The 57,671-nt window shown below is 37.4% G+C and carries 60 protein-coding genes; 19 read left to right on the plus strand and 41 right to left on the minus strand.

The genetic code is table 11. From position 1 onward, the window contains the following. Positions 1-127: 127 nt before the first annotated feature. Positions 128-310 (minus strand): hypothetical protein (locus ASE74_RS25115; RefSeq protein ID WP_235526050.1); only part of this gene is annotated, 183 nt, incomplete at its 5' end. Between the two features lie 1,002 nt (positions 311-1,312). Here ASE74_RS25115 and ASE74_RS09735 point away from each other — a divergent pair. Together ASE74_RS09735 and ASE74_RS09740 are read left to right on the plus strand one after the other, a co-directional pair. Then, entirely contained in the window at positions 1,313-2,278 is a 966-nt protein-coding gene (locus ASE74_RS09735) for a lipid A deacylase LpxR family protein (RefSeq protein WP_162235805.1), read from the plus strand. Further along, the gene (locus tag ASE74_RS09740) at positions 2,278-3,387 is read left to right on the plus strand and encodes an acyloxyacyl hydrolase (RefSeq protein WP_055907869.1); all 1,110 of its coding nucleotides are present in this window, start codon (positions 2,278-2,280) and stop codon (positions 3,385-3,387) included. The genes ASE74_RS09735 and ASE74_RS09740 overlap by 1 nt, the downstream gene beginning before the upstream one ends. Here ASE74_RS09740 and ASE74_RS09745 read toward each other — a convergent pair. From ASE74_RS09745 to ASE74_RS09755, 3 genes are read right to left on the minus strand one after another with little or no spacing between them, the layout of a single operon-like run. Continuing rightward, entirely contained in the window at positions 3,384-3,743 is a 360-nt protein-coding gene (locus tag ASE74_RS09745) for a CoA-binding protein (RefSeq protein ID WP_055907872.1), read from the minus strand. The two genes, ASE74_RS09740 and ASE74_RS09745, sit on opposite strands and share 4 nt — an antisense overlap. 40 nt (positions 3,744-3,783) lie before the next feature. Further along, positions 3,784-4,251, minus strand: a complete 468-nt coding sequence (locus tag ASE74_RS09750) for a DinB family protein (RefSeq protein WP_055907874.1) — start codon at positions 4,249-4,251, stop codon at positions 3,784-3,786. A 33-nt stretch (positions 4,252-4,284) separates the two neighbouring features. Next, positions 4,285-5,826 (minus strand): NAD(P)/FAD-dependent oxidoreductase, encoded by a 1,542-nt coding sequence (locus tag ASE74_RS09755; protein WP_055907877.1) that lies wholly within the window; start codon positions 5,824-5,826, stop codon positions 4,285-4,287. Between the two features lie 586 nt (positions 5,827-6,412). Between ASE74_RS09755 and ASE74_RS09760 the strand changes: the two genes are divergently transcribed. The 5 genes from ASE74_RS09760 to ASE74_RS09780 all read left to right on the plus strand — a co-directional run bounded on the left by ASE74_RS09760 (position 6,413) and on the right by ASE74_RS09780 (position 9,369). Beyond that, positions 6,413-6,994 carry a LemA family protein gene (locus tag ASE74_RS09760; protein WP_055907879.1) on the plus strand — a complete coding sequence of 194 codons (582 nt, stop codon included), beginning with the start codon at positions 6,413-6,415 and terminating at the stop codon, positions 6,992-6,994. Between the two features lie 84 nt (positions 6,995-7,078). Continuing rightward, positions 7,079-7,522: a TPM domain-containing protein gene (locus ASE74_RS09765; RefSeq protein ID WP_055907882.1), complete on the plus strand. Its 444-nt coding sequence runs from the start codon at positions 7,079-7,081 to the stop codon at positions 7,520-7,522. Between the two features lie 3 nt (positions 7,523-7,525). Continuing rightward, complete coding sequence (locus ASE74_RS09770) at positions 7,526-8,299, plus strand: YgcG family protein (protein ID WP_055907886.1); 774 nt, start codon at positions 7,526-7,528, stop codon at positions 8,297-8,299. Between the two features lie 88 nt (positions 8,300-8,387). Then, on the plus strand, positions 8,388-8,777 hold the full coding sequence (locus ASE74_RS09775) for a hypothetical protein (protein WP_055907889.1): 390 nt from the start codon (positions 8,388-8,390) through the stop codon (positions 8,775-8,777). A 43-nt stretch (positions 8,778-8,820) separates the two neighbouring features. Continuing rightward, a complete protein-coding gene (locus ASE74_RS09780; protein WP_082458728.1) occupies positions 8,821-9,369 on the plus strand; it encodes an NUDIX hydrolase in 549 nt (182 codons plus the stop codon). Between the two features lie 41 nt (positions 9,370-9,410). Here ASE74_RS09780 and ASE74_RS09785 read toward each other — a convergent pair whose 3' ends face one another. Continuing rightward, positions 9,411-10,439 carry a S41 family peptidase gene (locus tag ASE74_RS09785; RefSeq protein ID WP_055907892.1) on the minus strand — a complete coding sequence of 343 codons (1,029 nt, stop codon included), beginning with the start codon at positions 10,437-10,439 and terminating at the stop codon, positions 9,411-9,413. Positions 10,440-10,455: 16 nt separating this feature from the next. Beyond that, complete coding sequence (locus ASE74_RS09790) at positions 10,456-12,219, minus strand: S41 family peptidase (protein ID WP_055907895.1); 1,764 nt, start codon at positions 12,217-12,219, stop codon at positions 10,456-10,458. 212 nt (positions 12,220-12,431) lie between these two features. On the opposite strand from ASE74_RS09790, the gene ASE74_RS09795 reads away from it, so the two are divergent. Beyond that, positions 12,432-13,475: a sensor histidine kinase gene (locus ASE74_RS09795; RefSeq protein ID WP_055907898.1), complete on the plus strand. Its 1,044-nt coding sequence runs from the start codon at positions 12,432-12,434 to the stop codon at positions 13,473-13,475. Next, the gene (locus tag ASE74_RS09800) at positions 13,472-14,191 is read left to right on the plus strand and encodes a LytTR family DNA-binding domain-containing protein (RefSeq protein WP_055907901.1); all 720 of its coding nucleotides are present in this window, start codon (positions 13,472-13,474) and stop codon (positions 14,189-14,191) included. Before ASE74_RS09795 ends, ASE74_RS09800 begins: the two co-directional genes overlap by 4 nt. Before the next feature lie 104 nt (positions 14,192-14,295). Here ASE74_RS09800 and dnaA read toward each other — a convergent pair whose 3' ends face one another. The 3 genes from dnaA to ASE74_RS09815 all read right to left on the minus strand — a co-directional run bounded on the left by dnaA (position 14,296) and on the right by ASE74_RS09815 (position 18,466). Further along, positions 14,296-15,726 (minus strand): chromosomal replication initiator protein DnaA, encoded by a 1,431-nt coding sequence (gene dnaA / locus ASE74_RS09805; RefSeq protein ID WP_025145530.1) that lies wholly within the window; start codon positions 15,724-15,726, stop codon positions 14,296-14,298. A gap of 535 nt (positions 15,727-16,261) precedes the next feature. Then, a complete protein-coding gene (locus ASE74_RS09810; RefSeq protein WP_055907902.1) occupies positions 16,262-17,809 on the minus strand; it encodes a methylmalonyl-CoA mutase in 1,548 nt (515 codons plus the stop codon). Positions 17,810-17,935: 126 nt separating this feature from the next. Beyond that, on the minus strand, positions 17,936-18,466 hold the full coding sequence (locus ASE74_RS09815) for a hypothetical protein (RefSeq protein ID WP_055907905.1): 531 nt from the start codon (positions 18,464-18,466) through the stop codon (positions 17,936-17,938). A gap of 92 nt (positions 18,467-18,558) precedes the next feature. On the opposite strand from ASE74_RS09815, the gene ASE74_RS09820 reads away from it, so the two are divergent. Beyond that, positions 18,559-18,912, plus strand: a complete 354-nt coding sequence (locus tag ASE74_RS09820) for an iron-sulfur cluster assembly accessory protein (protein ID WP_055907908.1) — start codon at positions 18,559-18,561, stop codon at positions 18,910-18,912. Between the two features lie 101 nt (positions 18,913-19,013). Then, positions 19,014-20,243: an ABC transporter permease gene (locus ASE74_RS09825; RefSeq protein WP_055907911.1), complete on the plus strand. Its 1,230-nt coding sequence runs from the start codon at positions 19,014-19,016 to the stop codon at positions 20,241-20,243. A 176-nt stretch (positions 20,244-20,419) separates the two neighbouring features. On the opposite strand, the gene ASE74_RS09830 is transcribed toward ASE74_RS09825, so the two are convergent. The 5 genes from ASE74_RS09830 to ASE74_RS09850 are packed head-to-tail and all read right to left on the minus strand — an operon-like array spanning position 20,420 to position 25,058. Next, positions 20,420-21,157 carry a tyrosine-protein phosphatase gene (locus tag ASE74_RS09830; RefSeq protein WP_055907914.1) on the minus strand — a complete coding sequence of 246 codons (738 nt, stop codon included), beginning with the start codon at positions 21,155-21,157 and terminating at the stop codon, positions 20,420-20,422. A gap of 17 nt (positions 21,158-21,174) precedes the next feature. Further along, complete coding sequence (locus ASE74_RS09835; RefSeq protein ID WP_055907917.1) at positions 21,175-21,732, minus strand: hypothetical protein; 558 nt, start codon at positions 21,730-21,732, stop codon at positions 21,175-21,177. Further along, entirely contained in the window at positions 21,733-22,755 is a 1,023-nt protein-coding gene (galE, locus tag ASE74_RS09840) for a UDP-glucose 4-epimerase GalE (RefSeq protein ID WP_055907920.1), read from the minus strand. A gap of 1 nt (position 22,756) precedes the next feature. After that, on the minus strand, positions 22,757-23,746 hold the full coding sequence (locus ASE74_RS09845) for a UDP-glucuronic acid decarboxylase family protein (protein ID WP_055907923.1): 990 nt from the start codon (positions 23,744-23,746) through the stop codon (positions 22,757-22,759). A 1-nt stretch (position 23,747) separates the two neighbouring features. Next, positions 23,748-25,058, minus strand: a complete 1,311-nt coding sequence (locus ASE74_RS09850; protein ID WP_055907926.1) for a UDP-glucose/GDP-mannose dehydrogenase family protein — start codon at positions 25,056-25,058, stop codon at positions 23,748-23,750. 149 nt (positions 25,059-25,207) lie between these two features. Between ASE74_RS09850 and ASE74_RS09855 the strand changes: the two genes are divergently transcribed. Further along, positions 25,208-26,440: a 3-deoxy-D-manno-octulosonic acid transferase gene (locus ASE74_RS09855; RefSeq protein WP_055907929.1), complete on the plus strand. Its 1,233-nt coding sequence runs from the start codon at positions 25,208-25,210 to the stop codon at positions 26,438-26,440. Here the strand turns inward: ASE74_RS09855 and ASE74_RS09860 are convergent. The 8 genes from ASE74_RS09860 to ASE74_RS09900 form a co-directional block, all read right to left on the minus strand. Continuing rightward, positions 26,418-26,924: a gluconokinase gene (locus ASE74_RS09860; RefSeq protein ID WP_055907934.1), complete on the minus strand. Its 507-nt coding sequence runs from the start codon at positions 26,922-26,924 to the stop codon at positions 26,418-26,420. The genes ASE74_RS09855 and ASE74_RS09860 overlap by 23 nt on opposite strands. A gap of 14 nt (positions 26,925-26,938) precedes the next feature. Further along, positions 26,939-27,949 (minus strand): ferrochelatase, encoded by a 1,011-nt coding sequence (hemH, locus tag ASE74_RS09865; protein WP_055907940.1) that lies wholly within the window; start codon positions 27,947-27,949, stop codon positions 26,939-26,941. 386 nt (positions 27,950-28,335) lie between these two features. After that, the gene (locus tag ASE74_RS09875) at positions 28,336-29,010 is read right to left on the minus strand and encodes a fatty acid desaturase (RefSeq protein ID WP_055907946.1); all 675 of its coding nucleotides are present in this window, start codon (positions 29,008-29,010) and stop codon (positions 28,336-28,338) included. Positions 29,011-29,165: 155 nt separating this feature from the next. Beyond that, on the minus strand, positions 29,166-30,017 hold the full coding sequence (locus ASE74_RS09880) for a 4-hydroxy-3-methylbut-2-enyl diphosphate reductase (RefSeq protein ID WP_055907949.1): 852 nt from the start codon (positions 30,015-30,017) through the stop codon (positions 29,166-29,168). Positions 30,018-30,407: 390 nt separating this feature from the next. Continuing rightward, positions 30,408-31,082: a carotenoid biosynthesis protein gene (locus ASE74_RS09885; protein ID WP_055907952.1), complete on the minus strand. Its 675-nt coding sequence runs from the start codon at positions 31,080-31,082 to the stop codon at positions 30,408-30,410. Next, positions 31,052-32,149, minus strand: coding sequence for a glycosyltransferase family 2 protein (locus tag ASE74_RS09890; protein WP_055907954.1), 1,098 nt, complete (start codon positions 32,147-32,149; stop codon positions 31,052-31,054). The genes ASE74_RS09885 and ASE74_RS09890 overlap by 31 nt, the downstream gene beginning before the upstream one ends. Further along, positions 32,146-32,769 carry a 1-acyl-sn-glycerol-3-phosphate acyltransferase gene (locus ASE74_RS09895; RefSeq protein ID WP_055907957.1) on the minus strand — a complete coding sequence of 208 codons (624 nt, stop codon included), beginning with the start codon at positions 32,767-32,769 and terminating at the stop codon, positions 32,146-32,148. Before ASE74_RS09895 ends, ASE74_RS09890 begins: the two co-directional genes overlap by 4 nt. A gap of 236 nt (positions 32,770-33,005) precedes the next feature. After that, positions 33,006-33,512 carry a phosphoribosyltransferase family protein gene (locus ASE74_RS09900; protein ID WP_055907961.1) on the minus strand — a complete coding sequence of 169 codons (507 nt, stop codon included), beginning with the start codon at positions 33,510-33,512 and terminating at the stop codon, positions 33,006-33,008. A 192-nt stretch (positions 33,513-33,704) separates the two neighbouring features. Here ASE74_RS09900 and ASE74_RS09905 point away from each other — a divergent pair, with 192 nt between their 5' ends. Then, positions 33,705-34,409 carry a head GIN domain-containing protein gene (locus ASE74_RS09905; protein WP_055907964.1) on the plus strand — a complete coding sequence of 235 codons (705 nt, stop codon included), beginning with the start codon at positions 33,705-33,707 and terminating at the stop codon, positions 34,407-34,409. Positions 34,410-34,533: 124 nt separating this feature from the next. Here ASE74_RS09905 and ASE74_RS09910 read toward each other — a convergent pair whose 3' ends face one another. The 3 genes from ASE74_RS09910 to ASE74_RS09920 all read right to left on the minus strand — a co-directional run bounded on the left by ASE74_RS09910 (position 34,534) and on the right by ASE74_RS09920 (position 36,744). Beyond that, entirely contained in the window at positions 34,534-34,941 is a 408-nt protein-coding gene (locus tag ASE74_RS09910) for a hypothetical protein (protein WP_055907966.1), read from the minus strand. A gap of 81 nt (positions 34,942-35,022) precedes the next feature. Further along, positions 35,023-36,432, minus strand: coding sequence for a 23S rRNA (uracil(1939)-C(5))-methyltransferase RlmD (rlmD, locus tag ASE74_RS09915; RefSeq protein ID WP_055907969.1), 1,410 nt, complete (start codon positions 36,430-36,432; stop codon positions 35,023-35,025). Between the two features lie 201 nt (positions 36,433-36,633). Beyond that, a complete protein-coding gene (locus ASE74_RS09920; protein WP_025145553.1) occupies positions 36,634-36,744 on the minus strand; it encodes a hypothetical protein in 111 nt (36 codons plus the stop codon). Positions 36,745-36,957: 213 nt separating this feature from the next. Here ASE74_RS09920 and ASE74_RS09925 point away from each other — a divergent pair, with 213 nt between their 5' ends. Genes ASE74_RS09925 through crtD form a run of 3 tightly spaced genes read left to right on the plus strand, consistent with a single transcriptional unit; the run spans position 36,958 to position 40,656 of the window. Continuing rightward, positions 36,958-37,416 carry a DoxX family protein gene (locus ASE74_RS09925; protein WP_055907971.1) on the plus strand — a complete coding sequence of 153 codons (459 nt, stop codon included), beginning with the start codon at positions 36,958-36,960 and terminating at the stop codon, positions 37,414-37,416. A 44-nt stretch (positions 37,417-37,460) separates the two neighbouring features. Continuing rightward, positions 37,461-39,164 carry a M28 family peptidase gene (locus ASE74_RS09930; RefSeq protein WP_055907974.1) on the plus strand — a complete coding sequence of 568 codons (1,704 nt, stop codon included), beginning with the start codon at positions 37,461-37,463 and terminating at the stop codon, positions 39,162-39,164. Positions 39,165-39,168: 4 nt separating this feature from the next. Next, positions 39,169-40,656, plus strand: coding sequence for a 1-hydroxycarotenoid 3,4-desaturase CrtD (crtD, locus tag ASE74_RS09935; RefSeq protein ID WP_055907977.1), 1,488 nt, complete (start codon positions 39,169-39,171; stop codon positions 40,654-40,656). 56 nt (positions 40,657-40,712) lie between these two features. Here the strand turns inward: crtD and ASE74_RS09940 are convergent, their stop codons facing one another. The 5 genes from ASE74_RS09940 to ASE74_RS09960 are packed head-to-tail and all read right to left on the minus strand — an operon-like array spanning position 40,713 to position 44,475. After that, positions 40,713-41,213: a shikimate kinase gene (locus ASE74_RS09940; protein WP_055907979.1), complete on the minus strand. Its 501-nt coding sequence runs from the start codon at positions 41,211-41,213 to the stop codon at positions 40,713-40,715. 19 nt (positions 41,214-41,232) lie between these two features. After that, positions 41,233-41,679 (minus strand): DinB family protein, encoded by a 447-nt coding sequence (locus ASE74_RS09945; RefSeq protein WP_055907983.1) that lies wholly within the window; start codon positions 41,677-41,679, stop codon positions 41,233-41,235. Between the two features lie 3 nt (positions 41,680-41,682). Then, positions 41,683-42,738: an ABC transporter permease gene (locus tag ASE74_RS09950; protein ID WP_055907986.1), complete on the minus strand. Its 1,056-nt coding sequence runs from the start codon at positions 42,736-42,738 to the stop codon at positions 41,683-41,685. A gap of 2 nt (positions 42,739-42,740) precedes the next feature. Continuing rightward, positions 42,741-43,892: a BT_3928 family protein gene (locus tag ASE74_RS09955; RefSeq protein ID WP_055907991.1), complete on the minus strand. Its 1,152-nt coding sequence runs from the start codon at positions 43,890-43,892 to the stop codon at positions 42,741-42,743. 37 nt (positions 43,893-43,929) lie between these two features. Further along, positions 43,930-44,475, minus strand: coding sequence for a DUF1599 domain-containing protein (locus tag ASE74_RS09960; RefSeq protein ID WP_055909438.1), 546 nt, complete (start codon positions 44,473-44,475; stop codon positions 43,930-43,932). A gap of 99 nt (positions 44,476-44,574) precedes the next feature. Between ASE74_RS09960 and folP the strand changes: the two genes are divergently transcribed. Together folP and cdaA are read left to right on the plus strand one after the other, a co-directional pair. Then, the gene (gene folP, locus ASE74_RS09965) at positions 44,575-45,429 is read left to right on the plus strand and encodes a dihydropteroate synthase (RefSeq protein ID WP_055907994.1); all 855 of its coding nucleotides are present in this window, start codon (positions 44,575-44,577) and stop codon (positions 45,427-45,429) included. 185 nt (positions 45,430-45,614) lie between these two features. Further along, positions 45,615-46,406: a diadenylate cyclase CdaA gene (gene cdaA, locus ASE74_RS09970; protein ID WP_055907998.1), complete on the plus strand. Its 792-nt coding sequence runs from the start codon at positions 45,615-45,617 to the stop codon at positions 46,404-46,406. Positions 46,407-46,626: 220 nt separating this feature from the next. Here the strand turns inward: cdaA and ASE74_RS09975 are convergent, their stop codons facing one another. The 11 genes from ASE74_RS09975 to ASE74_RS10025 all read right to left on the minus strand — a co-directional run bounded on the left by ASE74_RS09975 (position 46,627) and on the right by ASE74_RS10025 (position 56,000). Then, entirely contained in the window at positions 46,627-47,037 is a 411-nt protein-coding gene (locus tag ASE74_RS09975) for a BrxA/BrxB family bacilliredoxin (RefSeq protein ID WP_029275606.1), read from the minus strand. Between the two features lie 103 nt (positions 47,038-47,140). Then, on the minus strand, positions 47,141-47,629 hold the full coding sequence (locus ASE74_RS24990) for a CCC motif membrane protein (protein WP_200912292.1): 489 nt from the start codon (positions 47,627-47,629) through the stop codon (positions 47,141-47,143). 8 nt (positions 47,630-47,637) lie between these two features. Beyond that, entirely contained in the window at positions 47,638-47,958 is a 321-nt protein-coding gene (locus ASE74_RS25480; RefSeq protein ID WP_082458729.1) for a DUF2752 domain-containing protein, read from the minus strand. Continuing rightward, positions 47,939-48,373 carry a YkvA family protein gene (locus ASE74_RS09990; RefSeq protein WP_055908006.1) on the minus strand — a complete coding sequence of 145 codons (435 nt, stop codon included), beginning with the start codon at positions 48,371-48,373 and terminating at the stop codon, positions 47,939-47,941. Before ASE74_RS09990 ends, ASE74_RS25480 begins: the two co-directional genes overlap by 20 nt. Before the next feature lie 18 nt (positions 48,374-48,391). Further along, the gene (locus ASE74_RS09995) at positions 48,392-49,276 is read right to left on the minus strand and encodes a YARHG domain-containing protein (RefSeq protein WP_055908009.1); all 885 of its coding nucleotides are present in this window, start codon (positions 49,274-49,276) and stop codon (positions 48,392-48,394) included. Between the two features lie 16 nt (positions 49,277-49,292). Then, complete coding sequence (locus ASE74_RS10000) at positions 49,293-49,925, minus strand: DUF2306 domain-containing protein (protein ID WP_055908012.1); 633 nt, start codon at positions 49,923-49,925, stop codon at positions 49,293-49,295. Positions 49,926-50,109: 184 nt separating this feature from the next. Further along, positions 50,110-50,325, minus strand: a complete 216-nt coding sequence (locus ASE74_RS10005) for a hypothetical protein (RefSeq protein ID WP_055908015.1) — start codon at positions 50,323-50,325, stop codon at positions 50,110-50,112. A gap of 41 nt (positions 50,326-50,366) precedes the next feature. Continuing rightward, positions 50,367-51,884 (minus strand): GH3 auxin-responsive promoter family protein, encoded by a 1,518-nt coding sequence (locus ASE74_RS10010; protein WP_055908018.1) that lies wholly within the window; start codon positions 51,882-51,884, stop codon positions 50,367-50,369. 158 nt (positions 51,885-52,042) lie between these two features. Then, entirely contained in the window at positions 52,043-52,783 is a 741-nt protein-coding gene (gene lptB / locus ASE74_RS10015; protein WP_055908021.1) for an LPS export ABC transporter ATP-binding protein, read from the minus strand. Positions 52,784-52,871: 88 nt separating this feature from the next. Continuing rightward, the gene (gene recJ, locus ASE74_RS10020) at positions 52,872-54,572 is read right to left on the minus strand and encodes a single-stranded-DNA-specific exonuclease RecJ (RefSeq protein ID WP_055908024.1); all 1,701 of its coding nucleotides are present in this window, start codon (positions 54,570-54,572) and stop codon (positions 52,872-52,874) included. 102 nt (positions 54,573-54,674) lie between these two features. Then, positions 54,675-56,000, minus strand: coding sequence for a sulfatase-like hydrolase/transferase (locus tag ASE74_RS10025; RefSeq protein WP_055908028.1), 1,326 nt, complete (start codon positions 55,998-56,000; stop codon positions 54,675-54,677). Positions 56,001-56,112: 112 nt separating this feature from the next. Between ASE74_RS10025 and ASE74_RS10030 the strand changes: the two genes are divergently transcribed. Beyond that, positions 56,113-56,880, plus strand: a complete 768-nt coding sequence (locus tag ASE74_RS10030; protein ID WP_200912293.1) for an MBL fold metallo-hydrolase — start codon at positions 56,113-56,115, stop codon at positions 56,878-56,880. Positions 56,881-57,671: the final 791 nt, after the last annotated feature.

Below are 57,671 nucleotides of genomic sequence, written 5' to 3' on the forward strand. Positions count from 1 at the left end.
GTTAGACACCACCTTTAAAATAAAGCTACGTAATCATGTACTTTGATCGGTACTCCATTACCTCGCTACGCTACATTGACATCTCTTTTAAGAACTTGCTGACCTGGTAACCTCACGGCCGGYCATTTTATATATCTTCGGTTTCAGTTTGGAAAAGTCTTCTTCGTCTTCCCCGTGTTTCATCCGTTTCAATCTTTTTTCTGTTTGCTTTCCGCAACATCCGCTGCTCAGCTTTTTGCCCTTCCTTTCGGTTGGGAGTGCAAARGTAAGGATCTTTTTCAAACTTCCAAATAAAATAAATTTTATTTTTNCGCAACATCCGCTGCTCAGCTTTTTGCCCTTCCTTTCGGTTGGGAGTGCAAAGGTAAGGATCTTTTTCAAACTTCCAAATAAAATAAATTTTATTTTTCAGGCCTTCTTTTTTCCTTTCCCCTTATTTCAACTTGCTGATTTTATTCAGCTTTCCGTCCTTCCGGAGCGGGCTGCAAAGGTAGCAATCTTTTCCTCRCCYGCAACATTTATTTTAAAATAAACCCTGCCCTATCATCACCATCTGCCATCCTTTCATTCAAAACCCTTCCTCCGAAGCGGGATGCAAAAGTAAGGAATTTCAGCTTATCCGCAAAGAAAATCNAAGCGATTTTGGTCTCCTGCAACTTTGCAACCACAAATTATGCGCACCGCAACATTTATTTTAAAATAAACCCTGCCCTATCATCACCATCTGCCATCCTTTCATTCAAAACCCTTCCTCCGAAGCGGGATGCAAAAGTAAGGAATTTCAGCTTATCCGCAAAGAAAATCCACAGAATATCCAAAGGTCCGACGTAACTCGATGGTTTTCAATAAGAAAAATTTAAAGGGGAAGCCAAACTTTTTGGAAGTTAACGTGTTTATAGGGGCTTTGTTCATAGGGATTGCAAGGTTCAATCTGCGCCCAGCTGTTTCANAAAATTTAAAGGGGAAGCCAAACTTTTTGGAAGTTAACGTGTTTATAGGGGCTTTGTTCATAGGGATTGCAAGGTTCAATCTGCGCCCAGCTGTTTCAGGTTACCGGAAAACCCTGCAAAATAAACCCGATTAAAATGAAAAGCCCGCAGCGCAGTGAGGACTTGTAATGAAACGCGGGAAGAAACTTATATCGTAGCAAGGAACAGGCTTTACAGATAACAATAAACACATTGGTGGATTTCTGAAATTCTACAACATATATTAAAGCTTACAAATGCTTATGCCTACCTATATCGTAACAATAAATTTTAAACAATATTTAATACTTTTATGCTTTTATTATAATTATCCAAAAAAAAACATGAAGTTCCTATTCAAACTATACCTTTCTCTCCTTTTTATCGGAATAGTTGAGGTTAGTTATGCTCAAAATTACAAAAACGAGCTTGTTATTATTTCTGAAAACGACGCTTACATAGATATTACAAGTGACCGCTATTATACTAATGGCGCATTTATTAAATATAGGCATGCATTAAATGGAGAAAATTTAAAAACGGGAAGAAGCAAGGAGATTATCGGTTTCGAACTTGGTCAAAAAATATATAACCCTTATTATAGTTTTGTACCAAACCCTGCGCTGCACGACCGCCCGTTTACAGCTTATCTTTATGGCGAGGCAAATTATAGCCGTTACTACACCAATAAACAGATGCTTAAGGTTTCTGCACAGATTGGAATTACGGGTAAAGATGCCCTGGGTGAACAATTTCAGAAGGCATTTCATAAATTAGTTGGGCAAAATCAAATTGAGGGTTGGGAATACAGCTTAAATAGCGAACCTACGTTAAATCTGGGTGCAGAATATAATAAGCTTCTGATTGAAACAAATAATAAAATATTTGATGTTACCGGAACTGCTTCGGCTGCACTTGGCAATGTAATTACGAAAGCAAACCTGGGCGCAATATTCCGTTTGGGCAGATTTAATGATATGGATGGCTCAGCTGCCTTTAACAGTTTGGTAAGTAATAATAATGTAAACAAGGCGCAACGCAAGTATGAGCTGTTTCTTACTGTAAGTCCGCAGTTACATGCTATTGCTTTTGATTCCAGTTTACAGGGTGGCTTATTTTTAAATGATAAGGGCCCAATTACCTTTAAACCCAAACCTATAGTATTTACCACACAGGTTGGTTTAACTTTTGCCATTGCACGTTGGACGGCCAATTATACTGCTACCTTTACTTCTAACGAGGTTAAAAATAGTGCTACTGGCTATCGCTACGCCTTTTATAGTCTTGCTTACCGTTTTAGTAAAAGCTAATGAAAAAAAATTTACTCATTTTAGTTATAGTGCTTACTGGCTTCACATTTGCGAAAGCTCAAATTGTGCCAGAAAATCATTCGATTATTTTGAAGCCTGTATTTGGTACGCACGTAAATAGTGATCAAGGACATTTATTTCAGGATCAGATTACGGGTTTTGATGCGGCTTATTTTAAAGATATTAGCCAGAACAGCGATAAATGGATTGATTTTATTGGGGCAAAATCATACGGGATTGGTTTTATTTTCAGAGATCTGAGTAAGTTAAAGGGTACTAAGGATACTTCTGAACATGCGTTTGGGCAGGTATATGGCCTGGTTGCACAAATGGATTTTGAGTTGTTTAAAATTGGGAAAGTCAAATTTAACTTTACACCGGGTGTTGGCCTGGGCTATACCAATAAGTATTATTATAACAATACTAAAAACAGATTTTTAGGAAGCCCTATTAATGAAACGATAAAAGCTGATTTGGGCATAGAACTGCCGATAAGCAAATATACTGATTTAATGGCGGGCTTTGGTTTTTTGCATGTATCTAACGGTGGTGCAACTGTTCCAAATGGCGGGTTGAATACCGGAAATGTTTACATCGGGCTTAAACTAAACAATCAAAAGGCATTAACAGCTGAGCGGAAGAGTACATATACTACGCTCCAAAGAAATTCTGTTGAGGTTAGTGCTGGTTTAGGTGCAAGGGGATTATTTGGCGACCGCACAAAAAGCTTATATAAAAGCGGATTGTATGCTGGTTACAATTTCTTCCTTAACGATGTAATATCGTTGAAAGCAGGAGCAGATGCAGTTTATTATTTCACCACTTTTGATCCAAATAATTATGTTGGTACTTTCCAGAATTACGGCTCATCGTATGATAAATGGCGTACAGGTATTAGTGTAGGGGCAGATATTAATTTATGGCGCATTACAGTTGCAGCTCAAATCGGGAAGTATATCCATTATAATAGGTTAATGGAAAAAGCAACATGGTACTGGACATTCGGCCCCACTTATAACATTACGCCACATTTGGGTTTACAAGCAAAAACTTATATGCACTTTGCCCAGGCAGATTATGTTAACTGGGGTATAGTTTACAGGTTCTAATATTGCCCTGTACTTAACAACACTAAGGTACATGCTTCAATGGGCTCGATATCATGCTGATCCAGAAGTTTTTCGAGTTCATAATTCTCGGTACCGGGATTAAAAATTACGCGTTTAGGCTTAGTTGCCAAAATGTAATCGTGATATTGTGGCTGCAGCGCAGGACCGATATATAAGGTGATGGTATCAATATCGTTGTAAATTTCGCCGGGTTTTTCAATTTCTACCCCCGCAACCTCTCCTTTTTTTATCCCAACATTTACAATTTCGTGGTTAAAACGTTTGAGCATATTTGCTGCTTTATATGCGTATCTTGATGGATCTGGCGATGCACCTATAATTAGGGTCTTTTTCATTTTTTAGTAAATTAAATACACAGTTTGAGTATTACTGAGATTAAAACTTGGAAAGTAAAGCAATTTGCCCTGAATGATAGGCATGGTGCTGTGCCAATCCACTTACAAGTTCTACATTGGTTACAGCTGTTCCTAAAGCTGGGTTTCTTTCGCTTTTCACTTCATCATCCCACTGGTTATCTTTAATTGCTTCGCAAACCCTGATCAATTCTTCATTTGCAATTTTAAAATTGAAGATAATACGCTCCCAATCTTTTGGTGTTCTACCTTCTGGCTCAGGCCAATCACCCATTGCAGGTTCTTCAGCTGGTTTACCTGTTAATCTTGAAGAAACTTCTTCCGTCCATGCGGTTAAATGCAGGGCAATTTCAGCAATAGAATGGGCACCTGGAACAAAATGACTAAATGCACTTTCGGGATTAACGTTATTAAGCGTTTGCATTACATGATTACCATGCCAGGCATCGCCATTAAAGGCTTTTTTTATTTCATTCGTGATATTAAACATACCAAAACAACAATTGGTACAATATAAAGTTTGTTATGATGCGCTTAATATTGCATTTGCACAATTAATGCCATCTATTGCCGCCGATACAATTCCACCTGCATAACCGGCCCCTTCGGCACAAGGATACAAACCTTTTACCTGTGGATGCTGATAGGTTTCTTTATCTCTGGGAATCCTGACCGGTGAAGATGTTCTACTCTCTACCCCAACTAAAATTGCCTCGTTTGTATAATAACCTTTTATCTTTTTGCCGAACAAAGGCAGTGCTGCACGCAAACTATCGGATACAAAATTGGGCAAAATATTATCGAGCATTGAACTTTTGGTACCTGGGAGATATGAATTTTTCGGCAGATCTATAGATAACTTATTGTTTACGAAATCGACCATGCGTTGTGCGGGTGCTACTAAGTTACCTCCACCAGCCTCAAAAGCCATTTTTTCAATTTCTGATTGGAAATGCAACATCCTTAAGGGATCATAGCCCTGAACATCATCCATAGTAACCTGAACCACAGTACCAGAATTGGCATATGGATTATTACGCTTTGATGGCGACCAGCCGTTAATTACAATTTCATTTTCGCCTGTAGCGCAAGGAGCGATAATGCCTCCGGGGCACATACAAAAAGAAAATACACCACGGCTACCTACCTGTTCTACCAAGCTGTAATATGCTGGCGGTAAAAATTCTGAACGGATATCGCAATGGTATTGTGCGGCATCAATAATTTCCTGAGGATGCTCAATCCTTACACCCAAGGCAAAAGGCTTGGCCTCGATCAGGATATTTTTACGGTTTAAAAGTTCATATATATCTCTAGCTGAATGACCGGTGGCAAGGATAACCTCGTCGGCAAACAGCTTTTCTTCAAAATTGATTTCTATTCCTTTTACTTTACCAAATTCGACCAAAATATCAGTCATCTGGCTATCGAACATCACCTCACCCCCAGCATTTAAAATCGTATCTTTAATGGAAGTGATAATATGCGGAAGTTTGTTTGTACCGATATGCGGACGGGCATCTATGGCAATATCAGGCTCTGCGCCGTGATTTACAAAAACCTGAAGCACTTTATTAATATCGCCACGTTTATTGGATCGGGTATATAATTTACCGTCTGAGTAAGTACCCGCACCTCCCTCTCCATAACAATAATTAGATTCGGTATTTACCAATCCTTGTTTGTTAATGGCAGCTAAATCTCTGCGTCGCTGTTTTACATCTTTACCACGCTCGATAATAATTGGTTTCAATCCATTTTCGATACATTGCAAGGCAGCAAATAATCCTGCCGGACCAGCTCCAATGATAATTACGGGTTTAGCCGCACTTACATTTGGATAATTTATTGTATACACTTCCGGGATGGCTTCTTCATCAACAAAAACCCTTATTTGAAGGCGGAAGATAACTTTTCGGGAACGGGCATCAATCGATCTTTTAAGAATTTCGTAGCCGTTGATTCTAGCTTCGGGTAGCTTTAAAGCTTGAGCAAGTTTTTGGTTGATCAGCTCGGTTTGCTCTACCTCATGAGGGAGCATTGTAATTTCGATGTCTTTTTGCATAACATGTCGGGTTTTTATCCCGAACGCTACAAAGATAGATATCTGACAGCATATTTGATGATTTAGCATATGAATAAAAACTATTAGCATACTAAGTAATGCTTTTATTTTTTTTGGAAAGCAATTGCAGTATTTCATTGGAAACTACAGTCCCGCTCCGCTTCTGCCGATTGAAGAAATCGGCATCTCGCTCCGATCGGGTTTAATGGGGTTATTTTCTGCTACTATGCCGGTTTTCAGTGCTACGAACCTAAGTTTATAGCCCCGATCGGAGCGCGCATCCCGATTTAAGCACTGGTTTATGTTATATTTGGTGTGCTTGCTTGTTTCACAAGTTTTCTATCGGGATAAAGCAAAGAGCGGGACAACCATACAAAAAAGCGAAAAGCTTTGCGCTCCCAAAAAAAGAACAGGCTTATATACTCAAATTACCTAATCAAAATATCCTGATTTTTCCTTGTTAAATTTAAGTAGTTTCTTGTCAAGCTGTCAGATAAATACCTAAACTGTAACAAAGGCATGCATTTTGATATCTAATTCGTAAATTGACCATAATTCAATTCGATAAAAGACAAAAACCATAAAAATGAAAAGATTAATATTTGGAATTCTTGCTGCAGTAATTGCGGTTAGCACTTTAAGTTCATGCGGTTACAACAGCATGGTTAAATTGGATGAGAACGTTAAATCGAAATGGGGAACTGTACAAACCCAATATCAAAGAAGGGCAGATTTAATTCCTAACCTTGTAGCTACCGTTAAAGGTGCAGCAAAATTTGAACAAGGTACTTTAACTGCCGTAACAGAGGCCCGTGCCAAAGCAACACAGATGACGGTTAAGGCTGATGAATTAACCCCAGAAAACATTCAGAAATACCAGGCTGCTCAAGGGCAATTAAGCCAGGCTTTAGGAAAATTATTATCTATTACAGAAAATTATCCGGAATTGAGGGCTACACAACAGTTTAGCGATTTATCTGCTCAGTTGGAAAGTACTGAAAACAGAATTACTGTTGCACGTAAGGATTTTAATGATGCTGTACAGGAGTATAATGGTAAAATAAGGTCGTTCCCTACCAATTTAACTGCAGGTATGTTCGGTTTTAAACCAAAAGGATATTTTGAAGCAGATGCTTCTGCTAAAGATGCACCCAAAGTAGAATTTTAATTTTTTAAGTACAATAGATAAGGGTAGTAAATGTTTATTTAACTGAACATTTATTACCCTTTTTACTTCATATAAAATATACACATGCCTTTATTTTCAGATATTGAACAGGAAAAAATAGCTGATGCGATTTCCAATGCCGAAAAAGCAACTTCAGGAGAAATCAGGATCGCTATTGATAAACATTGCGAGGGTGATCCATATGAAAAAGCCATCGAATATTTTGCAAAACTTGATATGGATAAAACAGCCAAAAGAAATGGCGTATTGATTTATCTGGCACATGCCGATCATAAATTTGCCATTATTGGCGACGTTGGAATTAACCAGGTGGTACCACAAAATTTTTGGGAAACCACAAAAGTTGCGATGACGGCGCACTTTGCAAAAGGCAATTTAGGAGATGGCATTATTGCCGGTGTTGCCTTGGCTGGAGAAAAGCTGGCTTTATTTTTCCCTCCTCAAAAAGGTGATATTAATGAGTTGCCAAATGATATTGTTTTTATGGATAACCTAGAGAACAAATAAAAGATGAAGAAAATATTCCTTTTATCACTGTTTAGTTTACTATTCACTTTTGCTTTTGCGCAAGATTTTCCGGAAAAGCCAAGTACGTTGGTTAATGATTATGCCAATGTATTATCTACAGAGCAAAAACAGGCGCTCGAAAATAAATTGGTAACCTTTAACGATTCTTCATCTACTCAGATAGCCATAGGCATATTAAAATCTGTAGGTGATTACGACATTAATGAATATGCTGTAGAATTGGGGAGAAAATGGGGCGTTGGACAAAGTGGCAAAAACAACGGCATTATGATCGTTGTGGCTGTAGGCGACCGAAAAATCTCGATACAAACCGGCTATGGTTTAGAAGGTGCCTTACCCGATATTTACGCCAAACGTATTATAGATAATGACATTAAACCCAATTTTAAAGCAGGAAATTATTATGCCGGTTTAGACGAGGGTACCACTTCCATTATAAAATATACCAGAGGCGAATATAAAAATGACAATCCAAAAGCTTCTTCAAAGAAAGGCGGCTCAGGCAGTATCGTTATTATTATCATTATTGTTATTATCATCATCATTATTATGCGCAAAGGTGGTGGAGGCGGAAGCGAAGTAATTGGCGGTCGAGGAGCATCTAATGCTTTATTTTGGGCCATGCTTTTTGGAAGCGGTGGCGGTGGCCGAAGCAGCGGTGGCTGGGGAGGCGGTTCTTCTGGCGGAGGCGGCGGTGGATTTGGCGGCTTTGGAGGAGGAAGTTTCGGCGGTGGCGGAAGCAGTGGAAGCTGGTAGTCAGTTCATAGTTCATAGTTTGGAAAAGTTTTTCAATAGCATGTTACCCCATATTTAAACTTTGCACCAATTTTAATATTGCAAATTAATGTACAGAAGAGATTTAATCACAGCAGAGATACAGAAACTTGCCCAGGTTCTGGCCCGCCTTATGGGCCTTAAATTGGAAGGCAAATTAGCAGAAGCAACTCAAATTTTCGACGAAACCATGAATAGTGGCTTTCAGTTACCTAAAGAAATTTTGGAAGGTGAAGACCTCACGATTTTTGAAAAATGGTTATCAGAAGCCAATCTACCGCCCGAAAAGCTCGATTCGTTAAGTGAATTTTTATATTATGAACTAGGAGTGAGCGATGACCGCAATAAAATAATTGCACCAAAACTTAATTTAGTTTATCAATATTTGTCAGATCAGCACAAGATTGTACATTTGGTGAACCTGCACCGCCAAAAAACTATACAGCAGTATATCAGTTAAGTTGGCGGTTTTTAGTTTAAAATAAATTCAATAAAAACAAAGAATGATTATAGAAAAGTGGCAGAAGATTGCCTCTAAATATTTAGTAAGAGAAAAGTGGGCTACCTTGAGGGTAGATGAAGTGAAGCTTCCGGATGGCATTGTAAAAGATGACTATTACGTTTTGGAATACCCGAACTGGGTTAATGCAATTGCATTAACTGAAGAAGGAAAAATAATTATGGTTCGGCAATACCGCCATGCGGCTGATATTGTTTCGCTTGAGGTTCCGGGTGGTGTAATTGATGGTGATGAAGCACCTGAATTTGCCATTAAACGTGAGCTTTTGGAAGAAACTGGTTATAGCTTTAAAACCTGTAAGTTTATTACTGAACTCTATCCAAATCCGGCAACTTCTACTAATAAAACTTTTACCTACTTTTTAACTGGCGGCGTTAAAACACACGAACAACATTTAGATGAACATGAAATACTAAATGTTGAAGAATATACAGTTGATGAGGTTAAACAGTTTATTAAAGAAAATAAAATTGCACAGGCACTTCACGTTGCTGCCTTATTTTACGGCCTTACCGAACTAGAGCAGCTTTAAGGGTATACGATTTATAAATAAAAGCTCCTTAAATTTAAAATTTATGGAGCTTTTTCATAAACGGATAGTTTATTTTTAAATACCTCAAATGCTTTTTCGAGGTACAGTTGTTGATCTGTTCCCTCATTTCCAGTTAGCTGGTCAATTTGAATATCACCAACCACACCTTTTCCAATTTCGGCATATTGTTTTAAATTCCTATCGATTGTAACGCCTTCGGTTAGAACTAAAAAAGCTCCGTCGGTAAGTTCATGTTCCTGATTTGCTGAAGTCAATCCATTGGTTTTATTCCCAACCAGGGTAACATTCTTTTGGCCAATAAAAGATATGGTTGTAAATTCGGCACTACTGGCTGTTTTTTCATTAATGAGTATCACGAGGTGAGGTTTCTTGATTTTTATTTTGCCTGTAGTGAGTTTAAAGAGATAAACCGCTTTATTATTTTCATATAACCTGTCATCTTTAAAATTAAAGAAATTTTCTTTGCCCTTTCTATCCTTCCAGCCGATTACGTTAGGTTGATCAAGAAAAGGCGCAATTGCCGCATACATTGGTGCAAACATACCCCCATCATTGTTGCGTAGATCTAATATCCATCCTTTAGGTTTTTGAACTGAAAGTTTTAGTAGTTCAGTTCTGAAACGATTTACAAACTCATTCCATTCAGTCATATTGTAGCTATAAAATGCTGGTAAAGCGATATAGGCATAACGGTTTTCTAAAAATGCTGACTGTATTTGTGGAAAAGGCAACCCACTCGCCCGATAACCTTTTACGTAAGAAGCTACAACTTCGGGTGGGAAAAATTTGGAATGCGAATCACCTAATTTTTCAAGCACATCTTTAATTATTGGATAAGTTTCTCTGATGTATTTCAACTTATTGATCTTTTGTGTAACCTCAAGTTCAATTTTGTTCCAATTCATCTTATCGCTGTTTACTGATCTGTTTTTTATAATTTTAAGCGCAGTTTCAACATATGTTTTAATGCTGTCTCCAACTTCTTTTTTAACGGATGCTGAAGATTGAAGGCTGATCAGAACTGACACCCATAAAATGATCTTTTTCATAAGGTATTTTTGTTGGTTATAGCACAGATTTAATTGCAAAATTGAGTTGGGTATCTTTTCCTGAGCAGAGATCTTCAATTTTTAGCCGTACAATTTTATTAATTTTCACTCCTTTTCCCTGGGCAAGTGTACCATCTGGATAATAAATTGCATTACCAGTAAAATAGATATTGTAATTTCCAGGGATATTAATGTGTTTTTCGTCGCCATCCGCCCCTGCCGTTTGCTCGCCAATAGTAATGGCATTCGGAAATATATGCTGTAAATTCATGGTATTCCATTCAGATAAGCTTCTGGTATCCGGATTCACGATAATGCAGACCTTGCCAGTGTAATTAAAACTTTCAGTTTTAACCCCACCAGGATAATAGGTAAAAGTGCCAGCTATTGGTAAAAAGCTACCCAAATTCTTATTATCCGCCTGAAAATACTGTGCGAAAAGATTATGTTGATTTCCGAACTTTTTGTAGATGTAATGAAAAACAAAACCACCCCAACTTGGATAACCCCGCATATCGAAAATGATTGCCTGTTGTTCTGCAGCTAAATTTAAAATAGAATCCATTTTAGCATCCAAATGATCATCTTTAACATCATTTAAAAGCCCGCGTATATTTTCAATATTGAAATAAGCGATTCCGCTTTCCATTACTTTAAATGGTGAGATACTTTCCGTAACTTTTAACTTAGCAATTAAATAATTATTAATTGCCTGAATACCGATCGTATTTTTTGAGGTTACAAAATCTATAAGAACTTCCTTTTTCTGTCCTGATGAAGATACTATTAATTGAAATTTTGAAGAATCATTACTCCACATGAAGTTAGTAACGTAATTATTAATTTTAAAAATTAACGTATTCCGATTGGATGCAGAAAGCAGTTGCTTAAGCCTGTCGACATTCTTATTTATCGATACTCCATCAATTGCTGTAATTAAGTCGCCAACTTTAATACCTGCTTTTGTACATAAATCGGGTACAATAATTTCCTTTACCAATATTTTGTTGTTAATAATCTGGTAATCAAAAGGAGGGTAATATTTGTTTTTAAAAATTTCTTTTTTGTAAGTGAGGTCATCATAAAAGCGGTTATAGGCGTGGGTATCGTTCAGTTTGGCTATAATTTTAAGGAGTAACACTTCGTAATCCATTCGGGAGGCACAGTTTTTAAAAAGCAGGATATTTTTTTTTACTGCTTGGTCCCAAGGCTCATTTATTAATCTTTTATGTGGATAAAGATAATCGATTACGCCCTGAAGCTTTGCCAATGCAAGTAACCTCATGCCTAAGGGCAAATTAATGGAATCGGGAAATTTGTATTTCCGCTCATTGGGAATTTCTGTTGTATAATTCAACGCCGGCACATAATGTTTTCCAACAGTATCTCGGTAAGTGTAAACATTCAATAACTTTTTTTTCAGATCACTGTTAATTAGTCCATTTTTTATATACCAATTATGTAAAACATTATTGTTTGGAAGTTTAAAACCACCGTTATGTTGCATTTCTTCATCTTCACCTAGCTCAGTAATCATTCCCATCAAAAAAATATTCAGTTCAGCTTTGTTATGGATGTTTCCTATAAGATTCTGCTTTTTCATAAAAATAGCATCTGCATCTTCTATCCCTTTTGTAAACTGTGGATGATAGTATTTAAGAAAATTCCATGTTTTAAAAAACAGGAAGTACTTCTCTGTTTCGTTGAATTTTTGTGCATTTGCCTGATAACAAGCAAACACAAGGAGCAAAATACAAAGTGAAGATTTTAGTTTTTTCATATCCCGACAATTAATTTCTTCAAAATTGCAGTACAAGAAATAGGTTTAAGGGATGTAATTGACGAAAGGCATTATTTTATTGATGAACTGGCTGTTTGATCAAGACAGGATCTTATACTTTAAATTTCGGTGTTGGTGTATAAAATTAGGGCTTTCATACTTTTCAGCGCAAGCTTATAAAAGGATTGTATTATTTTTAGCAAATTTCGAAGATGAAAAAAGCACATTTCACCTATTTACACATCGGATATTGGCTTATCTTATGGCTCAAAGAACTGTTATTCGGATTTCAGACTTTTAACATCGGTGATCTTAATTTTGCAAGCATTGCCTCAACGCTCAGTGTTAAACTGATCACGCTTCTTTTTCCGATCTGCATTTTCTACACCAATTTCCTTGTTCTGGTACCTAGGCTAGCAAGAAAAAAAAAGATCATACTTTACATTGTATCACTGATCATTCTTTTTTCAATGCTCGCTCCTATTCATAAATATGTTTATGCAACATTGCTTCCGCAAAAATTCAATTGGTACTCTTATGTTTATTTAGATAAGCTTAATTTCTGGCTATCTTTTCAAACCCTGCTATTTGAAAACTACGTGTACATATTCTTTAGTATCGCGATAAGTTACGTTGGAGAATATTTTGAGACGCAGAAAAGGCAGCAGGAACTTGCCAAAGAACAGGCAATAACAGAACTTGCTTATTTAAAATCGCAGATTAACCCACATTTTTTATTTAATACACTTAATGACATATATGCGCTAACCTATCAAAAAGCAAGTGAGGCACCGGAGGCAGTGCTAAAGTTATCTGAACTTTTACGGTATATGCTTAAAGAAAGCAATGATAAGTTTGCCCCAATTGAAAGGGAAATAATTTACCTAAAAAATGTGGTCGAGCTTTATAAGATCGGTCAAAAAGGTATCGCTTACATCGATTTGGAGATTAATGGTGATGAAACCGGGAAAGAAATTGCGCCGCTAATATTGATCAACTTTGTTGAGAATGCCTTTAAACATGGTATAGTAAGTGATGCTGAAAATCCGATAAAGATCAAGCTTTTCATCAATGATCGTGATTTTAACTTTGAAGTTTCTAACAAAAAGAACAACGATTATAAAGATAAAACGGGCGGAATAGGGCTTGCCAATGTACAACGACGACTGGCATTGATTTATCCTGATAGGCACAAACTTGTGATTACCGACGAAAATGATACTTTTACCATTAACCTGAATCTTAAAAACATATGATCCGCTGTGTAGTTGTTGATGATAAGCCGCTTGCTATCGATATTTTAAATGATTACATCAGTAAAGTGCCCGATCTGATCCTGGTATTCAGCAGTACTAATCCATTAACTGCTTTAGAATATGTGATGAAAAGCGAGGTGGACCTTGTTTTTCTGGATATTCAGATGCCGCAACTTAATGGTGTTCAGTTTATGAAAATTGTTAATGAAAAATGCCAGATTATCCTGACTACCGCTTATGCTGAATATGCCTTGGATGGTTTTGAAAATAACGCCATTGATTATCTGCTTAAGCCGGTATCTTTCGAACGTTTTTATAAGGCGGTGCAAAAGGCTATGCGCCATTTAAACTTAAATGAAGTTACGCAGCCCATAATTAGTTACCAGCCTGCAGAACCTGAAAACGATTTCATTTTTATTAAAACAGAATATAAACTGATAAAGGTTGATACAGATGATATCCTTTTTGTAGAAGGCATGCAAAATTATGTATCAATCCATACTAAAACTGAAAAAATACTATCCCTGCAAAACATTAAAAAAACGGAAGAACAACTGCCCAAAAAGCAGTTTATCAGGGTGCATAAATCTTATATTGTTGCGGTAAAAAAGATAAATAGCATCGAAAGGAGTAGGATATACATAGGTGATGCAATTATTCCACTTGGGGATGTTTACAAAGAACAATTTTATAAATTAATTGAAGGAAAACAATAAAGGCCCGATAAATTTATCGGGCCTTTATTGTTATTGCATAAACTTTGAACATGAACGAAAGGTTTTAATTTGAACCCTTCTACCTTTCTGCTCCTGAACCTGGTTTAGCTCATTTTTAATTTCTTTTGGATATCGTGTACGTAAGCTTTAAACTTTTTATCGGTATCGATTAAATCTTCTACTGTTTGACAGGCGTAGATTACAGTACTGTGATCTCGGCCGCCGAAGAAAGCACCGATTGTTTTCAATGATGATTTTGTATGACTTTTAGAAAGGTACATCGAAATCTGACGTGCCTGAACAATTTCGCGTTTACGTGTTTGCGATTTAACCATATCAACAGGAACTTCGAAATACTCACAAACCAATTTCTGGATATACTCCATTGAAATTTCTTTAGAGGTATTTTTGATGAAGTTTTTCAACATCTGTTTAGCAAGGGCTAAATCAATTTCTTTTTTATTTAAAGTTGCCTGTGCTAAAAGAGATACCATAGCACCTTCCAGCTCACGAACGTTGTTATCAATGTTATGCGCAACATATTCTACAACCTCGCCCGGTAACTCAATACCATCGGCATACATTTTCTTTCTTAAAATAGCAATACGCGTTTCCAAATCAGGAATCTGCAAATCAGCAGAAAGTCCCCATTTAAAACGGCTTAACAAACGTTCTTCCAGTCCAGCCAAATCTTTCGGTGCTTTATCAGATGTTAAAATTACCTGTTTGCCCGATTGGTGTAGGTGGTTAAAGATATGGAAGAAAATATCCTGTGTTTTTTCTTTACCTGCAAAGTTGTGCACATCATCCATAATGATTACATCCATTGCCTGGTAAAAGTTAACGAAATCGTTAATGGTGTTGTTTTTTAATGAATCTACAAATTGCTGGCAAAATTTCTCACAGCTTACATAGATCACCAACTTATCTGGCATGCTGCGTTTAATCTCGTTACCGATTGCCTGCGCCAGGTGAGTTTTACCCAAACCTACTCCACCGTAAATCATTAAGGGGTTAAAAGATGTACCTCCCGGTTTAGCTGCTACAGCGTAACCTGCAGAACGTGCCAGGCGGTTGCAATCTCCCTCAATGTAATTTTCAAAAGTATAATTAGAGTTTAATTGTGGATCAACATTTAATTTTTTTAATCCAGGGATAATGAACGGATTTTTAATATCCTTATTAATGGAAACCGGAATTGGCATCGATTGTACCTTTGCCTCCGCACCATTTCCATTTGAGGGCATATTGGTAGTATAAGGATTACCGCTGTTAGATGATTTATCTACAACGATGTTATATTCCAACCTGCCATCCTCTCCAAGTTGCTTTTTTACAGTCTTGCGTAACAAGCCTACATAATGTTCTTCAAGCCATTCGTAAAAGAACAAACTTGGCACCTGTATGGTTAAAACCTTGCCTTCCAATTTAAGAGCCGTGATTGGCTCGAACCAGGTTTTGAAACTTTGGTTCGGAATGTTATCCTTAATAATTTGAAGACAGTTCTTCCATACTTCTGTACAAGTTTTTTCCATTGCGATTTCTATAATTTATTGGTTTACAGTGCCGATTCGAATTAAAGGGATGGTCCGTTTCGGGACTACGAATATTGACAAAATTATCAACATTTTAAACAAAAATTTCAAATAAATCGTAACGTACTGATAAGGAATATGGTAGCCCGCTTAACCTCAATTTTTTATGTTGATAACTATTTATTAACACTGGTTATCCACATTAACGATAATTTAACGCAGATTACTCCTATTAATTCAAACCGTCAATGAAAAAGCAAATTCTAAGCCATTTAAGCCATATTTATTCATTTTTACCAAAATAATCTTTAATTATCTTTAAATCAAAGTTATAGCCAGAAAGATACAAATTAGCCATAATGCCTACTGTACAGACTTGATTTTATTTAAAAATTTCAATTGGATATTGTATGAATTTTACGACAAGTCAAAGCATTTTTTCTATAGCTACTAAGGAACATAATTTTTCAGCCATCTTAATGCTGATGGTAACAGTGAAACGAGTATTCAGCGCAAAGACAGTGAAACCTGGAGTTTAATAAATCCCGAAACGGCTTCTAAATACATCAGCAATTTCGCCTAGGGTGGCATACTTTTCAACGGCATCAATAATTAACGGCATCAGGTTGGTTTCACCCTGGGCGGCTTCACTTAATTTGTTTAGTGCCTCCTCTACAGCAACGGTATCGCGGGTCGCTTTTAACTGGCTGAGCTTTTCTGATTGCAGCTTGCGTATGGAGTCGTCTACATTAAAAACCTCAGTTATACCTTCTTCTTCCTGCGTAAACTTATTTACCCCTACCGAGATCCTTTCTCCACTTTCAATTTCCTTTTGATACTGATAAGCGGCACTAGCAATTTCATTTTGCATGTAATCGCTTTCAATTGCATTTACCGAACCACCCATAGCATCAATACGATCGATATAAGCCCAGGCAGCAGCCTCAACCTCATCAGTTAGCTGCTCTACAAAAAATGATCCTGCCAATGGATCCACAGTATCTGTAACACCACTTTCGAAAGCGATAATCTGCTGTGTACGCAAGGCAATTTTGGCAGCAGATTCTGTGGGCAAAGAAAGTGCTTCGTCGTAACCATTGGTATGTAAAGATTGTGTTCCACCTAAAACTGCGGCCATTGCCTGGTTACTCACCCTGATTACATTATTTAAGGGTTGTTGTGCTGTTAAAGTAGAACCACCGGTTTGGGTATGAAACCTTAACATCTGAGCTTTTTCGTCGGTAGCGCCTAAATCTTTGGTAATTTTTGCCCACATCCGTCTCGCAGCCCTGAATTTTGCAATTTCTTCAAAGAAATTATTGTGACAGTTAAAAAAGAAGGATAATCGTTTAGCAAATACATTAATGTTCAAACCTTTATTTAACGCTGCTTTTAAATAAGTTTTGCCATTAGCAAGTGTAAAGGCAAGTTCTTGTACGGCGGTTGAACCGGCTTCGCGAATATGATAGCCAGAAATTGAAATGGTATTCCATTTGGGCACTTCTTGGCTACAAAACTCGAAAATATCGGTGATTAAACGCATCGATTGTTTCGGTGGATAGATATAAGTTCCTCTTGCAGCATATTCTTTTAAAATATCGTTCTGTATAGTCCCTGAGATCTGCTTTAGATCGGCACCTTGCTTTTTGGCCAAAGCAATATACATCGCCAGCAAAATCGACGCTGTTGCATTGATCGTCATTGATGTGGTGATATCTTTCAGTTCAATACCATCAAATAAAATTTCTATATCTTTTAATGAATCTATGGCTACACCAACTTTTCCTACTTCGCCATCGGCCATTTCATGATCAGAATCGTATCCAATCTGCGTCGGGAGATCGAAAGCAACCGACAAGCCCGTTGTACCCTGAGCCAATAAATAATGATAACGCTTATTGGATTCTTCGGCAGTTGAAAACCCTGCATATTGCCGCATGGTCCATAAACGGCCACGGTACATATCCTTTTGAATTCCTCTTGTAAAAGGAAATTCTCCAGGCTTTTCTTCCATCGGCTTCACCTCTGTATAGAGTGGCTTAATTTCTATGCCCGAGGTTGTGGTATGCTTCTTATCGCTCATATCTGGTTAGTTCATTAGTTCAATGGCCATTTGGCCAACAACGTATTGCATTACGGTTCCACAGGTAAATTGTTGAAACTACTCAAGTGGTTAACTGCATATGTTCAATTAACCCGTTAACCCAACTTAAAACAAACTATGGATATCCTTTTTAATCAGTTCAATGGTTAAATCGTATGGATTTTCATCAATACTGGCCATGTGCTGTAAAATTGCCTTGCTTAATTCAATTCCATTTGCATCAGCCGGCAAACCTTGCACTGCGTTGTTTACCATGGCTATGGTATCGTCTTTTAATTTACGCACCACAGTCCAGGTTACACTATCCACATATAATTGCTGGGTAATGTTATGCTGATATTCTGAACGCACTTCATTTAATATGCCTGCCTGCAACGTTGCAATGGCAATTCCTTGTTGATGAAGGCGTACAAGTAAGTTAGCAGGATTAATCCGATCGATAAAGATGATCAAACGTTCGTGTGCCTGTAAACGTAAGGGTAAAATATGGGCTTTACTCTCTTTATTCAATTCAATGGTTTTTAGGTTAAAGAAACGTTGGATATCGCTCTTTAAAATATAATAAACGGCCATTAATGCGGCGAAAATGCCTGCAAATAAGATCACTACATCAATTAAAATCTGTTGGGTATTCATAAGTATTGTTTATATACGGTAATATTAACGAACCGTTAAAAGCAAAAATGTGCATTATTATTTATATTTGTAACAGATAAAATTTAAATAACATGAGCACAACAGTTGATACAGCATTTGCACCAGTTACTTTTTCAGAAGGAGCAGCTAAAGAGTTATATAAATTAAAAGATCAGCAGGAGATCGGTGAAGATTACGGATTACGCGTTGGCGTAGAAGGCGGAGGTTGTGCCGGCATGAATTACATCTTAGGTTTCGATCAGAAAAAAGAAGGTGACCAGGAATATTTCATCGAAGGCATTAAAGTTTTTATGAACAAAGCACACCAAATGTATTTGATGGGCATGATGATCGATTGGCAGGATGGTTTAAATTCTCGTGGTTTTACCTTTGTTAACCCTAACGCAACCAGCACCTGTGGCTGTGGTACGAGTTTCTCGGCATAAATAAAATATTATTGTAACATATAGTGCAGTCCCCTTGTCTAAACATCGGGACTTTTTTTATTTTTACAAGCTTTGCCCGCAAACGCTTATCGCAATACTAAATGAATTACAGAGAAAACATCAGACTGGCACTAGAATCCATTAAGGGTAACCGCTTGCGTACCATGCTTACTGCCTTAATTATTGCCATTGGTTTAATGGCCTTGGTTGGGATTTTAACCACACTTGATGCTGTAAAGAAAAGTATGACTGATGCTTTTAGTAGCATGGGGGCCAACTCATTTACCATTAGAAACCGTGGTACGGGTATTAGGATTGGGAATGGCAAAAGGCCCAAACCGTTTAAAGCTATCCGTTATGAAGATGCTGTTAAATTTAAAGATAGTTTAAATACACCGGCAACTGTGGCTGTAAGTGTTTTCGCCAGCGGTGGTTCTACCATTAAATATGGAAGTTTAAAAACCAACCCCAATATAAATGTTCAGGGAATTGATGAAAACGGTTTGGCCTCACAAGGCTTAAATTTATCACAAGGTAGAAATTTCAGTGTTTCTGAAATACAGTTAGGAAGCAATGTTTGTATTGTTGGTGGTGAAGTGGTTGAAAAATTATTTAAAGATGCCGATCCACTGGATAAACTGATCAATGTTGGTAACAACCGTTTTAAAATTGTTGGTGTACTTGAGAAAAAAGGATCGAGTATGGGCTTTAGTGGCGATAGGGCAGTTTATGTTCCTTTGTTGAAAGCGAAACAGATAAATGCCAATGCAAATCCATCTTATACCATTACGGTTATGGTTCCAAGCAATGAAATGCAGGAAAACATTATTGGCGAATCTACCGCCTTATTCAGAAATATCCGTAAAGTTAAAATAAACGAAACCAATAATTTTGAGATCACAAAGAGTGATGCCATTGCGCAAACATTATTCGAAAACCTGGCTTTCGTAGCAATTGGTGGGGTGGCAATTGGTATCATTACCTTAATTGGCGCATCTATCGGACTAATGAATATTATGCTTGTTTCGGTTACAGAGCGCACACGTGAAATCGGAATCCGTAAGGCAATCGGCGCAAATCCTAAAGTAATCCGCCGTCAGTTTTTGATTGAAGCGGTAGTAATCTGCTTAATGGGCGGTGTGTTCGGGATCTTTTTAGGCATTGTGCTTGGCAATTTGATTTCGCTCGCTATGGGCGGCTCTTTCTTAATTCCATGGCTTTTTATTATTGGTGGCTTTATACTGTGCGTTTTGGTTGGGATTTTATCGGGATACTATCCTGCTAAAAAAGCATCAAAGTTAGATCCTGTAGAGGCGTTGAGGTACGAATAACCCCCAGCCCCTAAAGGGGAGTTAATTGCAGGGAGTATATAGCAACGGTAAATCTATATTTTACCCTTCGTTTAGTTCTATCCAAAGTTATTTAACTAACAAAATTAAAAACTGTTTTTTTAAAGATTTGCTATTACCGTCAGTGAAGCAAAGTCCCATTTAGGGGATTTAGGGGTCTAAAGAAACACGTTATTAAGTTGATGTTGTGTAAGCAGTTGTTGCATTAAAGGAGTACTGAGACTATCTTCAAGAGCAGCGGCATGTTTTAAATGGTGCATATCGCTACCCAAAAAATCAACCATATGGTTTTCAGCCATTTCTTCTGCTACTTTTTTCGCTCCCGAACCATAATATCCTAGTAAGGCGATGCTATTCATCTGCAACAAACAGCCGGTTTCTCTGATCTGGTGGTAACTTTCGAAAGAATGATAATAATAAGGATACCTTTCGGGATGGGCCAATACAGGTTTATATCCGGCATCCTGCATCATTTTAATAAAATCAATCAGGCTTTGCGGGGCATTGATGTAAGAAAGTTCGAACAACAGATAGTTATTGCCAAAAGTGAGCACCTCTTTTTGCCTGATTTTTTTTTCTAATGTTTCGTCAAGGTAATATTCGGCAGCAGCATCAACTTCTAAATCAATTTCTGCATCCAACAGGCCTTTTCTAAGCGTATCCAGGCCTCGGTTTATGGTATCGGGTGTATTGCGGAAATAATCGGCCATAATGTGTGGCGTAGCAATCAGCTTTTTAAACCCTAAAGTTTTAAATTTTCTGGCCAGCATTAAGGCATCTTTAACATTTTGGGCACCATCATCAATGCCTGGAATAATATGTGAGTGCATATCTGTTCCGATACCGGAAAAATTAAATTCGGGTGCTATTTTTTTCTTTTTAAATAATCCGAACATTATGGTAGGTTATAGCTTTAACTGATCTCTTTTGGCAAATTACTTGCCTCTGCTGCACTGGCTAATTTAGAGGAATAGATTTTATCGAGCAAATTATTTAAGTCTTCACTTAAATCGAACTGCAGATCTTCATGCAGTTTCTTAAATTTATTGATGGTTACCGCAACTGTTTTTAGGTAAAAAATGCTAAACAGCATCATAAAATCGCGGTAACCAAAAATTGATTTTTTATAATCGAAAGGAATGGCATTGAGGATATACAATTTAAGTTCTACCTCACCAACCGGATCTTTGGTAACTTTATAAAAGTGGTTAACCGATGTAATCATCTTCCTTACTTTTACCAATGCTTCTTTGGCATTCAGTTTTTTCAGTTCCGGAATCTGTTCTTCTACATCGGCTTTTATCCGTTCTTTCCGATCATCTAAATCGGTTTCATTTTCTAATAATTTATAATGAAGATGTTCTGTAAGCACTTTGTCTTTCGCCACCAAACGCAACAACAGCTTGTCTTTCTCTTTAAGAGGTAGTTCGGTTATGGCGGCTTTTAAATCTTTGTGCTCAGATAACTTCATTTAGAAAGGGTTAGCCTTAATGTATTTTTCCCACTCCCATGCCGAGCGCATCATTTCATTGATATCAAGATTGGCTTTCCAACCGAGTTCTTTGTTTGATTTTTCCACATCACCATATACCTTTACAACATCTCCAGCTCTTCTTGGTCCGATTTTATACTCAAGTTTTTCTCCGTTTACCCTTTCAAAAGCCGAAATAATTTCCAGTACAGAAGAACCTTTTCCGGTACCAATGTTGAAAACATCGTAATTAGCTGCTGCGTTGCCTTTTTCTAACTTTTTAATGGCAGCCACGTGTGCTTTTGCCAAATCAACCACATGAATATAATCGCGGATGGCAGAACCGTCTGGCGTATCGTAATCATTGCCATATACTGTAATCGGGCCACGTTTACCAATGGCTGATTGTGTGATAAAAGGAACAAGATTTGCAGGAACACCGTTTGGTAATTCACCGATCAAAGCGGTTTCATGTGCGCCAACCGGATTAAAATAACGCAATGCGATCACATTAAGATCAGGAGTTACGGCAGCAGTTTCTGCTAAAATTTCTTCAGCAATCTGCTTGGTGTTTCCATAAGGAGACTCTGCTTTTTGTACTGGGGCAGCTTCTGTTACGGGTAAAGTTTCTGGCTGACCGTAAACTGTACAAGATGATGAAAATACGAAATCTATTTTTCTGTTGAATGAGGTTAAAAGATTAATCAGACTGTAAAAATTGTTTCTGTAATATTTTAACGGTTGCTCTACTGATTCGCCAACAGCCTTATAAGCTGCAAAGTGGATAATTCCATCAATGTCAGTATTGTTTTCTGCAAATTCCTGAACAGCTTTGGCATCCTGAAGATCGATTTCATGAAAATCGAACCATTTGCCGGTGATGGCATGAAGCTGGGTTAAAATTTTAATATTCGAGTTGGAAAGGTTATCGATAATTACAACTTCGTATCCTGCGTTGTGTAATTCTACTGCTGTGTGCGAACCTATATATCCTGTTCCACCAGTAACTAATATTTTTGCCATTTTAACGGTTAAATGTGGTAAAATCTTTATGCTCTATTTTCTCCAAAGCTTCTGGAGGCAATGATTTAAAATATTCGTATGTAATTTTTAATCCTTCTGCACGGCCTATTTTTGGCTCCCATCCCAGTATCTCTCTAGCCTTGGTAATATCGGGCCTGCGCTGCTTAGGGTCATCTTGCGGAAGTTCTTTATAAACAATTTTTTGGGTGGTACCCGTAAGTTTAATAATTTCTTCGCAGAATTGTTTGATGGTAATTTCATCAGGATTACCAATGTTTACCGGTTGTGCATAATCACTCATCAGTAAGCGGTAAATTCCTTCTATAAGGTCATCAACGTAGCAGAAAGAGCGTGTTTGACTTCCATCACCAAAGATGGTTAAATCTTCGCCCCTTAAAGCCTGACCAATAAAAGCGGGTAAAACACGGCCATCGTTAAGGCGCATTCTTGGTCCGTAAGTATTGAAAATTCTAATGATTCTTGTTTCTACCCCATGAAAAGTATGGTAGGCCATGGTAATGGCTTCCTGAAAACGCTTGGCTTCATCGTAAACGCCACGCGGGCCAACCGGATTTACATTGCCCCAATATTCTTCGGGCTGAGGGTTTACGTTAGGATCGCCATAAACTTCGGAAGTTGAAGCGATTAACATCCTTGCATTTTTATTCCGCGCTAAGCCTAAAAGGTTGTGTGTACCAAGCGAGCCTACTTTTAAGGTTTGAATTGGAATTTTAAGATAATCGATCGGGCTTGCCGGCGAAGCAAAGTGAAGGATATAATTAAGCTTACCGGGAATGTGTACAAACTTGGAAACATCGTGATTGTAAAATTCGAAATTTTCCAGCTTGAACAGGTGTTCGATATTTGCCATATCGCCTGTTATCAGGTTATCCATTCCTATAACATGATAACCTTCTTTCACAAAACGATCACATAGGTGCGAACCTAAAAATCCCGCCGCACCGGTAATCAATATTCTTTTTTGACCCATTTTAATCTATTAGTTTTCTACCTATGCTATTATAATAATAGCCAAGATCGATCATTTTTTGCAAATCATACAAATTTCGACCGTCGAAAACCACTTTATTTTTTAAAATGCCGTCTATCTTGTCAAAATCAGGGTTTCTAAACACCGACCATTCTGTTGCAATCAACAGTGCATCAGCATTTTCGAGTGCCTCATATTGGTTTTTAGCATAATGTACCTGATCGCCAATTATATTTTTAACATTTGCCATTGCTTCCGGATCAAATACGGTAGCAGTAGCTCCGTTTTTAACCAGGGCATCAATAATGTATAAGGCAGGTGCCTCACGGATATCATCAGTTTCGGGTTTAAATGCCAATCCCCATAGGGCGAAATGTTTACCCTCTATATTTCCTTTATAGTATTTCAGTACCTTATCAACAAGGATGGTTTTTTGGCGCTCATTTACTTCCATAACCGATTTTAGTATCTGAAAATCGTAAGCATAATCATCTGATGATTTTACCAGTGCCTGAACATCTTTCGGAAAGCATGAACCTCCGTAACCCACCCCCGGAAAGAGGAAACGTTTACCAATACGGTCATCAGAACCAATACCTCTTCTTACGGCATCAACATCTGCACCTACCAGCTCGCAAAGATTTGCAACTTCGTTCATGAAAGTAATTTTAGTGGCAAGGAAAGAGTTTGCAGCATATTTGGTCAGCTCAGAAGAACGCTCATCCATAAAAAGAATCGGGTTACCCTGACGAACGTATGGGCCATACAATTCTGTCATCAGTTTTTTTGCTCTTTCGCTTCTTGTTCCTAAAACCACACGATCGGGTTTCATAAAGTCATCAACTGCTACTCCTTCCCTTAAAAACTCAGGGTTAGAAACCACATCAACTTCAACTGAGGTATTTGCTGCAAAAACTGCTTTAACTTTATCTGCTGTTCCAACCGGAACGGTTGATTTATTTACAATTACCTTGTATTCGGTAATCAGTTTGGATATATCTTTTGCGGCACCTAAAATATAAGAAAGATCGGCTGCACCATCTCCACCCGGAGGCGTTGGTAAAGCCATAAAAATAATCTGAGCATCTTTTACGGCATCGGCAAGGTTAGTGGTAAAGGTTAATCTTTCCTGCTCAATATTTCTGTGGAACAAAAGATCCAAACCAGGCTCATAAATCGGCACTTCTCCTGCCTGCATCTGTTTTACTTTTGCTTCATTAATGTCAACACATATTACATCATTTCCTGTTTCTGCTAAACAGGTTCCGGTAACTAAACCTACGTATCCGGTACCAATAACGGCTATCTTCATCTGTTAAAGTTATTTTGGCTGTATAAAAGCAATCATGATCTGTCTATTTATTGCGTTGAATGCTAGGCTAAATCGCGAGGGCTCCATATATTTTTAAGCTTTTTAAATATATTCGTTTTATCTTGGCACGAAGATATGAAATTACACTAATGCTTTTGCTTTACATAATCGGAATTCGGGTTTACACTTTGCTTATCAGGATATTTTCTTTATTTAATCCTAAGGCAAAACTGTTTATAAACGGACGTAAAAATGTTTATACACAAATTGTTCAAAAAATTAACCCTGCCGAAAAACATGTATGGTTTCATTTCGCTTCTTTGGGTGAATTTGAGCAGGGCCGGCCAGTTTTAGAGAAATTAAAAACCCTTTATCCCAACAAAAAAATAGTGGTTACGTTTTTCTCTCCTTCAGGTTACGAAATCAGGAAAAATTATGCCCTCGCGGATGTGTTTTATCTCCCGATTGATACTGCTGCCAATGCCAAACGTTTTATCACAAGCATTAATCCAGAAATGGCCATCTTTACCAAATATGAGTTTTGGCATTACTACTTTAAGGAACTGAAACAGCGGGATATTCCCTTGTATGTAATATCGGGTATATTTAGAGAGAGTCAGGCTTTTTTTAAATGGTACGGAGGTTTTTACCGCAATATTTTAAAATCGGTTACCTATTTCTTTGTACAGAACGATGAGAGCAAAACCCTGTTAAAATCAATCGGTTTAAATCATGTTACCATAAATGGTGATACACGTTTCGATCGCGTTTACGAAAATGCACAATCGCCGAAACAGCTTAGCATTATTGAAAGTTTTATCGGCAACTCTCCTACTCTTGTTTGTGGAAGTACCTGGCCGGAAGATGAAAAAATATTATCGGTTTTACCAGGTAAATATCCCGACTGGAAATTTATCATCGCTCCGCATGAGGTACATGAAAGCCACATTGAAAGCATTGAGAAACAGTTTCCGGTTAATAGTGTGCGGTATTCAATTTTTAGTTTGTCTGATCAAACGTTAAATGCCGAACACCAAACGCTAATCGTAAACAATATTGGCATGCTTTCTTCGCTCTATCAGTACGGAAAGGTAGCTTATATAGGTGGTGGTTTTGGAACAGGAATACACAATACGCTTGAAGCCGCCGCATTTGGTTTACCGGTAATTTTTGGCCCCAAATACGATAAATTTCAGGAAGCAAAAGATTTAATTGCGCTGGGTGCGGCTAAAAGCATCTCAACAGCTGATGCATTAATAAACGCTTTTGATAATTTAGCAGCAAATGGTAATGCAGCAAATGAAGCCAGAAAATATGTGGCAGATCAAAAAGGTGCTACAGATGAAATTATTTTGATGATTACGAAATCAGATCGGCCTTAGCAATTTCCTCCACAATTTCGGGGATACGCTGATCGATGGAAACCGTTACCACATCCTGTTCATCAGTTTGCGGCTCTTCCAATGTATCAAACTGGCTTTTCAACAAACTCGAAGGCATATATTGGTGAGATCGGTTGGTTATCCGATTGTGGATTAAATCAAAACTTCCTTTTAAATAAACAAAACGGATGGATACATTATCGGTTCTTAACAAATCGCGGTAAGCCTTTTTAAGTGCAGAGCAGGCAATGATGCAGGTTGTACCATGGGCAGCATGCTCGCGGCCAACTTTGGCAATCAGCTGTAACCAATCCAACCGGTCGGCATCTGTTAATGGAATACCGGATGCCATTTTATCTACATTGCGTTGCGAGTGCAGGTTATCGCCATCTATAAACTCGGCATTTAGCCTTGGTGCCAAAGCTTTTCCAATAACGGTTTTACCACTTCCAGAAACGCCCATCAAAATGATAAAATTTGCCATAATTAAAGCTATAATTATTTAACCATTCCGGCAAGTGCCTCAATAAACACCGGACTATCGTTTAAACTTTCTACCAGCTGAACATGTTCGCCACCTAAGGTTTTAAACTCTTCGTGGTATTCTACCGTAATTTCGTAAAGTGTTTCTAAGCAATCGGCCACAAAAGCGGGACTAAAAACCAACAGGCGTTTTTTGCCTTCAGCGGCTAATTTTTTCAGCACATCAGTAGTATAAGGCTGCACCCAGGGCTCCTTACCCAATCGCGATTGAAAACAAACGGTATATTGATCTCTTGTGAGGTTTAATTCTTTAGCAATTAACCTGGCCGTATCATGCCCTTGTGCAGAATAGCAGAATTTATTGGTATCGTTTAAGGTTTGACAGCAATCGGCAGTTTTTAAGCAGTAACTGCCGGTATGATCGCACTTTAACAACTGGCGCTCTGGCAAACCATGGAAACTGAACAATACATGGTCATAACTTTCTACATTATGCTTTTTCGCATTTTCTGCAAATACTTTAATCATCAATTCGTTATCGTGAAAAGAATTTACAAAAGATATTGGCGGAACTGTTGGCCACTTGCTTACCAGCTCCATAACCAGCTGCATTACCGACCCGGTGCTGGCCGAAGCATATTGCGGAAACATCGGAATTACCTGTATGCTTTCTACCAAACCTGCCTTTAAGTTGGCCAAGGCTGATGCTATGGATGGGCTTTGGTAACGCATGGCCAGTTCTACATGGTAATCGCTCCCTAATCTTTCTTGCAGCATTTTGGCTTGCAGCCTGCTATAATACAATAGTGGCGAGCCACTTTCATTCCAGATTTCTTTGTATAATTTTGCTGTTTTAGGACTGCGGAAGGGAACAATAATTCCTTTAACCAATAATGTTCTGTTTAATTTAGGGATATCAATTACCCTTTCGTCCATTAAAAATTGATCCAAGTATTTTCTAACGTCAGCCGTTGCCGGACTATCAGGTGTTCCTAAATTTACCAGTAAAATTCCCTTTTTGCTCATCTATACAAGAAATATGTTTTGTGCCGCTAATATCGGCTTTTTATTGCTTTTTACCTACGTTTATCATATGATTGCCGACATTTTTAGTCAGATAAATGTTATATAATATTGATTGATGCTATTGGTATCAATTGGAAATTCTCATGAAAGTTTCGCGCTATGCGCAGCGGCCAATCATGAGTATCATGAAACCTTCCTGCCGTGCGCAGCGGCAAATCATGAGTATCATGAAACCTTCCTGCCATGCGCAGCGGCAAATTATGAGTATCATGAAACCTTCCTGCCGTGGGCAGCGGCAAATCATGAGTTTTAGCTTAATTTTTGGTGTAAGTGTTTGATATTTTAAATTTGATGTAGGATGTTACCATCAGATTCCACAACCAAAATTATCCTTTTGTTTTATAAAGCTGCCACCAGGGCATGGCGGGTTTTTGATGGTGTTCTAAGTGATAACCGAAAAAGTAACAGGTTATGAAGGCGATAAAATGATTTTTTTGTAACGTGGCTGCATGGTATTCATTATCATGTTCGCCTTTGTGAGGTAGGTAGGTTCCGAAATAAAACAGCTGAAAAGTGCTTATCAGCGATGGAAGTACCCAAAACAACAGCAGGTTCTTTTGATCAATCCAAATTTTTAATACATTAAATGCAACCGCCATTATAACCAATTGAATTACCGTAACATAATTTAGCATAAAGCGGAAATACCATTTCCAAAAACCATGAGGGGCAAAATCAGGATCATCTTCGGTATGTACACGCCTGTGGTGCTGGTGGTGTTTGGCATATAAGCGGTTGTAAAAAAATCCTGCGTAAAGAAAAACAGCAAGGTAACCGATGAAATTATTTGCAGTTTTGTTAGCAGAAATTGTTCCGTGCATAGCATCGTGGGCTGTAATAAACAAACCGGTATATAAATGCATCTGAACAAAAACCATCAGGTAAACTAATGGATTGCTCCAAACAAAATCCCAGCTAAGCAAAAAATAAAGCGAAATAAACCAACAGGCAATTACGGTTAACGCAACCAGTATTCCGATATGTGGGTTTATAGTTTTCAAATTTCTATTATTTTAATAATGTGGTAGTCATCCGGAGCGAAGTGCAACGAATTCGAGAATCTATCAAAACAAATCTCTCCATTCACTGAGAGCCAGTCGGGATGAAAATACTACTATATAAACTATTATTAATTCTTTTGAGATCTTCTTACAATTTAATACTGCTCCAGCGAAGCTTTAACTTTCTCCATCAACCACATTGGCGTAGAGGTGGCACCACAGATACCCACTTTATCATTCTCATTAAACCAGGTTTGATTTAACTCTTCTACATTGGAAATGAAATATGAATTATCGTTATGCTTTTTACAAACATCATAAAGCACTTTCCCATTAGATGATTTTTTTCCGGAAACGAAAATAATTCTGTCGTAATGGCTTACAAATTCTTCGAGTTCTTCGTAACGGTTAGATACTTGTCTGCAAATGGTATCGTTGGCTTTAACTTCATAACCACGACTTAATAATTCATCTTTAATGTGGTAAAATTTATCGGTGCTTTTAGTGGTTTGACTATATAAGGTAAATTTAGCTGGAAGATCTACATTGTCTAGTTCGGCCAGATCTTGAAAAACAATCGCCTTACCATCTGTTTGCCCTTGCAACCCGATTACTTCGGCATGGCCATGTTTACCAAAAATAAGTACCTGCTCATCATCATCGTGTGAGTTTTTAATCCTGTTTTGCAGTTTAAGCACAACCGGGCAAGAGGCATCTATCAGGGTAAGGTTGTTTTCTAAAGCAAGCTGATAGGTTGAAGGGGCTTCGCCATGTGCCCTGATCAGCACTTTTTCATCCCTCAAGTTTTTTAAAACCTCGTGATCAATAATTTTTAATCCACGTTTGGCTAAACGCTCAACTTCTTCATCGTTATGAACAATATCGCCAAGGCAGTATAAATAACCTTCATTATCTAAAATATCTTCGGCCATTTCGATAGCATATACTACCCCAAAGCAAAAGCCTGATGATTTATCGATGTTAACCTGTAAGTTTAAATTGCTCATTTTTTTCAGGATTACTTATTTATCGTTGTAATGTTCCTTTGCAGAAATTATAAAAATTGTAATAATCTCTTCATTGATCCTATAGACTAATCTATCTTTTTATTTATTTGTTTGACCAGTAGCCAAAAATCAGATTTTAACTGTTCTTGTTTACGTACGCCTGATAAAGGATGAATGCTTAATTTTACAAATATTTGCTGAAGCTTCTTAATTGAAGCCCTAGCGCCTGATTTAAGAATGATTGCCAGTTGTTTTTAGCCTTTTTCTTCCTTAAAAGTTATATTTAACACCTGTAACACAGCCTCGATTGGCAAAAGTTATTTGATATCTTTAGGCTGCACGATTAGTGTTTCCATAATTATTTATATTATCCGAAATCAGATAACAAAATTAAGCAAAAATATTTGTTCCGGTTGTCATGTATAAGACAACAAAAAAGATTAGCTGTGCCGCAAACATGGTTACGCCGATATATTTTTGTTGCTTTAAACCCAATGCATAGTAAAACTTCAATAAAATTAATGAAACTATAAACCAGGCAACATAATTTTGCACAGGAATTTCGTGCCAGTCCCATTGCCAGTAATTAAATTTCATGGCTACGGGCTCTAAAAAGAAATCGAAGCCAACCAATACAAAGGCACCGATAACGGAGGCTAAAATACTGTTCCTGATCTTCATGCTTTTCATCATCTGGCCGATACTAAAAATCAGGATCACCCAATTAACGCCCATAAGCAAAGGAACCGCAGCAATTTTATACCCTAATGTATCGCCATAATAATAGCTGCCGAATATTTTCCCTGTATGCACGCCCAAAACTTCAACCAAAAAACCGCAGAGAAAAACGCCCGAAACAAATAATAAAAGCCGTTTTACATCGGCATTGTATGCAAAAACAATTACTGCAAACATGAGCAATAAATGAAACGGAACAAGTTTAATGAAATAAGGCTGAGCGGCAGGAATTAAAAAACCGAACAAGCCAACCAAATGAAAAATGATAATTACCGCAACTGCAATCCTTTTAACCTTTAAATCACTTTGATCGTTCTGCCCTTCCATGTGCCTGTTTTAAAAATATGTTTTTTTATAGAGATGATTGAAATGATTAAGAAGAAAAACATCTGAAACGGATGCAAAATCATATTGATCAAAACATTTTGTCCGGATAAATAAGAGATCATCATTCTGCTTAATACTATTAAAGTTAATGGTAATACAAGTAAAGCAACATTAAAGTTTAGTATTAAAATTAAGGGCCCTACGATTACCAAAAGCTGGTAAAGTAATAATATTATGATGTTATTACCAAAACCCGCAAGTAAATTATTACTAAAACCGTTTACGCTTTCCCCCAGATTTTTGTACATCCTGCAATAAATCAGTCCGTTGGCAAGCAGTGCTTCCGCATTAAATTTTTCTTGCTTTACCAGTTTCATAATCTCCACATCTTCTACAACCTGGTGTTTAACACGTTCATGCCACTGGTTTTCTTTATAATTACCAGCATTAAAAAACATACATTGGCCGCTTGCTGCCGCAAAAGCAGGATTTTTCGACAATCTTACCAAACGTAAAGGCAATAAGTTTAAAAGTATAAAATGCATTAAGGGTACAGTTAAGCGCTCACCAATTGTTTGCATTACCTGGTTGGTAAAAACACTCAATAAAGCCAGGTTACCTATTTCCATACGCGCAATTAAACTGTTGATCAACCCTCTCTTAATCGTTTCATCTGCATCGATAAACAAAAGATATTTACCTGTGGCCAATTCGCTGAGCTGATGGCAGGCATAATTTTTACCGAGCCAGTTTGGAGTGAGAGTATTTCCTTTAACCACTTTAAATTGTGGATTGGTTGAGCAAAAATCAGCTACTAGCTTAAAAGTGTCATCACTGCTATTGTCGTCCAAAACAATAACTTCATAGTTGGAATAATCCTGATTTTTTATCGAATTCAACAATTCCAATATATTACCCGCCTCATCCCTAGCTGGTATCAATATAGAAACTTTATCATGGTAATGCTTAACCACCCTGGGCAGTTTCGGGTTGGAAAGAAAATTAAAAACGGTGACAGAAAACCGGATAACCAGAAAAATTAAAACTGCGTAAATAAAAATTGTCATTCAATAATCTGAGTTTGTTTAACAAGCGATTGATCGTAATGTTTATTATAGGCACTTTTTAATAACTGTAAACTCACGTACTCTTCATCCTCCCATTGCTGCAGATAAGTATAGGCGGATGGTTTCCTATTGGCAAAATAATCTATAAAAGTAGCAGCAAAAATAATATTGATTTTCTTTTTACTGGCATTAATCATCTGCATAACACCTTTTTCAAAGCTAATACTTTTCACATGGTTCGAATACAATTTCCCCTGGGGAAACACAAGTACCATGTTATTTGGATCATTTAACAGTTCGCCAGCATAATTAAGCACTGTTAAAACATCTTTACCTTTATTTTCGGCAGCAAAAGCGCCGAGGTATTTCAGAAAACCGACTTTATTATAGTTTTCGGCATTTACCAGCACATGAAACTGCTTTTTGAATACAATTTTATTAATGTAAAAAATAAAAAAACCATCCCACCAGCTAAAATGATTGGCTAAAATCAAAATAGATGAATCTTGCTTAACCGGAAGCTTATCGAAATTAAATGCTGAAAAATCTTTCTTGATAATGAACTGAATGTACCAGGAAAAAAAGTTGAAGATTAAATTATTTTTTCTGGGTTGATACATTTGGGGAAATTGCAAAAAAATGAGGTTAATTGCAAATCTGAATAGTTATAGTCAGCCATAGTTATCGTTTATAACGAGAATTGGTGAGATCCAAATTTATAATGTGGTGGATAAATTAAGTACTAGCGATACAATCGCTGTTCTCATATATCTTCGCTACAAACGAGGACGATTTAACGAAATAAAGCAACTGAAACTATTCTATAAATCATCTTGCCTCTTCAACTCCCTAACAATTAGCTCAAATACACACGGTCTTCCTCACCTTCAACATCCATCACCACATCTACATGCTCTTTTAATATAGTGGCGAGCTCCAACCCTACAAAATCAGTTGCGATTGGAAAAATTTTATGACTTCTATCTACAAGAACTACTGTACGAATTTTTTTATGAGGGGTATTTAAGAAAACACCCAAACCATAAGCCAAGGTTTTACCACTGTTCAATACATCATCTACAATAATAATCACTTTATTTTTCCAATGGCTTTCGTCTAGATCCGTTGAAGCGACCAATTTGCTGCTTTCTTTTTGAAGATCGATGCGCAAAAGGGTTAATTTAAAACCTGAAATCTTTTTAAGTACTTTTTCCAATCTAACGGCAAGTTTATAGCCTCGGTCCCAAATGCCGGCAAGTACAATTTCTTTTTCATTCAGGTTATCTTCCAAAATCTGATATGCTATGCGGTCTATTTTCTGCTGAATCTGTTTCTTGTTAAGAATAAGTAATTGCGATGCCATTGTATAAAAAGGATTGAATACAAAAAGAACGATTTTAAGCCTGAAATTCAAACTATTTAAAAAATAATTTCGATTACTTGCAACGTTTCGTTTAGAGATGCGTCTAATCAATAACCAAAACACAAAATCATGAAATATCGGCCTGCAAACACAGCGAATCGATAGTTCAGCATTATTTAACAAAATACAATTATGAAAACCCTTATCAAATCATCCGCAATCTTATTTATGATCGTAACCAGCTATATCGCTAGAGCACAGGAATCGAAAAATTTCCCTGTGAAAAATTTTAGCGGGATAAGCGTAAGTAGCGGAATAGATTTATACCTCACACAAGGAAACAGCGAAAGCATAAGCATTAAATCTGATTCAGAAACCCTTAACGATATCGTTGTTGAACAAAACGGCGATAATGTGAACATAAAATTTAGAGATGGCATTAAATGGAGCGGCATGTTTAAAAACCGCGTAATTAAGGCTTATGTAAGTTTTAAAACATTAAATGCACTTGCAGCGTCGGGAGGATCGGATGTTTTTACGCAAAACCAGATTAAAACAGATAAACTGGCTATCCGCTCTTCGGGTGGATCAGACTTAAAACTGACTATATCATGTAACGACCTTTCCGTTCAATCCAGTGGTGGCAGCGATATTGATTTGAAAGGCAAAGCGTCAAATATGACCATACAATCAAGCGGCGGCAGTGATGTTAATGCTTATGAACTGGTTACAGATTATGCAAAAGTGCAGGCCTCAGGTGGTTCTGACGTTAGTTTAAATGTAAATAAAGGCTTGGAAGCAAGCGCAAGTGGTGGTGGAGATGTAAGTTATAAAGGAAATGCTTCACTTAAGAAAACATCAAGTTCGAAAAGCGGAGAAGTACACCACGTAAATTAAGAGTTTAGTTTAGTTAATGATAATACGCTGCTTTGTGGATGCAAAGCAGCGTTTTTTTTATAATGAGTATACAGATTAATGATTATTGAGTTTTACGTTTTCATTAATAGACTCAAATTACGCACTATTTTTTCTTATACGGGTAATAAATAAAATTGGCGCCTTCGGGAACAATTACGAATACACACATATAATCTTCCGGTTTTTTATAAACCTTTAAAAACGGATCTTTTTTCTCTTTACTGATAATTCCTTTTTCTACAAATTCTTCCAACGTAGAAGCTTGTATGGTCCAATCGGTATTGAGTTCTTCTTTATTTAAAATAAGTTCGCCGATATTTACTTCGTGTTGATGTGCAATAAAAATCGGGTAGGCAGAAATGCCCTCAACCATAATTTCTATAGCCACCTCTTTAATGGCATCAGCATAAAATTCCAGGTCTTTCTCTAAACTTACCAGCGGACTTTCCTGTTTCTTTTGCGGGTCTCCGCTATCTTCTGGCGTTGCGCTTAATAATTCTTCTCTATTCATACCTAACTAATTATTGAATGTTGAATGATTTAATCTTTAGGCAATTGACACATTCAATTCTCTCATTCAATCAATTATACCTTATTTTAATTTCAACAATACCACGTTTTCTACATGTTGCGTGTGCGGAAACATATCTACCGGTTTAATGCGCACCACATCATACTTCTCTTTCAGCAACTCCAAATCACGCGCCTGGGTAGCGGCATTACAACTTACATAAACAATTTTTTCTGATTCCATTTCCAATAAACGCTGCACCACATCTGCGTGCATACCAGCACGGGGTGGATCGGTGATTACTACATCAGGTTTACCGTGCGCAAGGATAAATTCAGATGTAAGAATATCTTTCATATCCCCAGCATAAAAAATCGTATTGTCGATCCCGTTTAATTCTGAGTTAAACTTTGCATCTTCAATTGCGGTGGGTACATACTCTACCCCTACAACCTGTTTAACATTTTTGGCTATAAAATTAGCAATGGTTCCTGCACCGGTGTATAAATCGTAAACCAGTTCATCACCCTTAAATCCGGCAAAATCGCGGGTTATTTTATATAGTTCAAAAGCCTGTTCAGAATTGGTTTGATAAAAAGATTTTACGCCAATTTTAAACCTTATTCCGTCCATTTCTTCGAAAATGTGATCGCGGCCAGAAAATACCATCACCTCCTGATCGAAAATGGTATCGTTTTTCTTTTGATTAACAATATAAAGTAATGAGGTTACCTGAGGGAACTCAGCTTTAAGGAAATTCATCAATCCATCAATCTGCTCCTGTTCCGGATACGCAAAAACAACCGCTACCATTACTTCACCTGTGCTGGAAGTACGGATAATCAGGTTACGCAAAACACCTTCATGGTTACGTAGGTCGTAAAACGACAAGCTGTTTGCTAATGCATATTTACGTACGGCATTTCTGATCGAATTTGAGGGCTCATCCTGTAAATAACAATGGTCGATATCTAAAATTTTATCAAAACGCAATGGTACGTGAAAACCCAATGCGTTCATATCAAAATCCTCTTCGCGCTCGATATCGGTTTTTTCCAACCAACGTTTGTTCGAAAAAGTAAATTCGAGCTTATTGCGATAATACCTGTTTTTTGCAGAACCTAAAATGGGTTCAGTACCGGAAGTATCTATTTTACCAAGACGCTGCAACGCGGCTTCAACATTTTTCTGTTTAAACTTTAATTGAGCATCGTAGCCCATGTGCTGCCATTTGCAACCGCCACAGGTTCCGAAATGAGGACAGAAAGGATCGGTACGCAAGGCTGATTTTTCGTGTAACTGTTCGATGATGGCTTCGGCAAAATTTTTTTTCTTTTTGGTTAACCTAACATCTACCACATCACCGGGAACGGCTTTATCAACAAAAATGACCAATTCGTCGGCTTTGCCTACACCTTTTCCTTCTTCAGCAATATCGATTATTTGTACGTTTGGAACAATAGTTACCGTACCTGGTTTTCTTCTACTCATTATTTTGCAAAGATAAGGCTAAAAGCTGAAAGAGGAAAGACCAAAGGGCAAAGACTAAAACTGAATGCTAAAGTTGGAATGAATATAAATAATTGAAAAGATAATGCTCAAAAGCGCAAGAAAATAAGTGCGTGTAAAAGATTAGGCAATATTTTTCCACTCAGTTTAAAATACCTGATAAAATATTGTTGATGTTAGAAATTATTTTCCAAAAAATTTAAACGCTGCTCCCCAAAAACCATCCAGCCAATTAAATTTCAAGTCAAATTTTTCATCTACCTGTACAGAAAACTCTAATATTTCTTTGCTCATGATAAAAAACCTATCTATTTAAGCAATACTACTAATTTTATACCAAAAACCAAAACGGTATAAATTAATTTTATGTTAATTTTACATCAATAGGTAAAAGCATTACTAAATCCTAAAATTATAGTGTGAAGTATTGATTTTCAACACATTATTTGTTAAATCAATTAAAATCCGTAACTTAATATATCATTCACATAAAAATGGAGTTTCATTATGAACGTTATCCGTAAAATTGAACATTGGGGAGATGTTCATCACTCAAAATGGCTGGATTATCTTAGGATTGTACTCGGCCTGATCATTTTTGGAAAAGGTGTTTCTTTTATTAGCGATACTTCAGTACTTCAGAACATGATTACACAAAATAACGTTTTTGGTTTTTCGGGCATGTTAATCAGCGTCGCCATTCATGTTGTTGCATTTGCACATTTGGTTGGCGGTGTTTTGATTACTTTGGGATTAGTTACCCGATTTGCCGTTGTAATTCAAATCCCGATCTTATTGTTTGCCGTATTTTTTGTTAACCTTACGCCTGGCTTTTCTGGTCCGAATTCAGAATTATGGTTTTCAGTATTGGTTTTATTCCTGCTGATCATGTTCTGGGTGGTGGGCTCCGGACCATTATCAGTTGATGAAGGCTTGAAGCGTAAAACCGGCAAACGGTACGCATAAGTAACATTAAATATTCTTAGTATCTTTCGCTTTTATAAATAATTATGAAAACGAAGATACTTTTTGCACTGCTTTTAACGGGATTGGCCAGTTATGCCCAAAACCCTACAGAAGGATATTTTAAACTGACAAGAGCTGGCTTTCAAGAAAATAACGCCTTCGAAACCACTGCTTTTGTACAGAAATATTTTCGTGTACCTGGCAACACAGGCTTTAATGCAAGTATCCATTATGTAGAAAATATCCTAAAAAAAGCTGGTTTTGTAGAGCAGAAACAAAATGAATCAGAAGCTCCTTTAACGTATCGCATCGAAAAACGAGCAATGAAAAATAACACCTGGGAGCCTGTTGATGCCAATATTGATATTATAGGAGAATCCCAGCCGCTTATTTCTTACAAAACCAACCGCAATATGATCCCGATTAATTGCGTATCTACCACTGAGGGAGGTGTTACGGCAGATGTGGTTTACATCGCTAACACAACACCTGCTGAAATAGAAAAATTGGACTTAAAAGGTAAAATTTTATTTGCTGAGGCAAATCCATCACGCTTACTTCAAATTGCCACCAAAGCAGGAGCAATCGGTGTATTGGGTTATTCGATGCCTAAATACACCCAACCAGAACTTCATCAAACCTCTATTCAGTTCGGAAGCATGAAAGCCAATAGTGAGGTATGGACCTTGCTTTTATCTTATGCGGCTAAAGAAAAATTAAAAACAGCCTGTTTAAAAGGCAATACCAAATTAAAAGTTAACATTCAGACTAAAATTTATCCTTCGGAGGAATTAACAATTGTTGCAAACGTTAAAGGCAGCATTAACCCTAACGAACGTTTTGTTTTCAGTGCCCACGTTCAAGAGCCTGGCGCAAATGATAATGCCAGCGGTGTTGGCACATTGGCCGAAATGGCAAGGCTAACTGCAGAATTGTATCAGGCTAAAAAGATAAACCCCAAACGTACCTTAACTTTTTTGTGGGGCGATGAAATTGTATCTACCCGAAGGTACATAACTGAAGATACTACACGCGCAAAAGGCATTATGTGGGGAATGAGTTTGGATATGGTTGGCGAGGATACTAAAAAAACAGGGGGCTCTTTTCTGATTGAGAAAATGCCAGATCCATCGGCCATCTGGACAAGGGGCACGGATAAACATACCGAATGGGGAGCAGGAGATGTTAGCGAAAAAGACCTTTTTCCGCACTACTTTAACGATTTTATTTTCGACATCTGCAAAGCGCAGGGAAAATTTGCCAACTGGACGGTAAATTATAATCCGTTTGAAGGTGGCAGCGACCATACCCCATTTTTGCAGAACAAAATTCCGGGTTTACTAATGTGGCACTTCACAGATGTATATTACCACACAGATAACGACCGCATCGATAAAGTTTCATCAACAGAGATGAAAAATGTTGGGATAAGTGGTTTAACTGCTGCTTACACTTTAATTTCTGCAGATGAAAATACAGCAATTGCTACTGTTGCTCAGGTTAAAACTGATGCATTAATTCGTTTAAAAACTGAGTTTGAATTGAGCAAGAAAGCAATTATCGGGGGTAAACTGCCAAAGGATGAAAAACACATTATCGAAGTTTGGGCCAAATGGTATATAGATGCCCTGGCAACGGTGAATAAAATGCCTGTAAAACCACAAACTACAAGAGTTGGCTCGGCCATTAAATTTGCCAGCAGCGAGATTGAAAAACAAACGAATGTGTATTTAAAGGAGTTGAATTAGTTTGATGCCTAAACCAAAAGCAATAGTTATCGGTGCCGGAATTGCAGGAATTGCCTCTGCCATACGCTTTGCCGTAAAGGGTTACACAGTTGACGTTTTTGAAGCCAATGCTAAACCCGGGGGTAAACTAACTGAAATAAGTATGAACGGATTTAGGTTTGATGCCGGTCCGAGTCTTTTTACCATGCCGCAGTATGTTGATGAACTTTTTAAACTGGCAGGTAAAAAGCCTGAAGATTATTTCGAATACATTAAACTAAAAGAGATTTGCCGTTATTTTTATGAAGATGGTTTAAGGTTAAATGCAAGTACTGATCTTAATAAATTTGCACAACAAATTGAAGAAAAAACTGACTCTACCACAACAGAAATTGAGCGCTTCTTAAATAAAAGCAAAACCATTTACGAGGTTACCCACCGTGTATTTCTGGAAAGAAGTTTGCATAAGCTGAAAAGTTACCTCCATTGGGATACCTTAAAATCTATTTTCCGGTTCGGGCAGATCGATGCATTTAGAACTCAGGCAAAAGCAAACCAATCATTTTTTAAAGATGATAGAATAGCACAGCTTTTTAACCGTTATGCCACTTACAATGGTTCAAATCCTTATCAGGCACCAGCTACATTAAATGTAATTCCGCATTTCGAATACCATTTTGGTGCTTTTCTCCCTAAAAATGGCATGTATGGCATAGTTACGGCCTTAGTAAAGTTAGCGGAAGAATTGGGCGTGAAATTTCACTACAACCAAAAAGTTGAAGAAATCATACATACGAACGGGAATAAACCAAAAATAAGCGGCATTAAAGTTAATGATAAAACCCATTTTGCAGATGCCGTTATCTCTAACCTCGACATTTGGTTTACTTATAAAAATTTACTTAAACAGATACCGCAACCTCAAAAACTTCTCAATCAGGAGCGTAGCAGTTCTGCATTGATTTTTTATTGGGGAATGGATGGAAATTACAGTGATTTAGGCTTGCACAATATCTTTTTTACAGCAGATTATCACAAAGAGTTCAATTCCATCTGGAAAGACAAAACCATTGCTAACGATCCTACGGTTTACATTAACATCACTGCTAAACACATCAGGGGTGATGCACCTTTAGATAGTGAAAATTGGTTTGTAATGATTAATGTTCCTGCAAATAACAACCAAAACTGGGATTTGTTAATTAAAGAAGCTCGTGTAAATATTATAAAAAAAATTAGCCGGATATTGAACCGGAATATTGAAAAGGACATTATCTCTGAGCAAATCCTCGATCCCAGAAGCATAGAAAGCAAAACCGGTTCCTATCAAGGCGCACTATATGGAAACAGCTCCAACAATCAGTTTTCTGCCTTTTTAAGGCATTCTAATTTTAGTTCGAAAGTTAAAAACTTATATTTTTGTGGTGGTAGCGTACATCCGGGTGGTGGAATTCCGCTTGCTTTGCTATCTGCTAAGATAATTGATGATGAAATTGATGCAGTAGTGCATTAGTTATTGATCATTAAAAGAATTCTAAAAAGAAGAATTTTTTTTATCGAGAAAATATATCAATTATGCTTAATCGCTTCTTCCAATTTTTCACCATCTAAATCGAATGCATCTACAATAAATTTTGCCTTTGTATAAAAAGGATCACGTTCTTTTAGTTTTTCTTTAATGAACTCTAAAAGCTGTTCATCATTTAAATCTTTAATTAAGGGCCGCTTTTGACGGTTATGCAAGCGCGAAACCAGGGCAGCAGGTTCCATTTGCAGGTAAACCGTTTCACCGTGGGCATTCATCCATTCCATATTATCAAAAAAACATGGCAATCCGCCTCCGGTAGCTACCACACAGGTTTCTGGATAATCGAAGGTTTTAAGCATTTCACTTTCGTAATCTCTAAAACCATTTTCTCCAAATTCAGCAAAATATTCGGCAATGGTTTTACCGGTTTTTGAAACAATTTCGGCATCAAGATCTATTACCGGGCATTCTAACCGATGTGCCAGCTGTTTAGCTTTTGTACTTTTGCCGCAGCCCATATATCCGATGAGGAAAATCTTCATTTGTATTTTTATTACCGACCTACAATAACTGGTCGCGTTTTAACATTATATAATCTGTTACAGGTGGCGTAAAACCATATCTTTTAAGTAAGGTAACAACCTGTCCTCGATGATAAGTAGAATGGTTAAATAAATGAAATAAAATTTCATCCAATTGGTTCTCATACTTTACACCTTGCGAGTTGCTATATGCAATCCTTTTATCTAAAGTATTGTCTAGTAGTGCGATCCTGATCAACCTGATATTATCCGCAGCGATACCTTCAAAATTATTTTTATTATGAATGTCCCAAACACTATATTCTGGTTTCTGCCCGGAAATACGGTGTGCCCAAATGTGCTGGGCATTTAAAACATGGCTGAACAAACGTTCTGCATCAGGCATTTCGATGGTTGTAAGCTTAAAAATCTCAATGATACGCTGATCTGCGAGTTCAGTATAATTTATAATTTCTTCTTCGCGCATGGCTTAACTTAATTTAACCCTTGGATCCACATAGGCATATAATATATCAACCATTATGTTGATTATCACAAATACGAAAGCAATAAAAAGAATAGATCCCATTACCACAGGAAAATCAGACATTTCCAAAGCGGTTACTGTTGTTCTTCCCAAACCATTATAGCCAAAAATATATTCCACAAAAAACGAACCGGCAAGCAATGAAGCAAACCATCCTGAAATAGCCGTAATTACTGGGTTCATCGCATTTTTTAAAGCATGTTTATAAATTATTGCATTTCTGCTTAAACCTTTGGCTCTTGCGGTTCTGATATAATCCTGTGCAAGCACATCCAGCATGGCACTTCGGGTAAGCTGTACAATAATGGCTAAAGGCCTTAAGCCAAGCGTAATCATTGGTAGCCATAAATTTCTAAGGGTTAACACTTCGCCGTTAAAAGGATCGTAAGAATATAAACTTCCGCTCATTTTTAGTCCGGTGTAATTGCTCAGCACAAAACCGAACAGCCAGGCAATTATAATCCCGGCAAAAAAAGAAGGTGCCGATATGCCCAAAATGGCAAATGCATTGGCCGATTTATCAATCCATGAATCTTTATAAACTGCAGACAGCACACCTAAAAAAACACCAATTATCGTGGCAAAAATCATTGCTGTTAAAGCAAGAATAAATGTATTGGGAACGGTTTCGGAAAGTATTGCGGTTACATCACGTTTGGTTTGGTATGAACTGCGCAGATAAGGCCATTTTGCAACCAGCACCTTCTTATCAAAACTGATCAGTTTTGCATAATGGTATTTTTTCATGCTGGCGCTATCATTATCCAAGATACTGATTGGCGATAAATCATTGATGTACAAAACAAACTGTACAGGTTTGGAACGATCTAAACCAAATTCTTTACGTACAGCCTCAAGAGACTGTACATCGGCCCTTTGCCCCATTGTCATCCGGGCAGGATCGCCTGGTAAAATATTAAACAGCACAAAAACCACGAGTATTACCCCACCCATTACAAGCAGGCCGTACAAGAGCTTTTTTAATGCGTATCCAATCATATTTATTTATCGAAATATTTTCTACTGAGCTGATCGAAAGTTGGTACGTTATGAAAATGCCATTTATTAATTATTACACCATTTTTCATCAATAAAACACCCGGATTTGCCCTTACCATACTCTTAAGCGGAACGGCATCAGCATAAAATACTTCTGAAAACAAGTTATTCTTTTTAATGAATGCCTGCGCATCCTGAGCAGAATTGGAAGTTAGCAACACCGTACGGATATTAAACTGTTGCGTAGCATTTAAGGCAAGTGCATTTAGCTTTCCAATGGCAGATTCATTTGTGGCATGAAGATCGTAAGCTACTAAAATTAAATTGTAGTACGGGTTTTCGATCAGTTCTTTGGTGTAATCGGTACCGGAGGCATCAGTAATATTAAGATCTTTAATTTTAGGTTCGAAACCCTTTTTCACTAAATTTTTTGTCGGCTCTCCAATAATTTCCCAATTGTTATCCTTCCAGATTTCAGTTTTAAGGTAAGCCTTATCACTCATATCCTTTTCTTCTTTTGTTTTCTTGTTTTTTAAGTGATATATGATCTCAAATTCATCTGGTTTTTCTCCCGGAGGGATCACCATTAACGATGGAAGGTGTGCACCCACTTTATAAGGCAGGAAATCGATAATTGGAAGTACATTGTAAGTGTAAAGTCCGAAGCCTAAGGAAACAAGCGTTACGGCAATGGCAATATTACGCTGAGTTGCTTCTTTACTGAAAATCGGCTGGATGAGATTCTTATTTAGGAAAATTACGATGATCAATACCAGTAGAACAAGATCTTTACTAAACGACTGCCATGGGGTAAGCGGAATGGCATCGCCAAAACAGCCGCAACTGGTAACTACCTTAAACGCCGCAGAGATAAATGTTAATAGCGTAAAAAAGATAATTAACAATAACAATCCCCAGGCTACCTTTTTACTCCAGAAACCCAAAAGCAATAGCGCGCCGAGTACAATTTCTAAGGTACAAAGTAAAATAGCAATACCAGTGGCCATTCCACTTAAAAAATTCATATGAAAAACCTCAAAGTATTCCTGAAGTTTATAGCCAAAACCAAGCGGATCGTTTGCTTTGATCAACCCTGAAAATATGAATAAAGCACCGACAAAAATCCTTGAGAATCTTAAAAGTATATTCCGCATCTGTATGTATCTATTTTATAGGCAATTACTGGTAATACTATTTAACACCAAGTTTGATCAATGCAAAAACCGAATAGTTCAGCATATCCTGATAATTCGCGTTAACACCCTCAGAAGCCAGCGTTTGCCCTTCGTTATCCTCTATTTGTTTAACCCTAAAAATTTTCATTAAAATCAGGTCTGTTAACGAACTGATCCGCATATCGCGCCAGGCTTCACCATAATCGTGATTTTTGGCAAACATTAAATCCTTGGTTTCAGTAACTTTTTCTTCAAATCTCTTTTCAACCTCCTCATAAGGCAGTTCATTGGGCTCGTATGCTGTAAGTTCAAGCTGCATCATAGCAATTACGCAATAGTTTACAATGCCGATATATTCGGATACCACTCCCTCCCCTACTTTATTAACTTTTGTTTCTTCCAAAGTACGTATGCGCTGTGCTTTAATAAAAATCTGATCAGTAATCGAACTTGGTCTTAAAATCCGCCATGCAGTGCCATAATCTTTAGTTTTTTTTAAAAATAATGATCTGCAAACTGCAATCACTTCATCAAATTCGGTAGAGGTATTTGTTTGTGCCAAAGCCAATAATTATTTAGTTTTTAATGTATTTTTGTCGTGAAAAAACAAAAGCTAAAGATACATTTTTAAAGCGAAACCCAAATCCCGTGAGGGTTTATTATGGCAGAAAAAAACTTTTTTGAGCCCAAACAGAGCTTAAACGTAAACGGTAGACTTATCGATTTAAGTACGCCAAAAGTGATGGGTATTTTAAATATTACGCCAGATTCCTTTTATAGCAACAGCCGCACAAAAACAATGGATGAAGCCTTAACCAAAGCTGATCAGTTTTTAAGCGAAGGTGCTACATTTATTGATGTTGGCGGATATTCTTCGAGGCCTGGAGCCAAAGATATTAGCACGAGCGAGGAAGTAGCGCGATTGGTACCGGTGATAGAAGGTTTAGCAAAAACCTTTCCCGAAGCCATAATTTCTATAGATACCTTTAGGGCTAAAGTTGCAGAAGAAACCATTTTGGCTGGCGCACATATCATTAACGATATTGCTGCGGGTGATATGGACGAACTGATGTTCGAAACCGTGGCCAAACTACAAGTGCCTTATATGATTATGCACATGAAAGGTAAGCCTCAAAACATGCATCAAAATCCAATGTATGGCAATGTGTTGCTAGAGGTAATCGATTACCTTGCAAAAAAAGTAGAGTCGCTTAAGGCACTGCATATCCATGATGTAATTATTGACCCTGGTTTTGGTTTCGGAAAAACTACCGAACACAATTACGAACTGCTTAAACATTTAGAAGATTTTAAAATTTTTAAACTTCCGCTGTTGGTGGGTTTCTCGCGTAAGGGAATGATTTACAAAACACTTGGCACTTCTGCCGCAAATGCACTAAACGGAACTTCGGTACTTAATACCATCGCTCTGCAAAAAGGCGCAGGGATTTTAAGGGTACATGATGTAAAAGAGGCGGTGGAATGTGTAAAGTTAGTAGAGAGGTTAACTGGTTAATGTTTGTCCATAATTTTTATATAAAACTCGGGCACGCTGCTAAATTCTCCTTCAATTCATCCTGCTAAACTTGTTTCAACATCTATTTTTGAGCAATAACCCTGAAATAAATTTAGGGTTACGATCCTTCCTAAACAATTAACCTAATCTTGTAAACTGAAAAGCATTTTACTATCTTGCCATTAATGAAAGGTTTTGATTTCGACTTCCTTAAAGTATCGCCAACTGATATCGTTGATATCATTTTAGTAGCCTTATTAATTTATTACGTTTACACCCTTATCCGCAATACGCTAGCCGTTAACCTGCTCGTTGGGATGTTTATTATTACAGTTTTTTACTGGATAGTGAAAGCATTGCACATGGAATTGTTAACCGCTATCATAGAGAAATTTATGAGTGTGGGCATTATTGCGCTGATTGTGATCTTCCACCCGGAAATTAGGCGTTTTCTTTTGCTGATAGGAAAAAATGCGTTTCTCCAGAAAAACAAAGCCTGGTGGGGTTATTTATTTGGCAGAAAGGAGATTGAAAGAAATAATTTAACACGCATAAAACCAATTATTGATGCTTGCAAAAGCATGAAAAAAACACGTACAGGTGCATTAATCGTTTTTGTTAAATTTTACGATGAACAATTTTTCGCAAATAGCTGCGAACTTGTAGACGCTAAAATATCGAAACGTTTATTAGAAAGTATTTTCCAAAAAAACAGTCCTTTACATGACGGTGCCGTAGTGATTTCGGAAAATAAAATTAAAAGTGCGAGTTGTATTTTGCCTTTAACGGACAATGATCAACTGCCATCACAATTTGGATTAAGGCATCGGGCAGGCATTGGTGTTTCGGAAACAACAGATGCTGTTGCTGTAATTATATCTGAAGAAACCGGAGAAATATCATATGCCAAACAAGGCAGGGTAAGAATGAATGTTTCTTTCGGGGAACTGGAGAAATTATTAAACAAGGATTTTTAGCAAGCACAACTTAAGAAATTTTATTCGCATCGTCACCTTGAATTCATTTCAGGATATTAATATTACCTGTAGGATGCTGAAATGATTTTAGCATGATGGCCGCAAGACAATAAGCTAATCTTCTCCATTAAACGCAAAATGGTGAATGTTTCCATTCACCATTTCATTATAATTTAAATACTTTCTTATTGGTGTAACCCAATAACTGCGCAATTAATCGTTAGCAATATTGCTCAAAAGCTCCAATCAGGTTATCAGCAATCATTTGTGCTGGTCTGCCTTCAATCTGATGACGCTCGATCATATGTACCAATTTACCATCTTTAAATAACGCCATTGCCGGAGATGACGGAGGGAAAGGCATCATGTAATTTCTTGCCTGATCTACAGCTTCTTTTTCCATACCTGCAAATACAGTAACCAATTTATCAGGATGTTTTTCGTGTGCTGCTGCTGCTCTGGCTGCCGGACGCGCATTTGCTGCCGCACAACCACAAACCGAATTCACCACTACCAACACAGTTCCTTCGCCTTTAATCGCTTGATCTACATCTTCTGCATTTTTTAATTCTTGAAAACCTACGTTAGTTAATTCCTTACGCATTGGCTCTACTAAATATTCTGGATACATTATCTTAGTTTTTTATTTACAATTTGAACGATACAAAAATAAGAAAATCGAATGGTATGCACCATCCGATTTATATTTTTAAGGTAAAATTAAAATGCTATTTTTATTGTAATCCTTTTAAAATTTCCTGCATTTTATGTGGATCGCTTAACATACCCGAGCCGAATATTACAATAATTGCAGCATAATAAAGCAATGACAAAATATTAAGGATCAGACCTATAATTGCACAAATTCTTCCGGCATTTAGATTTTTAAAGGAACTTAAACTATATGCAGCAGGGTTAACTGCATACAATGCCTTATCTTTTTTACTAAGTACCAACGCAATAATTGCAGGAATTAAGCCTAGTATACCATAACAGCAACAAAATGCTATCGAAAGAATACCTAATACAAGTACAATTGTTGAATTTGGTAGATTTTGTTGCCCGAAACCACCTCCAAATTGCCCAAAAGGTGGCGGTTGCTGAAAAGGTGGTGGGGTTGCAGGTCCATTACCAAATGGTTGAAAAGGTGCTGGTTCCGGATTCTGACCTTTAGAAAGATCTATTGGCTTATTTTCTTGAGGGGTTTCCTGTTCTTCTGACATAGTTATATTTAGATCAATTGGTGAGTATATATTTTGTAAATGTAATTGATTAAGATAATTACTGCAACCCCTGCGAAAACGATTTTTATCAGCTGCGCTCCAAATTTGAAATCGAATTTGAGGTGAACGACTGTAAAAAGCACTATAAAAACCAATGGTATAGCAGCTGGGTACAACTTAAATGATGCCATTAAATCACCGCTGAACAAAGCTAGTACGGAACGCTGAAAGCCACAGCCCGGACAATCGAATCCGAATTGCGCTTTAAAGGGGCAGGTTAATAGATGCCCGCTTAACCAATTGAAAAAGCTATGTTGCTGTTGAGCCATCTATATTGCCAATAACCTTGATCTGCGCTTCTTTCCACGCTTTATATTTTTCCAAATCCTTAACAACCTGTCTGTAAACAAGGTTTAAAATGTAAATGTCATCAACAAAACCCAATACTGGCACGAAATCAGGAATCACATCTATAGGCGATAAAAAATAAACCAATCCGCCCAGGATGGCTATAATTGATCTTTTTGGAATTTCCGTATAATCGCCATTTACATAGTCTTTAGATACTGCAAATAAGAGCACTAGCTTAGACCATACTCCTTCGAGATCACCTTTATTGGTTACCGCTTTTCCTAAGGCATCTTTAATGGTATTGCTCGCCTTGGTTTTATCATTTAAGATTAGCGAAGCTTTACTTTCTGACTTTTTAAAGAAACCCAATATTTTTTCCCTGTTCAATTTCATAGTTAATCGTATTACAAATTAACGGCCAAAAGCATCATAATTGTCTTCAGCATATTTAGTAAAGCGATCCAACAACTTTATATTTTTGTTTTCTATTGCTGTTAGATCATTATCCACATTATTTTTAACGGGTACATACCACTCCACAGGATCAAAGAAATTTCTGAAAGTTTGTTTTTTAAAAGCATAACCATGTCTGGCAAAGATGGTATTTTTGATAATCTGCAAATCTAATTTTCTTAAATTTTTTAACTCATTTTCACTAAGTAAGGTGGTTGAGGCGTTTAATTTAAAAATCTGATCGGAGGCACTCCTGTAAAAAGTATTTGCGCTCAATGAATCAATGGTTCCATCTTCAAGTGTATCTATACTTTTAACCATTTTTTGCTCGCTCCAGTCTACATATTCCATTTCTGTTGGCAACATACGACCTGCATTATATTCGAAAGCTTTTTTCAGTAGTTTAAATTCTTTTTCAGGCCATTTTAATTCTTTTTTGTATGCATTCCATTTGCCGATCAGCGTATCGCCAACGAGGGTAATTTCAAATTTTCCATCATATTTATCTGTGCCGGGTTCATCAAGCACAAAAGTAATTTTGCTTCCGTTTTCGGATAATTTGCCCAACAAAGGGCGGCTGTTGCCAGAAACTACGCTTTGCGCAATCACCGTATCTTTTGTTATTCTTTTAATATTGATATTCAGCTTTTTAACAGCATCTCCCATGTCTCCTTCATACTCCAATTCATCCGCTGTATAAAAATTACCTACCCAAAAACCATAAAGTTCTTTGTGGATTTCCTGTTGTGCAATGCCAGATGGTTTTTCTTTTTTAGTTTTTTTAGTATCTCTGCAAGAAAGCATCAAAAAAGGGATGAGCGCGAATAATAAGATTTTTTTCATAATTAATGTAACTGTTTCAGCGGGTAAATGTTTTGTGTTTAATCAGCCATTCAGCGATCAATAAATTGGGTATCCAGCCCAACCAGGCAATAATCTGATAAACATCCATTGGGGCTGGATGAAATAAATATACTAAAATAACTTTCCACAGCCTTAAGGTAATGGCAGAAGTAGCTAAAGCAAAGCTACGGTACATAAATTTTTTATGGTTTGTTATTTTCTTTTTTATAATAAGCAGAAGGGCTTTTAAAGTGAACCAAAACCACAGCACGCCCAAAATTATAAACGAGGTTTTAGCCATTAACCCTCCATTGGCAAAACAGCCAATAAAAATGCCTGATGGTGCTGCAAGCAACAATACTAAACTTACATACAAATAGCCCAACCACCTATGCACTTTTGGATAGCTTGCTAAAATGTTTTTATTAAACTGAGTAAAACCAGCCAGCAGTACAAATATTGCACTGTAAACGTGGAGGTAAAATATAGGGAGGTAAATTTTAATGCCGGATACTTCGGTTTGTTTAATTTGAAGAAAAGATACTTCGCTATTGAAAGGGATGTAGCGCAAGGTAAGCTGCAGCATTAAAATAAAAAAATAGGAAAAAAATAATAGCCAGGCCAACCACTTATAGCTAATGTTTTTCATTTATTTTTTATTGAACAGTAAAAGTAGTTTTTTATCAAATGGAATGGCCACCAATTGTGCGTTTACTACATCATCTTAGCTTCAAAATATCCTCCAATTAATGCATCGAAAATTACCCTGTATTTTGATTTTTTAGGAATTGAAACAAGAAGTACATTTGTATCAAGTACAACTTTCATGAATGTTATTTTTTCCTTAAATGCTCATTTTTCCAGGATTCAATTGTATTTTCATCCCAATAATTATCATCCCAGAGTTTGTCCTTTTCATCAGATGCAGATTTAGCAAAATATTTTGCTAACATTTCTTTGATATCATTCAGCTGAGCATCGGGCAAATTATATTGAAATAATTTTAATAGTTCTAATTGAACATTTGTTAATTTCCCCGTAGCTTCCATTTTTTTCTATTTGAACCAAAACAAATATAATCAATATTATTTTATGATGATTTCATCATTTCCAATATATCATCTACATATTTACGCTCATTGGCCAGCCGTGGTACTTTATGCTGTCCGCCCAGTTTATCTTTCGCCTTTAACCAGTTATAAAATGTGTTTGAAGGGGCATTGTGCACTTTAGGACGGGCCAAGGCCATATCTTTAAAACGTTTGGCATCATAATCAGAATTCACCTCACGCAGTGTATTGTCCATAACATCTACAAACTTCTCAAAATCGTTCGGCTGTTTATCAAACTCAATAATCCATTCGTGTCCGCCAGCTTTTTCATTTTTGAAATAAATCGGTCCGGCAGTATAATCCTTTATTTCAGCACCAGTTTCCTGGCAAGCTTTGGTTAAAGCCTGTTCTGCATTGTCGATTATGACTTCTTCACCAAAGGCATTAATAAAGTGTTTGGTTCGGCCGGTAATTTTAATGCGGTAAGGCGAAAGCGAAGTAAATTGGATGGTATCACCAATCATATAGCGCCATAAGCCACCGTTAGTCGAAATTACAATGGCGTAATTTTTATGCAGTTCTACTTCTCCCAATAATAATGCTTTAGGGCTTTCTTCGCCTATATTTTCAAGCGGAATAAATTCATAGAAAATTCCATAATCAAGCATTAACAACATTTCTTCTGAATGATCCTGATCCTGGATACCAAAAAAACCTTCTGATGCGTTATAGGTTTCGAGGTAATACATCTCATCGGATGGAATAAGTTGTTTAAACTGCTCGCGGTATGGTGCAAAGTTTACCGCACCATGAATGTACAATTCGAGGTTTGGCCAAACTTCTAGCAAGTTCTGTTTTCCGGTGAGTTCGAGGACTTTTTTGGCCAATACGATGGTCCATGTAGGCACACCAGAAATGCTGGTTACGTTTTCATTGATGGTAGCTTCAGCCATTCTATCCATCTTGATTTCATAATTATCCATCAATGCGATAGACATATCGGGCGTGCGGTAATATTCGGCCCAGATGGGTAAATTTTTGATTAGCACCGCCGATAAATCACCATAAAAACAATCTTCATTTAACTGGTTTACCTGGTGACTTCCTCCTAAAACCAAACCTTTACCGGTAAACATTTGGTTATCAGGACGGTTATTGCAGTATATAGAAAGCATATCCTTACCACCTTTAAAATGGCATTCTTCCAACGATTCCTGCGAAACCGGGATAAATTTACTCCTATCGCTAGTGGTACCAGATGATTTTGCAAACCACTTGATATCAGATGGCCATAGAATATTCTGTTCGCCATTGAGCATACGCTCAATATACGGCTTTAAAGTATCGTAATTTTGAATTGGAATACGCTCCTGGAATTGCTGAGGTGTTAAAATCGTTTTATAATCGTATAGTTTGCCCCATTCTGTATTTTCTGCACTATCGATTAAAGTATGAAACCACTCTTCCTGAACGTCGTGCGGATACTTCATAAAAAGCTCGATCTGATGGATCCGCTTTTTCATTAACCAGGTAAAAATTGAATTTACAAATGCCATATCAAAAAATAAACAGCTGACTTTTACCACAGATGTTGACAGATAAACACGGATATTGTCGTTTTTGTTGGAACGATAATAAAATCTCTATACCTGAAAGCAATTGATCTGTGTTAAGCATCTTTAAGCCCAAAAACCGGGACAAGAATTGGTTAGAATTAAACATCAAATTTTTTACGTTTCAGCACAAAATTCGATCCAAGATAAACCTTTCTTACCATTTCGTTTTCAGCTAAAACCTCCGGAACGCCTTGTTCTAAAATTTTACCTTCGAAAAGCAGGTAGGCGCGATCGGTAATTGATAGTGTTTCCTGCACATTGTGATCGGTAATGAGGATACCGATATTTTTATGTTTCAGTTTGGCAACAATACTCTGAATTTCTTCTACCGCAATCGGATCTACCCCGGCAAAAGGCTCATCCAATAAAATAAAGTTAGGATTTGCAGCCAAAGCACGCGCAATTTCGGTACGCCGACGCTCGCCACCTGATAATAAATCGCCACGGTTTTTACGCACCTTGTGTAAACTAAATTCGTTAATCAGTTCTTCAAGCTTATCGCGTTGTTCCTCCTTGCTCATTTTGCTCATTTCCAAAATGGCTAGAATATTGTCTTCAACGGTAAGCTTTCTGAAAACGGAGGCTTCCTGGGCAAGATAGCCAATTCCTTTTTGCGCCCGGCGATACATTGGATCTTCTGTAATGTCTTCTTCTTCCAGGAAAATACGGCCTTCATTTGGTTTAATCAAACCTACAATCATGTAAAAAGAAGTTGTTTTTCCGGCACCGTTTGGACCGAGAAGACCAACGATTTCTCCCTGACTAACGTTGAAAGAAACATTATTAACAACAGTACGCTGCTTATATTTTTTAACCAGATTTTCGGCTTTTAATATCATATATAGATCGATCCGTCATCCTGAATTTAGTTCAGGATCTTTCTTACTAGATGCTGAAACAAGTACAGCATGACGGTTTATTTTAAAATTAATTAACTTTTATTCCTTTAATGTTTAACTGCAAACGTTTCTTATCGCGCCAAACATTCTCTTCTAACGTATAACAAACAGAAAATGGTACTCTTGGTTGCAAAAGGTTTTGAAATTCTGCCAATCCGAACGCAATGCCTTCAAAAATAGGCGAATTTTGTTGTTTTATATTAATTTTTAGATGATTTTGACCAACTGCCATGGCATGTTGCGCAAGGTATACATTATGGGTAACAAATATCGGCGCCATATTCTCTGGTCCGAAGGGGCCCATTTGAGATAATACCCTAAAAAACTTACCATCAATCTGTGCCAGTTCAATTTCGGCATCAATCCTGATCATTGGCGTAAGTAACTCTTCTGTAATACTTGCAGATACAATTTCTTCAAACTTATCGGCAAAAGCATTTACATTATCCTGTTGCATGGTTAAGCCGGCAGCAAATTTATGCCCTCCATACTGATCCAATAAGTGGGCACAACCACTTAAGGCTTCATATAAATCGAAGCCCACCACCGATCGGCAAGAGCCTGCAACATGGCCGTTTGATTTTGTTAATACAATGGTAGGCCGGTAATATTTTTCAGTTAAACGCGATGCTACAATCCCGATTACTCCTTTATGCCAGTTTTCGTTAAATACAACCGTTGTTTTTTTGTTGATCAGGATATCACTTTCACCAATCAGTGCCAAGGCTTCTCGCGTGATGTCCTGATCGTATGTTTTTCGCTCTGTATTTTTCAGATTGATAAGTTCGCTCTGCTCTAATGCATTTCCATCTACCTGGCAAAGCAACATGGCTACGGCATGCTTGGCATGATCTATCCTCCCGGCGGCATTAATCCGCGGACCTAAGGTAAATACTACATCAGTAATGCTGTAATTTTCAGTTTTGCCAGAAACTTCCATCAGGGCACGTAAACCTTCGCATGGATTGGAGTTTAATTTTTTTAATCCGTAGTATGCTAAAATTCTGTTCTCGCCAACAACCGGAACAATATCAGCTGCAATACTCACCATTACCAGATCTAAATATTGCAGATAAGTTTCTTTTGGGAGCTGATGTTTTTGTGCGTAGGCCTGTGCAAGTTTAAAACCGATGCCGCAACCGGCCAATTCTTTAAAAGGATATGGACAATCTGATCGTTTAGGATCTAAAACCGCAATGGCCTGAGGCAATTCATCTCCAGGTAAATGGTGATCACAGATAATAAAATCGACTCCTAAAGTATTGGCATAATCAATTTTATCGATAGATTTTATTCCACAATCCAATGCAATAATTAGTGAAAATCCGTTTTCACTTGCGTAATCAATACCTGTTGTAGAAATGCCATAACCCTCTAAATAGCGATCTGGAATATAATATTCTATATTTTTTGTAAGCTGAGAGAAGAAACTGAAGGCAAGGGCAACTGAGGTTGTACCATCTACATCGTAATCGCCGTAAATCAATATTTTTTCGTGGGTTGCCAATGCGGTTTCGATACGGGCAATAGCAACATCCATATCCTTCATGATAAAAGGATCGTGAAGATGATCAAGATCTGGCCTGAAAAAATCTTTCGCCTGATCGAAATCACAAATATTACGCTGCACGAGAATCTTTGCAAGTGAGCGGTCTATGTTAAGTTGTTCTGCTATTTTTGTTACTGTATCATCGTTACAATCTGATGCCAGCACCCATCTTTTTTCCATTTAAGTTTATCTCCGAACAGTAAATATACATTTTAATTGGATATGATGGCGGTAATGTTAGTTGAGCAATAAACAAGGCCTTCATTAACAAAAAATTAAATTTTATTTCGAATTACCTGGGTAAGCCTGATAAAGTTTCATCAGGTGTGCCTTCTGATCTGCATATTTTGCGTCGTCGATTAAATTTACACGCTCTGCAGGGTCCCACGATAAATTGTACAATTCCGTTAATTCCTGGTCATCCTTTTTGGTAATCCTCAATTTCCAGTCGCCATCCTTTACCCCTTCCAATACATAGTTGTGGTAATAAATTGGTCGATGCGGTTTATTGTAGTTTTTGGTGGTAAGCAAGGCCGACACCGATTCGCCATCGTATACCTTTGCTGGCAATTTACTTTTAGTCCACTCGGCTAAGGTTGGAAAAACATCCAGATTTGAAATTGGTTTGGTTAGTTGGTTATTATTTAGCGTATGGCCTTTCCAATACACAATAAAGGGCACACGTTGACCGCCTTCGTATGAAATCCCTTTCGATCCCCTGAAAATACCTGCTGAACCTACATGATAAAACTTGGTAAAACCGTCATCATACATCCGCTGTGGCGCATTAATCCACGGTCCATTATCGCTGGTGAAGATAAAAATGGTATTATCTGCCTGCCCTGAGGCTACTACCTGTTTCCAGATTTCAGCCAATCCGGCATCCATATCTTCAATAACATCACCAAGCTCAGCACCTGCCGACGGGGTTTTTCTACTTTTTTGAGCGGCAAAAGCCACAGGTAAATGCGGCATGTTCTGTGCTAAATAGAGAAAAAACGGCTTTTTGGCCGCAGCATTTTTTTTGATAAATTTAATCGATTCTCGGGTGTAAGAACTGGTTAAAATACTATCGTGGGGCTTATAAATTTCTGGTTTGCTATTTCTGAAAATCTTAATTGTTGTATCTGTTTTTACATAAGGTGCTCTATAATCATGACTGTATAAAAGGCCATAAAATTCATCAAATCCTTTGTTGTTGGGAAGCGAAACGCCATGATCGCCCAAATGCCATTTACCCACTACCGCGGTAGCGTAGCCCGATTGCTTTAGCATCTGCGCAATTGTGATTTCATCTTCCGGTATTCCACGTTTATCGCCCGGACCAATTGGTGAAGGCAGGTCCATCCTACTGCAATACCTTCCCGTTAGTAATGAAGCTCTTGAGGGGGTGCAGGTTGGCGAGGTGGTAACGAAGTTGGTCGCTTTTACGCCTTTTGCAGCCATTGCATCTAAAAACGGAGTCTTAATCAGCGGACTACCATAACATGAAATATCGGCATAACCCATATCATCAGCCAATACAATAATTACGTTTGGTTTCTGCTGCGCTTTTAACTGTATAGACAAACTGAGCGCAAGTATAAAAATTAAGCTGCGAAGATTCATGCCCGAAATTTAAGCATCATATTTTACAAAAAAAGGAAGTATCCAAGCTTTTACCGAAACAAATACTCCTGATTAGATTGTTATCTTTGTAAAAACATTAAAGATCCATATTTTGCAAGTTCACACCCTATTCGAAGGCACCTATTCTGTTGATGCATCAAAGAAATTTGTACCATTCGACCCCGCTATACATACTTTTAAAGACAGACCCGCTTCATTATTTATCAATGTTCAGCCTTTTTTGGTTGAACTGAAAAACGACCTTGTTCTTTTTGATACGGGCTTAGGTTTTAGTGATGACCATGGTGAGCTAATTTTACATAAAAACATCCGCAATGCTGGTTTCGACCCCACTGATGTAACTAAGGTTTTAATGTCGCACTTACATTACGATCATTCTGGTGGCATGATCCATAAACAAGGAAATGATAGAGTTGAATTAAGTTTTCCTGATGCTGAATATGTAATTAACCGTGGCGAATGGGAAACGGCTTTCAGCAGTACTTCATCTTCTTACCATACCGATATATTTGATTTCGTTCAACGCAATGCGCAATTGAAATTTGTTGAGGGCGATGGCGCACTGGATGAAACCATTAGTTACGAATTTACTGGCGCACACTGTCCAAACCACCAGGTTTTTCTATTAACAGAAGGAAATCAAAAAGTTTTTTTTGGCGGCGATGTATTGCCTGAGCCTGAGGAACTGGTTAAAAACTTTATTGCTAAATACGATTTTGATGGGCGTAAAGCGATGGAATTACGCAAAGAATTTGGCAAAAGAGCTGCAGAAGAAAATTGGGAATGTTTATTCTACCATGGCAAAAGTGCCGCAACGGGTTTTGTAGATGCTGTTGAAGGTGGATTTAGGATAAGGTAAGTTTACTCGTTTTTTACCGCAAAGCACGCGAACAAGAAGCGCAAAGTACTCAAGGTTGATTTTTTTACCGCAAAGTACACAGAGTGTTTCACAGAGGGCATTGAGTTAAGTACTTATAGCTAAAGAGTTTCCGTGTTACTCTGTGCAAAACTCCATGCCCTCGGTGGTAAAACTTAACACTCTTATTTCCGTGCTTTCTGTGTTTCCGTGGCTAAAAATTTTACACCTAATTCAAAGGTCACTCGTTTTTTACCACAAAGTACACAGAGAGCATTGAGTTGGGTGCTTATAGCTAAAGAGTTTCTGTGCTCGCCTGTGCAAAACTCCATCCCCGCGGTAGTAAAACTTAATACTCTTTATTTTCCGTGCTTCCGTGGCTAAAGATTTAAAAGCTAATCCGAAGGTCACTCGTTTTTTACCACAAAGTACACAAACAGAATCACAGAGGGCATTGAGCTGGGTACTCATAGCTAAAGAGTTTCTGTGGTCCCCTGTGCAAAACTCCGTTCCCTCGGTGGTAAAACTTAACATTCTTTATTTTCCTTGCTTTCTGTGTTTCCGTGGCTAAAAATTTAGAAGCTAATTCGAAGGCCACTCGTTTTTTACCATAAAGTACACAGAGAGGATCACAGAGGGCATTGAGTTGGGTACTTATAGCTAAAAAGTTTCTGTGTTACTCTGTGCAAAACTCCATGCCCTCGGTGGTAAAACTTAACGCTCCTTATTTCCGTAGCTAAAAATATAATCCACAAAAAAGCCCCAACAAATGTTGAGGCTCTCCTTTTTTCCTA

Source organism: Pedobacter sp. Leaf216 (assembly GCF_001421515.1).
In the GTDB taxonomy this organism is placed as follows: Bacteria; Bacteroidota; Bacteroidia; order Sphingobacteriales; family Sphingobacteriaceae; genus Pedobacter.

Excerpts from the sequence above, each read along its gene's own strand:
- ASE74_RS09910 (WP_055907966.1), bottom strand. The coding sequence starts at position 34,941 with ATGAATAGAGAAGAATTATTAAGCGCAACGCCAGAAGATAGCGGAGAC.
- ASE74_RS09845 (WP_055907923.1), bottom strand. The coding sequence starts at position 23,746 with ATGGGTCAAAAAAGAATATTGATTACCGGTGCGGCGGGATTTTTAGGT.
- ASE74_RS09770 (WP_055907886.1), top strand. The coding sequence starts at position 7,526 with ATGAAGAAAATATTCCTTTTATCACTGTTTAGTTTACTATTCACTTTT.
- ASE74_RS09795 (WP_055907898.1), top strand. The coding sequence starts at position 12,432 with ATGAAAAAAGCACATTTCACCTATTTACACATCGGATATTGGCTTATC.
- ASE74_RS09765 (WP_055907882.1), top strand. The coding sequence starts at position 7,079 with ATGCCTTTATTTTCAGATATTGAACAGGAAAAAATAGCTGATGCGATT.
- ASE74_RS09830 (WP_055907914.1), bottom strand. The coding sequence starts at position 21,157 with ATGTTCGGATTATTTAAAAAGAAAAAAATAGCACCCGAATTTAATTTT.
- ASE74_RS09810 (WP_055907902.1), bottom strand. The coding sequence starts at position 17,809 with ATGAGCGATAAGAAGCATACCACAACCTCGGGCATAGAAATTAAGCCA.
- ASE74_RS09975 (WP_029275606.1), bottom strand. The coding sequence starts at position 47,037 with ATGTATCCAGAATATTTAGTAGAGCCAATGCGTAAGGAATTAACTAAC.
- ASE74_RS09740 (WP_055907869.1), top strand. The coding sequence starts at position 2,278 with ATGAAAAAAAATTTACTCATTTTAGTTATAGTGCTTACTGGCTTCACA.
- ASE74_RS09800 (WP_055907901.1), top strand. The coding sequence starts at position 13,472 with ATGATCCGCTGTGTAGTTGTTGATGATAAGCCGCTTGCTATCGATATT.
- ASE74_RS09855 (WP_055907929.1), top strand. The coding sequence starts at position 25,208 with ATGCTTTTGCTTTACATAATCGGAATTCGGGTTTACACTTTGCTTATC.
- ASE74_RS09755 (WP_055907877.1), bottom strand. The coding sequence starts at position 5,826 with ATGCAAAAAGACATCGAAATTACAATGCTCCCTCATGAGGTAGAGCAA.
- ASE74_RS09930 (WP_055907974.1), top strand. The coding sequence starts at position 37,461 with ATGAAAACGAAGATACTTTTTGCACTGCTTTTAACGGGATTGGCCAGT.
- ASE74_RS09790 (WP_055907895.1), bottom strand. The coding sequence starts at position 12,219 with ATGAAAAAACTAAAATCTTCACTTTGTATTTTGCTCCTTGTGTTTGCT.
- ASE74_RS09760 (WP_055907879.1), top strand. The coding sequence starts at position 6,413 with ATGAAAAGATTAATATTTGGAATTCTTGCTGCAGTAATTGCGGTTAGC.
- ASE74_RS09890 (WP_055907954.1), bottom strand. The coding sequence starts at position 32,149 with ATGACAATTTTTATTTACGCAGTTTTAATTTTTCTGGTTATCCGGTTT.
- ASE74_RS10005 (WP_055908015.1), bottom strand. The coding sequence starts at position 50,325 with ATGGAAGCTACGGGGAAATTAACAAATGTTCAATTAGAACTATTAAAA.
- ASE74_RS09940 (WP_055907979.1), bottom strand. The coding sequence starts at position 41,213 with ATGAAGATTTTCCTCATCGGATATATGGGCTGCGGCAAAAGTACAAAA.
- ASE74_RS09990 (WP_055908006.1), bottom strand. The coding sequence starts at position 48,373 with ATGAAATTGAACAGGGAAAAAATATTGGGTTTCTTTAAAAAGTCAGAA.
- ASE74_RS10010 (WP_055908018.1), bottom strand. The coding sequence starts at position 51,884 with ATGGCATTTGTAAATTCAATTTTTACCTGGTTAATGAAAAAGCGGATC.
- dnaA (WP_025145530.1), bottom strand. The coding sequence starts at position 15,726 with ATGGAAAAAACTTGTACAGAAGTATGGAAGAACTGTCTTCAAATTATT.
- ASE74_RS09905 (WP_055907964.1), top strand. The coding sequence starts at position 33,705 with ATGAAAACCCTTATCAAATCATCCGCAATCTTATTTATGATCGTAACC.
- ASE74_RS10000 (WP_055908012.1), bottom strand. The coding sequence starts at position 49,925 with ATGAAAAACATTAGCTATAAGTGGTTGGCCTGGCTATTATTTTTTTCC.
- ASE74_RS09895 (WP_055907957.1), bottom strand. The coding sequence starts at position 32,769 with ATGTATCAACCCAGAAAAAATAATTTAATCTTCAACTTTTTTTCCTGG.
- ASE74_RS24990 (WP_200912292.1), bottom strand. The coding sequence starts at position 47,629 with ATGTCAGAAGAACAGGAAACCCCTCAAGAAAATAAGCCAATAGATCTT.
- galE (WP_055907920.1), bottom strand. The coding sequence starts at position 22,755 with ATGGCAAAAATATTAGTTACTGGTGGAACAGGATATATAGGTTCGCAC.
- recJ (WP_055908024.1), bottom strand. The coding sequence starts at position 54,572 with ATGGAAAAAAGATGGGTGCTGGCATCAGATTGTAACGATGATACAGTA.
- rlmD (WP_055907969.1), bottom strand. The coding sequence starts at position 36,432 with ATGAGTAGAAGAAAACCAGGTACGGTAACTATTGTTCCAAACGTACAA.
- ASE74_RS09780 (WP_082458728.1), top strand. The coding sequence starts at position 8,821 with ATGATTATAGAAAAGTGGCAGAAGATTGCCTCTAAATATTTAGTAAGA.
- crtD (WP_055907977.1), top strand. The coding sequence starts at position 39,169 with ATGCCTAAACCAAAAGCAATAGTTATCGGTGCCGGAATTGCAGGAATT.
- folP (WP_055907994.1), top strand. The coding sequence starts at position 44,575 with ATGGCAGAAAAAAACTTTTTTGAGCCCAAACAGAGCTTAAACGTAAAC.
- ASE74_RS09820 (WP_055907908.1), top strand. The coding sequence starts at position 18,559 with ATGAGCACAACAGTTGATACAGCATTTGCACCAGTTACTTTTTCAGAA.
- cdaA (WP_055907998.1), top strand. The coding sequence starts at position 45,615 with ATGAAAGGTTTTGATTTCGACTTCCTTAAAGTATCGCCAACTGATATC.
- ASE74_RS09885 (WP_055907952.1), bottom strand. The coding sequence starts at position 31,082 with ATGGAAGGGCAGAACGATCAAAGTGATTTAAAGGTTAAAAGGATTGCA.
- ASE74_RS09995 (WP_055908009.1), bottom strand. The coding sequence starts at position 49,276 with ATGAAAAAAATCTTATTATTCGCGCTCATCCCTTTTTTGATGCTTTCT.
- ASE74_RS09920 (WP_025145553.1), bottom strand. The coding sequence starts at position 36,744 with ATGAGCAAAGAAATATTAGAGTTTTCTGTACAGGTAGATGAAAAATTT.
- ASE74_RS09925 (WP_055907971.1), top strand. The coding sequence starts at position 36,958 with ATGAACGTTATCCGTAAAATTGAACATTGGGGAGATGTTCATCACTCA.
- ASE74_RS09850 (WP_055907926.1), bottom strand. The coding sequence starts at position 25,058 with ATGAAGATAGCCGTTATTGGTACCGGATACGTAGGTTTAGTTACCGGA.
- hemH (WP_055907940.1), bottom strand. The coding sequence starts at position 27,949 with ATGAGCAAAAAGGGAATTTTACTGGTAAATTTAGGAACACCTGATAGT.
- ASE74_RS09955 (WP_055907991.1), bottom strand. The coding sequence starts at position 43,892 with ATGCGGAATATACTTTTAAGATTCTCAAGGATTTTTGTCGGTGCTTTA.
- ASE74_RS09785 (WP_055907892.1), bottom strand. The coding sequence starts at position 10,439 with ATGAAAAAGATCATTTTATGGGTGTCAGTTCTGATCAGCCTTCAATCT.
- ASE74_RS09825 (WP_055907911.1), top strand. The coding sequence starts at position 19,014 with ATGAATTACAGAGAAAACATCAGACTGGCACTAGAATCCATTAAGGGT.
- lptB (WP_055908021.1), bottom strand. The coding sequence starts at position 52,783 with ATGATATTAAAAGCCGAAAATCTGGTTAAAAAATATAAGCAGCGTACT.
- ASE74_RS09745 (WP_055907872.1), bottom strand. The coding sequence starts at position 3,743 with ATGAAAAAGACCCTAATTATAGGTGCATCGCCAGATCCATCAAGATAC.
- ASE74_RS09880 (WP_055907949.1), bottom strand. The coding sequence starts at position 30,017 with ATGAGCAATTTAAACTTACAGGTTAACATCGATAAATCATCAGGCTTT.
- ASE74_RS09900 (WP_055907961.1), bottom strand. The coding sequence starts at position 33,512 with ATGGCATCGCAATTACTTATTCTTAACAAGAAACAGATTCAGCAGAAA.
- ASE74_RS09775 (WP_055907889.1), top strand. The coding sequence starts at position 8,388 with ATGTACAGAAGAGATTTAATCACAGCAGAGATACAGAAACTTGCCCAG.
- ASE74_RS09750 (WP_055907874.1), bottom strand. The coding sequence starts at position 4,251 with ATGTTTAATATCACGAATGAAATAAAAAAAGCCTTTAATGGCGATGCC.
- ASE74_RS09860 (WP_055907934.1), bottom strand. The coding sequence starts at position 26,924 with ATGGCAAATTTTATCATTTTGATGGGCGTTTCTGGAAGTGGTAAAACC.
- ASE74_RS09945 (WP_055907983.1), bottom strand. The coding sequence starts at position 41,679 with ATGCGCGAAGAAGAAATTATAAATTATACTGAACTCGCAGATCAGCGT.
- ASE74_RS25480 (WP_082458729.1), bottom strand. The coding sequence starts at position 47,958 with ATGGCTCAACAGCAACATAGCTTTTTCAATTGGTTAAGCGGGCATCTA.
- ASE74_RS09735 (WP_162235805.1), top strand. The coding sequence starts at position 1,313 with ATGAAGTTCCTATTCAAACTATACCTTTCTCTCCTTTTTATCGGAATA.
- ASE74_RS09815 (WP_055907905.1), bottom strand. The coding sequence starts at position 18,466 with ATGAATACCCAACAGATTTTAATTGATGTAGTGATCTTATTTGCAGGC.
- ASE74_RS09835 (WP_055907917.1), bottom strand. The coding sequence starts at position 21,732 with ATGAAGTTATCTGAGCACAAAGATTTAAAAGCCGCCATAACCGAACTA.
- ASE74_RS10025 (WP_055908028.1), bottom strand. The coding sequence starts at position 56,000 with ATGAATCTTCGCAGCTTAATTTTTATACTTGCGCTCAGTTTGTCTATA.
- ASE74_RS09950 (WP_055907986.1), bottom strand. The coding sequence starts at position 42,738 with ATGATTGGATACGCATTAAAAAAGCTCTTGTACGGCCTGCTTGTAATG.